Below are 57,671 nucleotides of genomic sequence, written 5' to 3' on the forward strand. Positions count from 1 at the left end.
GCGCGATTAAGTACCTCGCGGGCATTCGCCTCGTCGCGAAAGACACCAAGCTGCACGTAGAGTTTCTGTCCCGCGGCGGCACGCTCTGCTGGCTTGCCATCCAGAATTTCGCGCGCACGCTGTGCCTCAGTAGGTGGCTTTGGCGGGGCGGCAGGCTTTGAAGCTGCGGCTTCAGGTTTCGTTGCTGCAGTGCTTTGGGCCGCAGGCTCCTCAACCGTTTGCAGGCTCGACTGCGGCACAACGGGAGCTGAGATGAGCACTTGCGGCGCGCTTGGCGACGGCTTGGACTGCGCCGGCAAGACGGGGCTGACTGGCGGCGGCGGCGTCCCGGTAATCAGACGGGACGCGAAATTGCTGCCCTCCTGACTCGGAATACGAATCTGCAATTCATTACTGGCGGGCTTGGGCTCGCTATCCATAGCCATCGGCAGGACGATCGCAGCCAGCAAAGCCAAGGCAATCGCCCCGACAAGGCGGCGGCGGGAGCGTTTTTTCAGATCGAGCTGAACGTCGTTATCGGCCATGGGAATTACCGGGATTGCGTGGCGACTGGCATTACATCGGCCACGGTCAGGAAGGATCCGAAGGCCACGATTCTATCACCCTCACTCACCCGTTCTCGCGCCGACAGGAAGGCGCTGTGCGGATCGGCGAACAACTCGATCCGGCCCTTCGCGCCCAAACCACGCAGAATCGTCATCAGATCGCTGGCACGGGCGCCACGTGGTCCCGGCAAATCAGTGAGCAACCAATGATCAACGCGCGGCAGCATGGCACGCAATGAGCCTTCAATGTCCTTGTCGGCCAGCATGCCACACACAGCCCAAGTATCCGGAAAGAAACCCATATTGCTCAAATTATCAGCAAGTACCGCTGCGGCCTGCGGATTGTGGGCAACGTCCAGCACGACGCTGGGACGCCCTGGCAGAACCTGAAAACGCCCTGGCAATTCGACCATCATCAGCCCTTGACGCACAGCCTGCATCGGTACCGGCAAAAGCTCTTCAATCGCCTCCAGCGCGGCCAGCACAGCTGAAGCATTCAGCAACTGATTGGCACCACGCAACGCAGGATAAGCGAGGCTGTTACGACTCTGACGCCGGCCGATGAACTTCCATTGTTGCTTGTCGCCGGAGAAGCCGTAGTCACGGCCCTGTACGAGCAGATCGGCCCCAATCGCGCGCGCATGCTCGATCAGCGTGGCAGGGGCTTGCGGATCGCCGCAGATAGCGGGTTTCCCGGCACGATAGATTCCGGCTTTTTCGAAGCCAATCTGCTCGCGCGAATCGCCCAGATAATCCATGTGATCCATCGCCACACTGGTCACTATGGCGCAGTCCGGCTCGATGACATTGACCGCATCGAGGCGACCGCCCAGACCCACCTCAAGAATGATCACATCCAGCGCCTGCTGGCAGAACAACCACCAGGCAGCCAGCGTACCGAACTCGAAATATGTCAGCGCAACCTGACCGCGTGCAGCATCAACCGCCGCAAACGCCGCGCATAGCTGGGCATCGCTGGCCTCAGCCAGATCCAGACGCACGCGTTCGTTGTAGCGCAGCAGATGCGGCGACGTGTATAAACCAACATGATAGCCGGCCGCGCGCAAAATGGCCTCAAGCATGGCGCAGCTGGAGCCCTTGCCATTGGTGCCGCCGACAGTGATTACTACCGCATCGCTTTTGGCACCGAGCGCCGCGAACACCTGCTGGACACGCTCCAGGCCAAGATCAATGGGACGGCTGTGCAGTCCCTCGATATGGCCAAGCCAGCCTTCCAGTGAGGCAAATTCAGCCGCCATGGATCAAGCAGCACTCACCGCCGGCTGGCGGGACAGAAGCGTAGTGACTTGCGACAGGCGATCACGCAGTTCGCGGCGATCCACCACCATGTCGATAGCGCCTTTTTCGAGCAGGAATTCGGAACGCTGGAAGCCTTCAGGCAGTTTTTCACGCACAGTCTGTTCGATCACGCGTGGGCCTGCAAAGCCGATCAACGCGCCCCGCTCCGCCATGACCACGTCACCCATGAAGGCAAAGCTTGCCGAGACGCCGCCCATGGTCGGGTCGGTCAATACCGTAATGAAGGGCAATTTTTTCGCAGACAAACGAGTAATGGAAGCGGTCGTCTTGGCCATCTGCATCAGCGAAAACAAGCCCTCTTGCATGCGCGCGCCACCCGTGGCGGTGAAGCAGATGAAGGGCAAATTCTGCTCGACGGCAGCATTCACGCCGCGTACGAAGCGCTCACCGACCACCGAGCCCATTGAGCCGCCCTGAAATTCGAACTCAAATACCGCCACAACGGCTGGTACCGTCTTGATCGCACCTTGCATGACCACCATCGCATCGGTTTCGCCGGTATCTTCGGCAGCCGCCACCAGACGATCAACATACTTCTTGCTGTCGCGGAACTTGAGCGGATCGACCGGCAACACTTCAGCACCGATTTCGAAACGCCCTTCGGGATCCAGCAGCAAATCCAGGCGCTGACGCGCACCAATCCGTTTGTGATGATCACACTTGGGGCAAACATATTCGCTGGCCTCCAGGTCCGAGCGATACAGCACCGCTTCGCACGCATCGCACTTGATCCACAGGCCTTCCGGGATCGACTTGCGTGCAGGCTGGTCGCGCTTGATTTTCGGGGGCAGCAGTTTGGTAAGCCAACTCATGAGTTATTCCTTGTATTCAGGTTCGGTCAGGCGCGAGCCGTGTCCATGGCGGCGCGCACGCCAGAAAGGAAAGCCTTCAGGCGCTCAGCCAGACCAGCCTCGCCATTTTCGACTTCCTGCACGATCCGCGAACCGATGATGACCGCATCAGCAACGCCCGCAACCGCCTTGGCAGACGCGGCATCACGAATCCCGAAGCCCACCCCGATCGGCAGCGAAATATGCTGGCGCAATTCATTCAGTTTGGCCGCAACACTAGCGATATCCAGATTTGCAGCCCCGGTGACACCCTTCAAAGACACGTAATACACGTAGCCACCAGCAAGTTTGGCCACCGCCTGCATGCGGCTCACTGGTGTGGTCGGCGCCAGCAGGAAAATCGGATCAATCCCAAAACGTTTGAGCACGGCGACGCGCTCAGGCGCCTCTTCGGGCGGCAGATCGACGGTCAGAACGCCGTCCACGCCAGCCACTGATGCGATTTCAGAAAAGGCCTCGTAGCCCATCGCCTCCATCGGATTGGCGTAGCCCATGAGGACGACCGGCGTATCTGAATCCGACTTGCGGAACTCAGCCACCATCGCAATCACCTTGCGCAGGCTCATACCATGCGCCAATGCGCGCTCGCTGGCACGCTGGATCACCGGACCATCGGCCATCGGGTCTGAAAATGGCACGCCCAGCTCGATGATATCGGCGCCGCCTGCCACCAGGGCGTGCATCACACCAACGGTCGTCGCAGGATTCGGATCTCCTGCAGTGATATAGGGGATCAGTGCCTGACGGCCAGCGGCCTGCAAACGGGAAAATGTGTTCTGGATACGAGACATGATTGATTCGAAACGCCAGTCAGAAAGTTACAGCTCGATGCCGGACAGGCGGGCAATCGTCGGAATATCTTTATCGCCACGGCCGGAGAGATTGACCACGATAACTTGGTCACGACTCATGGTCGGCGCCATTTTTACCGCATGAGCCAAGGCATGGCTGGATTCCAGCGCCGGGATGATGCCTTCGAAACGACACAGATCATGGAAGGCAGTGAGCGCCTCATCGTCATTGATGGCCACGTACTCAGCGCGCTTGATCTCGTTGAGATGGCAATGCTCTGGCCCAACGCCGGGATAGTCCAACCCCGCGGAGATTGAGTGAGTCTCGATGATCAGGCCGTTTTCATCCTGCATCAAATTGGAGCGCTGTCCATGCAGCACACCCGGCTTGGCGTTCGTGGTCAGCGGAGCCGCGTGACGCCCAGTCTCGATGCCATCACCACCCGCCTCAACGCCAATCAGACGTACGCTCGGCACTTCGATATAGGGGTAGAAAATACCAATGGCGTTAGAGCCGCCACCCACACAAGCCACCACCGCATCCGGCTGACGGCCTAGCTGCTCTGCACACTGTACTTTGCACTCATCACCAATCACCGACTGGAAATCGCGTACCAGCTGCGGATAGGGGTGCGGCCCGGCGCAAGTGCCAATGATGTAATAAGTCGAGTCGACATTGGTAACCCAGTCGCGCATCGCTTCTGTCAGGGCGTCCTTGAGTGTTTTGGAGCCACTTTCAACAGGCACGACTGTTGCACCCAGCAGCTTCATCCGGAACACATTGGGGGCCTGACGCTTGACGTCTTCGGAACCCATGTAGACCACACATTCCATTCCGTAACGCGCAGCCACGGTCGCCGAAGCCACTCCATGCTGGCCGGCACCCGTCTCGGCAATCACGCGCTTCTTGCCCATGCGGCGCGCCAGCAAAGCTTGGCCGACGGTGTTGTTGATCTTGTGCGCGCCAGTGTGATTGAGGTCTTCGCGCTTCAGGTAAATCTGTGCGCCACCCAGATGCTCGGACCAGCGTCTGGCGTGATACAGAGGACTTGGACGGCCCACATAATGTTTGAGCTCGTAGTGAAACTCTGCGAGAAAGTCCGGATCCTGCATGGCCTTCTCATACTCGAGGCGCAACTCATCGAGGGCAGGAATCAGGGTTTCCGCAACAAAAATGCCGCCAAACTGACCAAAGTGCCCGGTCTGATCGGGGAAGTTATACGACGAATTACTCTCGGCCATCTGCTTTACGTACTCCAGCAACAAAAGCTTCCATCAAAACGCGATCCTTGATTCCCTTGGACGCTTCCACACCACTACTGACATCCACCGCCCAAGGGCGCACTTGCCGCACGGCTTGCTCGATATTTGTGGCATTCAAACCACCCGCCAAGACTAGCGGGGCCAAATAGTTGGCGGGCAACAAGGTCCAGTCGAATGGCTCACCACCACCACCATAGCCATCCACCCAGGCATCCACAAGCAAACCACTGGCACCCGGAAAACGGGACGCGTAGTTTAACAGATCGAAGCCCGCCCTTACCCGCGCTGCTTTCATGTAAGCGCGATCAAAGGATTCACAATAGGCCGCATCCTCCTCACCATGAAACTGCAGCAGGCCCAAAGGAACCTCCTTCAGAACCGCACGCACCTGCGCCGGATCCTCATTGACGAAAAGGCCTACCGTCGTCACAAATGGCGGAATCAGCGCACACAACTCACGCGCTTCAGAAATCGAGACGGCGCGAGGACTGGCCGGATAGAACACGAAACCAATCGCATCTGCACCTGCCGACACAGCGCCCAGCACATCCTCAGGCCGGGTCAGACCACAAATCTTGATTCGAGTACGTTTGCTCATTCAAAGCCCCGCAGGCAGGAACAAGGGCGCGATGATACGGCCCCCACCAGGTAGATTCCACTGATCAGGATACTCGACCCCCGCCAGATACAGGCCATGTGGTGAAAAAGTGGGGGGTGAAAGTCGTCGGTCGCACAAGTCCAGCAAGTCGCCGATCCACTCAGCGGGGTGCTTGCCGTTCCCGACATACACCAGCGCCCCGACAAGATTACGAATCATGTGGTGCAAGAAGGCGTTCGCCTCAAAATCAAACACAATCCACTCGCCCTGCCGCCGCACCTGCGCCACTTTCAAGTCTCGAATCGGTGTGTGCGCCTGGCACTCCGAAGCGCGAAATGCCGAAAAGTCATGCACCCCCTCCAGCAAGCTGGCCGCCTGCGCCATCGCATCAACATCGAGTTGCGCGTGATACCAGCCCACCCGTCCATTCAGCAAAGCCGAACGCACCGGGCGATTCAGCAAAACATAGCGATAGCAACGTGACTTCGCTGAAAACCGGGCATGAAACCGCTCATCCACCTCACGCGACCAAGTCACCGCTATACCATCCGGCAGGTGCGCATTCACGCCACGAACCCAAGCACTCAAAGGACGCCGTGCCGACGTATCAAAATGTAGAACCTGTGCTGACGCATGCACGCCGGTATCGGTGCGCCCGGCGCAGACAACATCTACGCGCTCGTCGGCAATCTGGCTGGCGGCAGCTTCAAGCGCGTCCTGCAGCGTGCGCCCATGCGTCTGCCGCTGCCAGCCCTCAAAGCCCGTGCCACAGTACTCAAGACCCAGTGCAATTCTCATTACAGCAAGCTACCCAGCGTCAGCACAAACAGACAAAGAAGCAATACCCGATCAATCCACGACAATTCATGAACTGGCCACACCTCCTCCTCCAGCACCGTCGCTTCTTGAAGTGCAGCATCAAGACAGTGGCGCCACTCGAGATCCCGCCGCTCGACATAATCAAGCACCAAGCGCAAACGCACCGCAAACCGCTCCGGCGAGAACCCCAGAACGCGCAAGGGCCGCAGCAAGATGTACAGACTGTTGACCCACGCCTCGATTGAAAGATAGTGCAGCATCAGGGCCACGACAGACACCACGGCCAGCAAGCGCAGAACAGGATCCTGAACCGCTTGCACACCATCCCAGGTCGGGCTGAAAGCCCCCAACCCCGGAAGCATCAAGATGCCGGGCGTTTGCCAAGCAAACAGGATCAACAAGGCCAGAAAAATATAACGCATCCGGCGCACGATACGCAGCCAGCCCTGAGCACATCCCAGCAGCCCCAGCAAGACGAGTGATCCCGCCCACCACGGCAGCACAGCCGGACTGATCGACTGCAGTCGTGCGATCAAAAAAAAACCGGCCGTCACGAAGACGGCCGGATGAATGCTGTTCAACATCGCTTTCAGCATCAAGTGCCCTCAAGCAGCAGAATGACTTTCAAAGCATCTTAGCCAATCCGGCCGAGCATGGTCTTGGCTTGATCTTTCTGGAAATCAGCACCGTCGGAAATCACCTCTTCCAGCAATTCCCGTGCGCCTTCCATATCGCCCATCTCTTCGTAAGCCTTGGCCAATTCAAGCTTGGTCGAAACCTCATCATTCACATCAATATTGTCCTGAATCGGCTCAACTGCTGCTGGTTTTGCCGCAGCCGGAACCGGCGGACGAACGATTGTAGTGACCGGCTCCGCAGTGCCTGTTGTACGCAGATTCACACTGGACAAATCAAGCGCAGGCTTCTCGGCTTCATCACCCAGCTCGAAATCAAAATCAAGCAGGCTGCCTTCGAAATTCGTCTTTTCGAGATCCACTTCAGACAGGACGTCGCGACCACCATCGGTCTCAATGCCGATATCAAACTCGGTATCGACGGACGACATTCGCTGAGGAGCATCCACACCCGCAGTTGTAATGGATTCGATTTCATCATCCAGTCCGATATCGAACTCCAGTGGTGCGCCATCCTCCACAATCGACGGTTGTGTAGCAACCGCTTCGTCCATCGTTGACAGCAAGTCATCTTCACGCGTTTCAATCTGTGTCGGCTGATCTTCTGTCGAAGGCGCATCCAGATCCAGATTGAAATCCAAATTGAGCGCTTCCGGCATTGCCGCAACTACCGGAGCCGCCTCAGGCAACACCGGCACAGACCCCGCATCATTCGTAAATTGACCGATCTCACCGGGAACAGTCCAAGTCGCGCGAACTTGCGAAATATTATTAGTACCAAAACTAACCGCGGGAGCACTTTCCTCCGGCAGTTCAACGGCACTTGCAGAAACAACTTCTTCGAACGGCTTCTGAGCACCTGAGACGCTTGATTTGTACAAGGGATTATTGGGATCAAGCTTGATACCGATTACGGCAGCCTTGCTCCAGTCGTCACCCGCGCCACCGGTCTGAGTGTACAAATCAGTTGCAATATTTTCGAACTGCTTCAGCGAACGGCGCTGCGCGTAGATTTCAAGCAACTTCACATATACCGCTGTGCGTGACGGGTCAGATTTCAACGCATCAAGCAGAATTTCCTCGGCCTGAGCATCACGGCCGTAAGCCATGTATACATCGGCTTCTGCGACGGGATCGACGCCTTCATCAGAATCAATCGCCGACATCCCGGATTGACTGAAATCCGTGTGCAACAAGCTGGTTCCGCCGGTGTCCACTGTCTGGCCACCGGCGTTACCAAAAACTGAGTTTGGGCTCGTCGTCGATGACTCGGTCATTTGGGTATTGCCAGACCCCGCAGCAGCTTGCTTGCGCCGCTGCTTGACAACTACATAGCCCACACCGAGGCCCACAACACCCAAGCCAAGCAAAGCCGCCCAGATATTGCTGAACAAACCCTCTTCTTCGACGGGATCCGGTGCCACCGCAACTGGCTTTGGCGCTTCCACCACCACCGCACTTGCCTCAGCAACGGGAGCCATCGCAGGCGACTGCTCAACGACCGGAGATGCTTCAGCAACAGGAGCCGACATCACGTCAGTTGACTGGCTGGCTGCCATTGCGGCAGCTTTATCAGCCTCCGCCTTATCAGCCGCAGCCTTGTCAGCGATCAGCTTGTCTGCTGCAGCTTTATCCGCAGCCAACTGGTCTGCTTTAGCCCGATCCGCAGCAACTTTTTCTGCCGCGATTTTTTCTTGTTCCAAACGCTTTTTCTCGAGTTTTTCTTTCTCGACGCGCTCCTTCTCAAACTTTGCCTGCTCGGCCTTATCGGCTTTTTCTTTTGCAAGCCGCTCTTTTTCCGCTTTGGCCTTCTCAGCCTTGGTCATCACAGCCGAAGATTTGTCGCTCTCGGCTTTCTGGGCACGAGCTTCAGCAGCCTTTGCAGCCGTCTGCGCATCAGCCAAACCTTTGTTCTTCATATCAATGAGCTTTTGCTGCTCCTTGATATTGGCCTCGAGTTGAGCCACGCGCGAATTAGCCTCTTTCAAAGCTTTTTCACGTGAAGAAATTTCATCCTGCAAAGACCGAATCCGCGCCTTGGCTGCAGCATCGGTTGCAGCCCCAGCCTTGCCGGCTTCAGCAGAAGTAACCTTGACCTTGTCTTTGGTTTGCTGAGTGGCAGCGACTCGTTCTTCTACCTTCGGTGCGATCTTGCCCGAAGCGCCTTGACCCGCAGCGACATCTTTCGCCGGAGCAGCCACAGCGGCGGAAGCTACTGTCTGACGGTATTCTTCAAAATTAGATGCCTTCAGAATGATCTGACGCGCCTCGCCCTTATTGATCTGGGCAACTTCACCTGCTTGCGGCACATTAAGAATACGGCCAGCACGCAAACGATTAATATTGCCGCCGATAAAGGCATCCGAATTAGCACGATACAAGGCAGCGATCATCTGCTCCTGTGTCACCTCGCCGGAATTGAGTTCGGCGGCGATTTTCGAAAGATTGTCACCACGCTGAACGGTGTAATCACCACGCTCAGCCTGCACCGAAGGCTTTCCGCGCTCAATTGGCGCAGGAACAGGAGCCACATCAGGCTTGCTTGGAGCGACGACTACAGCAGCGGCCGGCTGAGGCTTGGACTCCTGCGGGCGGGATTCAACTCTGGACTCAAGGGGACGAGAAACTGGCTGCGCGGCCGCAACAACTGGCTTGGCGCCAGAGATATCAGCAGGATCCAGCAGGAAAGTGTATTCCCGCTGCAGGCGACCACCCGCCCAGTTCAAATCGATCAACAAATCAACAAAAGGCTCACCGAAAGGCTTGTCAGATACGATCTTGACGATCGCACCAGAGCCGCGCCGCTCAATCGACATCTTCACACCACTCATGGTGCCCAAATATTCGATATTGGCGCGCTTATAGGCTTCCGGCGAAGCCATTCGGGCAACCATATTATCGAGCTCATCAGGCGAGGCGTTTAGCTCAACCTCCGCGCGCAATGGTTGGCCCAGCGTGCTGATGACATTGATACGGCCAAGCCCGGCAGCGCCAGCACTCCCGCAAAAAGCCAACATCATCGCTGCAACAAGGGTGTTACGAATCATCGGAGTTTTCATAATCGGTTACGCGCGGTGCATGTTGTAGGCCACCGTCTCTTAGGGTTAGAGATGTAAGATCAAAATAACATCAATGAGTTATGGCTGCAAGCTAACCTAATACCTGAGTATCAGCAATACAACACCACACCCTTTGACTCACACTGAAAACCAACACGCCAGCGCCAAAGACAAATTCAAGGAATGCATTATGTCGAAAAATTGAATTTCGGCGGGCCGAAGCATCCGACGCCGCCGAAACAAAGCCCTTACAGATCAAATCATTAGCTTGCAAGGGCGTACATCACACTCAAGCATGAACAAAGCCTTCAAGCTTCCAGCAAAATCCGCAACATGCGCCGCAAAGGCTCGGCAGCACCCCACAGCAACTGATCGCCAACCGTAAAAGCGGCAAGGTATTCGCCGCCCATCGCCATCTTGTGAAGGCGACCAACGGGCACATGTAAATGCCCGGTTACAGCGTTCGGGGCCAATTCACGCTCACTACGTTCACGCTCATTCGGTACCACCCGCACCCAGTCATTCGCCTTGGCAATGATCTCGCTGATTTCATCCAGCGGCACATCCTGACGCAACTTGATGGTCAATGCTTGACTATGGCAACGCATCGCACCGATACGCACGCACAAGCCATCAATCGGCACACTGCCTTGGGTGCGGAATGCCGGCTTGCCAAGAATCTTGTTGCACTCGGCGCCACCCTTCCACTCTTCCTTGCTCTGGCCGTTTTCATACGGCACATCGATCCAGGGAATCAAGCTGCCAGCCAGCGGCACACCGCGGAAGTTCTGCACAGGCATGACTGGCGAGCGCATGGTTTCGGCGACCTTGCGATCAATATCCAGAATAGCCGAAGCAGGATCAGCCAACAGATCCGCCACCGATGCGTGAATCGTGCCCATCTGCGCGATCAGCTCGCGCATGTTCTGCGCACCTGCACCGGACGCGGCTTGATAGGTCATCGAAGTGGCCCACTCAATCATGTCGTTCTGGAACAGCCCGCCCAGCGCCATCAGCATCAGGCTAACCGTGCAGTTGCCGCCGACATAATTCTTGACACCCTTGACCAATCCATCCTGGATCACGTTCTTGTTAACCGGATCAAGAATGATGATCGCTTCGTCCTTCATGCGCAGGCTCGATGCCGCGTCAATCCAGTAGCCATTCCAGCCAGCCGCGCGCAGTTGCGGGAAGACTTCGTTGGTGTAGTCACCGCCCTGACAGGTGATGATCACATCCATCTTCGCCAGATCGGCGATGGACTTGGCATCCTTCAGCGCCACGCCACCGCTTTCAGCCGGGCCAGCACCGCCCGCATTCGAGGTGGTGAAGAACACCGGCTCGATCAGGGCGAAATCGTTTTCTTCGCGCATGCGTTGCATGAGCACCGAGCCGACCATGCCGCGCCAGCCTACCAATCCAACTTTCTTCATCGTGATTACCTTTTGCCTGAACTGCCTCCGCTCGCTTTAGCCTGTCTCCGCCACCGCGGAGACACATAGCGGCGTGACAGGGCTAAACCGTGGTGGTTTTTTTGGTCGTGGTGGTGACGGTCGTGGCAACGGACACGCGAGCGAAAGCCTCTGCAACGCAGAAAGCTTCCAGCCCGAATGTGTTTTGTGTCAGTTGCATCACGTTTCCGTTCTTAAAACCTATCCATAATCTTACTGCGAAGCCGTAATCGGGGCTCATGTGCTGCTCGAAATCCTCATGTATTTGAATACACTCCGGTTTCTGTGCTGCTCTTCGCCCCGCTAACGGCCTCTCGCTACAGATTCTGAACAGGTTTTACAGCGCTGCGATGACCGCGTCGCCCATTTCGCGCGTACCGACGCGCTTGGTGCCTTCTTCCCAGATATCGCCGGTGCGCAGGCCTGCAGCCAGCACCTTCTTCACCGCAGCTTCGATACGGGTCGCAGCCGCTTCATTAGCGAAACTGTAACGCAGCATCATGGCCGCCGACAAGATGGTCGCAAGCGGATTGGCTACGCCCTTGCCGGCGATGTCCGGTGCAGAACCGTGACACGGCTCGTACATACCCTTGTTGTTCTCGTCCAGCGAAGCGGACGGCAGCATGCCGATCGAGCCCGTCAGCATCGAAGCTTCATCCGACAGGATGTCGCCGAAGATGTTGCCGGTCACCATCACGTCAAACTGCTTCGGTGCGCGCACCAGCTGCATCGCGGCGTTATCCACCAGCATGTGGCTCAGCGCCACGTCCGGGTACTCGGACGAGATTTCAATCATCACATCGCGCCACAGCTGGGTGGTTTCCAGCACGTTCATCTTGTCGACCGAGCACAGCTTCTTGTTGCGCTTCTGGGCGGACTTGAACGCGACATGGCCGATGCGGCGGATTTCGTCTTCGTTGTAAATCATGGTGTTGCGACCGACGCGCTTGCCATCTTCCACGCTGATGCCACGCGGCTCGCCGAAGTAGATATCGCCAGTCAGCTCACGCACGATCAGGATATCCAGACCTGACACCACTTCAGGCTTCAACGAAGACGCATTCGCCAGCTCGGGATACAGAACAGCCGGACGCAGGTTGGCGAACAGGTTCAGATCCTTGCGGATGCCGAGCAGGCCGCGCTCCGGGCGCTGCGGACGCGGCAGCACATCCCACTTCGGGCCGCCCACGGCGCCGAGCAGCACGGCATCAGCCGCGCGCGCCAGCTTCTGGGTGGCTTCCGGATAGGGCGAGCCGGTGGAATCCACCGCGCAGCCGCCCAGTTCGGCGTATTCCAGCTCCATCTTGAGGCCGTCGCTGTTCAGCACATCCAGCACGCGCACCGCTTCAGCGATGATCTCGACACCAATGCCGTCACCCGGCAAAACACAGATTTTCATTTCATTTCCTTTGCATGAACAAAGGCCGGCATCAGCCGGCACTTCGTATTTCGGTATGGGTTGATCAGGCGTTGAAGAGCCAGGGCTGAGTCGCCTTGTGCTTGGCTTCGAAAGCCTTGATTTCGTCAGCATGCACCAGCGTCAGGCCGATTTCATCCAGACCGTTGAGCATGCAGTGCTTGCGATGCTCGGTGATATCGAACTTGAAGCTGAAGCCACTCGGCGTCGTCACGGTCTGCGCCTCCAGATCCACATTCAGCTTATAGCCTTCAGTCGCTTCGCATTCCTTGAACAGGCGATCCACGATCTCGCTGGAGGCCACGATCGGCAGCACGCCGTTCTTGTAGCTGTTGCTGAAGAAGATATCGGCAAACGACGGCGCAATCATCACGCGGAAGCCAAAGTCTTCGATGGCCCAGGGCGCATGTTCGCGCGATGAGCCACAGCCGAAATTGTCGCGGGCCAGCAGCACTTGCGCGCCCTGATAACGCGGCTGATTCAGCACGAAATCCGGATTCTTCGGACGATTCGTGCAGTCCATGCCCGGCTCGCCGTAGTTCGTATAGCGCATCTCATCAAACAGATAGGGGCCGAAACCGCTGCGCTTGATCGACTTGAGAAACTGCTTCGGAATGATCGCGTCGGTATCGACGTTGGCGCGATCCAGCGGGCACGCAAGCCCGTTGATTTGGGTAAAGGCTTTCATATTCTCTCTCCTCAGGCCTGGCGGATATCGACAAAGTGACCGGCGATGGCTGCGGCTGCGGCCATGGCGGGGCTCACCAGATGGGTACGACCGCCGGGGCCTTGGCGACCTTCGAAGTTACGGTTCGAGGTCGAGGCACAACGCTCGCCGGCACTCAGACGATCCGCGTTCATGGCCAGACACATCGAGCAACCCGGCTCGCGCCATTCAAAACCGGCTTCAGTGAAGATCTTGTCCAGACCCTCTTCTTCCGCCTGACGTTTGACGATGCCGGAACCCGGCACGACGATGGCCAGCGTGATATTGCCGGCAACCTTCTTGCCCTTGGCGACCACCGCAGCAGCGCGCAAGTCTTCGATACGGCTGTTGGTGCAGGAGCCGATGAACACCTTGTCGATCTGGATATCCGTGATCGGCATGTCGGCTTGCAGGCCCATGTATTGCAGGGCGCGCTCGATGCCGGCACGCTTGACCGGATCAGCCTCGTTGGCCGGATTCGGCACACGGCCGCCCACCGCCAACACCTGCTCGGGCGACGTGCCCCAGGTGACTTGCGGCTCGATCTCTTCAGCCTTCATTTCAACGACGGCGTCGAAAGTCGCATCGGCGTCGGAATGCAGCGTCTTCCAGTACGCGACGGCATTGTCCCAGTCCGCGCCCTTCGGTGCGTACAGACGACCTTCCAGATACGCCACGGTCGTTTCATCGGCAGCGATGATGCCAGCGCGCGCACCGGCTTCAATCGCCAGATTGCATACGGTCATGCGGCCTTCCATCGACAGACCCTTGATCGCCGAACCAGCGAACTCGATGCAGTAGCCCGTACCGCCAGCGGTGCCGATCTTGCCGATGATGGCCAGCGCCACATCCTTGGCCGTTACACCCAAACCCAATTGACCTTCAACCTTCACCAACATGGCCTTGGACTTCTTCTGGATCAGCGTTTGCGTGGCCAGCACGTGCTCGACTTCCGAGGTGCCGATGCCGTGCGCCAAGGCGCCGAAAGCGCCGTGGGTCGCCGTGTGGCTGTCGCCGCACACCACCGTCATGCCCGGCAGCGTCGCGCCGTTTTCCGGGGCGATCACGTGGATGATGCCCTGGTTCTTGTGCTTGAACGGGAAGTAGATCAGCGAGCCGAATTCCTTGATGTTCGCGTCCAGCGTATCGACTTGCAGCTTCGAAACCGGATCTTCGATATCGCGATCCCAGTGATTCGTCGGCGTGTTGTGATCCGGCACGGCCACGATCGAAGTGCTGCGCCAGGCCTTGCGGTTGGCCAGACGCAGGCCTTCAAAGGCTTGCGGGCTGGTCACTTCATGCATCAGGTGACGGTCGATATAAAGAAGACAGGTACCGTCCTCTTCCTGACGGACAACGTGGGAATCCCACAACTTGTCGTAAAGGGTCTGAGCCATGCGCGATTACTCCTTGCCTGAGCGCTGAAAAGCCAGCGCGGATCTGGGTTCCGCAGCACTTGCCACGGTTTGTGGAGCGGATACTAGCCCTGTGCCTATACCCGAACAAGGCAAGCACTTATACTAGTATCAACACTAACAGGATCCTTCCATTCGAAAGGACACATCATGTACGAAATTGGTGAAGCTCATTCTCTGGCAGACCTGATTGAGGCGGCCCACTCCGTCGAAGCTCGTATGGAACGAAGCCAAGCGTGGTTCAGAGGACATGCGGACAGCAACTGGGGGCTTACACCATCGGCATTTAGAAAAGATGCAATTCTTGAATCTCAATTCGCAAATCTATTTAGACTTTCAGCACCATCGATAGCACCCAACTGCCCAGAGCATACGGACTATGTTGGATGGCTGCCTCTCATGCAGCACTATGGACTCCCCACTCGGTTGCTCGACTGGACAGAATCCTTATTGGTTGCGTCCTTCTTTGCAGTCATGGACGAAAATCAAGACTCCGCCCAAGCTGCCATCTGGATGCTAAATCCAGGAAAACTAAACCAGATCGTTGCGCGAACCCCCTACATTCCGTTCTTAACCGACAACTACGTTGCCCCCTCCGTAAAAGCCGCATTCACTACGAGTAACAACGATTCGGATCGCCACGCGATTTCAGTCTTGGCCCCACGAACAGATAGGCGAATGGCGGCGCAGCTTGGAAATTACACGATCCACGATCAACGAATACCATTAGAAACGCATCCAGACAGCGGTGAATTTCTTGCCAGAGTGCTTATTCCAGAAAGTGCTTACAACAAGATTCGATCAGACCTTTCTGTCGCAGGGATAAAACGTTCATCTTTGTTTCCAGATCTTTCAACTCTTGCCAAAGAGATCTCCAATCTCCAAGTTTTTTAATATGGACACCCGTCGCAAGGAACTTGGAGAGTTCATGCAGGTGCTGCGTGCGCGCAGCCAGCCTGCCGACTTCGGCTTTGCCAGCGGCAGCCGCCGCCGCACCGCCGGCCTGCGCCGCGAGGAGATGGCCCAGCTCGTCGGCATCAGCCCAACCTGGTACACCTGGATCGAGCAAGGGCGCGAGGTGAATGTCTCGGCCGAGGTGCTGGACCGCATGGCCCGCAGCCTCAAGCTGACCCGCAGCGAGCGCGCCTACCTCTTCGAGATGGCCGACCGGCGCGACCCGCAGGCCAGCCTGCCTGAAGACGATGATGCAGCGCCGCTCTTGAGCACCCTGCTCGCCGACATCGGCGTACCCGCCTACCTGATGGGCCGCTACTGGGACATCCTCGGCTGGAACCCCGCCGCCGCCGAACTCTTCACCGGCTGGCTCGACCAGCCGCTTGATGCCAACGCCCCGCCGCCCAACATGCTGCGCTTCGTCTTCCTGCGCCCGGAGACCCGCACCTTCCTCGCCGACTGGGAGATCCGTGCGCGCCGCATCACCGCCGAATTCCGCGCCGACTGCCGCACCCGGCTGGACGAACCCGCCCTGCTCCGCCTCGTCGATGAACTCTCCGCCGCCAGTCCGGATTTCGCTCAGTTCTGGAAACAACACGACGTGCTAGAACGTCAAGGCGGTGAGCGCGGTTTCCAGCACCCCAAGCGTGGTTTGATCCGTTACCAACAGGTGACGCTGCGCCCGGTCGAGCATGAACACATCAAGTTGGTGATGCTAAAGCCTACTTGAAGAACAAGGCTGGATGCGGCTCTTCGGACTCCGACATAAGAACGTAACGCCTTAAAAGCCATTCCAAAAATACACAAACTCTTGCATTTAAATCATTTAAGAAACAACAATAAAAATGCCCAATACCTTTGAACTTACCGATAAGGCCCTGAAAAGAGAGATGACGCTTACTTCAGAGTTGAACGATCAAACAGATCGTGGCGCAGCCATCGTCGGAGTCGCGTGGGTTGAGGAGGAAATGCAGGCAGCAATCAAATCATTCCTCGAAGAAGACAAGAAAGCCTGGGATAGACTTTTTGGCCGCAGCGGACCACTCGCCACTCTGTCATCCAAAATCGATTTGGCACGGCTGCTTGGGATGTGCAGCAAGGTAATAGCTTCCGATCTACACATCCTCAGAGAAATTCGAAATGAGTTCGCTCACACAGTAGTAGCCCGAGACAATAGCGTTCTAACTTTCGAGTCACCTCACGTCAAAGACAAATGCTTGGCACTGAAATGTGTTGCTCACGAGCCAGTATCAGACCCCCGCACTGCATTCATTCGAGCCTGTGCGATTCTCAATGCTGACTTCTATATGCATAGATACTTTGGTCAAAAAGTATCGTCCGGCGGACTGATCCACGCCCGGATTGAACAAGGCGTTTACTAACTCCCACACACTGTTTCCCGATATCGTTTTGCTTTTGATTAATCGTTTCAAAACGCCTGCGTGAGAGAGCATCCCACCAGTTTCTGCTGGCGCGATACGCCCGTAAGCCAGACAATCCTGGCCTACCCGCAGCTCCTGACGCAATCATGGACATCATCACCAACCCGCTGTTCTATGCCGCTGCCGTGCCTGCGGTGCTCCTCGCCGGCATTTCCAAGGGCGGCTTCGCGGGCGGCCTCGGCGTGCTGGCGGTGCCGCTGATGGCGCTGGCGATTCCGGTGCCGCAGGCGGCCAGCGTGATGCTGCCGATTTTGTGTCTGATGGATCTGGTGGGGAGCTGGAGCTATCACCCGCACTGGGATTTCAAGTTGCTGCGCCGCCTGATGCCCGGCGCGCTGGCGGGCATCTTCATCGGCTGGCTGCTGTTTCGCCAGCTCTCGCCGCATACGGTGGAGCAGATGATCGGGGTGCTGGCGATTCTGTTCGCGTTGCAGCGCCTGGCCGGCCTGCAGCTCAAGGACACGTCGCGCCTGCCGGAAGCCCTGCGCGCCGGCTGGTGGTCGGGCTTGTCGGGTTTTACCAGCACGCTGGCGCACGCTGGCGGGCCGCCCATCATGATCTACCTGCTGCCCAAACAGCTCGACAAGACCGTGCTGGTGGCCAACCTGACGCTGTATTTCGCGCTGGTCAATTACACCAAGCTGATTCCCTACGCCGAGCTTGGCCTGCTGGACGCACGCAACCTCGGCACGGCGCTGGTGCTGGCGCCCCTCGCGCCTATCGGCGTGTATCTGGGGATCTGGCTGCACAAGCGCATTGACGAGAAGCTGTTCTACCGCCTGAGCTACATTTTTTTGCTGCTCACCGGCATCAAACTGATCTGGAGCGCGGTGTAAGCAGCGGCCGAAGCAAGCGCGCAAGCGCAGCGCCAGGCTGAGTCGCCTGCAGCTCAGTCCCTGAGCATCCGGCGCCAGTTGTGCAGGCTGGTCCTCTGCCAGCCCTGGCGCTCGTAAAAGGCCAGCGCGGGTAGATTGCCCTCGTCGGCAAGCAGTTGCAGACGGGAGCAACCGCGGCGGCGCGCCCAGGCCTCCGCGCCTTCCAGCAACTGACGGCCGATACCAGCGCCACGCCATTCAACGGGCACGACTACATCCTCAATCAGCCCAACCACGCTGCCCTCAGCGGTAGAGATCAGGGTCTGCACCGAACAGAATCCGACGATTTTCGACTCTTCCTCCAGCATCTCCTCGGCCACCCACATCAGGATGTCTTCACGCGGCAGCATCAGCTTGAGGCCGGCAAGCTGACGGGCCGGATCAGGCGTGAAATCCTGCTCGATAGCAAACAGGTTGGCAAGCAATGCGGCAATAGCGGGAATGTCGCCGAGTTGGGCGGGGCGAAACTTGATACTCATCGTGGCAAAGGACGAAAAACGGAAAGGGGATCAGGGTAACCCGCAATACGCCAAAATGTCCTGACAATTCTCAGCTCAATGTGACGTGCTGCACAGCCGCGCGGGCAAATGCTCAGAATCGAAGCTGCCTGAAGAGCCGCACGGACACTCGCTGCGCAGGCAGGCATCGCAGAGAGGCAAGCGCAGCAAGGCTCTTCAGCCTGCTCTCCGCAAACATCTGAAATCAGAGCACGTAACTCTGCAGGCGGCTCTCGATCAGGCGCGGGTTATCGCCGTGGGCAATGCCGATCAAGCCATCAATGACCATTTCGCGAACCAGTACGAGCTGCGCAATCGTGGTCTGAAGCTTCTTGGCCAGAGGCAGGAAAATCAGGTTGGCCGATCCCACGCCATAGATCGTGGCCACAAAAGCCACGGCAATCCCGGCGCCGAGTTTGGAGGGCTCGGAAAGGTTCTCCATCACGTGAATCAGACCCAGCACGGCGCCAAGAATACCGACGGTGGGCGCATAGCCGCCAGCCGCCTCCCAGACCTTGGCCGACTGTTTCATATCCGCTTCCCACACGCTGATTTCGACCTCCATCACCTCGCGGATACGATCCGGCTCCAGGCCATCAACCAGCAGTTGCAAGCCCTTGCGCACAAAGGGATCGGGCTGCGCATCAATGCGCGCCTCAAGGGCCAGCAAACCTTCCCGACGTGCCACCCCCCCCCAGGAAACGACATCTGCAATGATGTCTTCACCCCGTGGAACGGGCGGTTTGAACGCCCAACTGGCCATTTGCAGACCTTGCTTGAAAGTGCGCCAGGGGGATTGAACCATCACGGCTCCAACGGTGCCGCCCATCACGATCAGAAATGCCGTGGGCTGCACCAGCGAGCCGATATGCCCGCCTTCAAGCACCTGCCCGAGAACGATGGACAGGAAGCCGATGAGCAAACCAGCAATGCTGATCATCTGCATTCAATCTCTCCCCGGTGCGCCCAGCTCACCACTCAGGCCGCTGTCGCGCGCTGCGGACGCCGACGCGCCGTTGCCTCGCGCCCACCCGAGATGCGCGAACGCAAACGGGCAATCGCCTGGCTATGCAGCTGGCACACACGAGATTCCGACACCCCCAGCACCTCGCCGATCTCGCGCAAATTCATGTCCTCTTCGTAATAGAGACCCATCACCATTTTTTCGCGCTCAGGCAAATCCTCAATGGACTGAATCAGTGTGTTGCGCATGTGCTGATCCTCAAGCAGGGAGAGTGGATCCTTGGCTTCGCCGATCATGTGACGCTCAAGGAAGTCGTCATCATCATCGTCACCAAAATCCTCGAAGTACACCAGCTGATACCCGCGCGCCTCCTGCAACATTTTCTGATAATCGCCCAGCTCCATGTCCAGCACCTTGGCCAGCTCGCGCTCGGTCGGCTGACGCCCGTGCTGTTGCTCCAGAGTGTGCACGGCACCTTCGATACGGCGCATTTCACGGCGCAGGCTGCGCGGCAGCCAGTCGTTTTCACGCAGGCCATCGAGCATGGCGCCACGGATACGTTGCACGGCGTAGGTTTCAAACTGCGCTCCCAAGCCTTCCTCATAGCGCGTAATCGCGTCCAGCAAGCCGAGCATGCCGTTCTGGATGATGTCGTCCACCTGCACGCTGGCAGGCAGTTTGGCCATCAGATGGTAGGCAATGCGCTTGACCAGCGGCGCGTAGCGCGTGATGAGCTGGTCTTTATCGAGTGTTCCAGCTGCGTTGTACATGGTGATCTCTCTTTTTTCTGGTCTGCGATCCGCCCGAAGCTTTCGTGACTCAGGGCAGTGTTTTCATTCTCGCGCTGCGGCCCGCCGCCGACGCTTCGAACAGGCAGGTCTGCCGGCTTCTATTTCAACTTTAAGGCACGCTCAGCCGAACGCTCGCCGGGCTAGCCGGAAAGCGGGTTTCAAAAGGCTTAGCGGCAGGATTGCGGCAAACCTGAAGCAGACGCTGCATGAAAGTTGCAAGAGCCGTCCGTGCGTCGCTGCCCATTGCCAGCGCCTCGCCCAGACTGCCAATCTGCTCGACCTGCACGCCCAGACGACTGGCCGCCAGTTTGCAAAAGCTGCTCAACACCGCTTCAGTCTGCGCATCGTATTCACCGGCATGGCAGATCGAGAAAGCCATCTGCGGCACCTCGCGCGCCACGCGACGGAGACTTGCCCAGGCCGTCGTCACCGACTTCGGCTGCGCATCGACCACCAACGCCAGACGCGGTGCGGCCAGCAAGAGCGGTGACAAGGTCTGCATTTCGCCCGCTTGCGCCAGCAGCAACCACTCGTCGCACCCGGCCTGCAAACCCTGCAGTTGCGCCAGGGTCCGCTGTGTGATGACCCGTTCGCTGCCCAGCGCCCGCACCAGCCGGCCGACCTGCGCCAGGCGCAACCCAGGCATCACTTCCAGCACGCACTGCGCTTCCCCCACCTGCCCTTCGACGGCCTGCAGCAAATCAAAGCGCGGCGACGCGCCCAGACAATCGGCCAGATTGCCGCAGGCCTGCCATTCGTCCAGCGCCAGCACCTGCCGACCCGCCAAGGCACGCGCCCGCAACTGGCTCGCCACCCAAGGTGTCGTCACCGTTCCACACGGCAGCACTGCCAGCATTTCCGGTGGTGCGGCACGAAACAGGCGGCGCAAGCCCTCCGCCTGATCCATTGCACTGCGATCCATCATGACTTGATCCATTAGCGCGCTCCCCGCATTGCCGCCTGTGCGGCTCCATGACCACCGGCCTGCTGACCGGCCATGAGCAAACAGGCCTCAGCTGAATCCAGCTTGAAAGCCGAATCAGCCCCCAGTTCCCGCAAGGCCCGGTGGATCAGGTAGCTGCGATTGGGCAGGTGCAGATCTTCCGGCACCCGCTGCCCGTTGGCCACGTAATACACCTGCAGCTCCTTGCGCAACGCCACATCCAGTACCGGCGCCAGCGAAGCGGCTTCATCCACCTTGCTCAGGATGCATCCCGCAAGATCCGGGCCATCGTAAGCACGCACCACGTCATCAAGGGTATCACCCCGTGAAGTGGCGTTCAGCACCAGCAGGCGACGCACGCAACCTGCGGCCGTCAACATCGAGGATTGCTCCAGCACCATCTGGTCACGCTGGCACATGCCCACCGTGTCGATCAACACCATGTGCTTGCCGCGCAGATCCTGCAGGGTCTGGCGCAGATCGGAGGCGTCGCGCACCACATGCACGGTCACGCCCAGAATCCGGCCATAGATGCGCAGTTGCTCGTGCGCGCCGATCCGGTATCCGTCCGTGGTAATCAGGGCCAGCTTGTCCGCCCCGTGGCGCACCACGCAGCGCGCTGCCAGCTTGGCGGCGGTGGTCGTCTTGCCCACTCCGGTAGGCCCGACAATCGCATAGACGCCGCCGCGCTCGATGATATCTGCATCACTATCGATCAGTTTCAGCTGCCGATTCAGGCGGCTCTTGACCGCATTCCGAGCCTCAGCCGGGGCCAGATCACCGGCCAGTTCTTCGGTCAGGCTGCGTGCCATCTGGGCGGAAAAACCTGCTTCCAGCAGCTCGCTCATCATCTGGGTGCGGGCCGGCGCGTTGCGTGAAATTTCGCTCCAGGCAAAGCCCGCCAACTGGCGTTCCAGCATACCCTTGATCGAGCCAAGCTCATCGGCCAGACGCGCATTCGAGGCTTCCAGCGCCTCAATGTGCGCGTCGCGTGCTGCCGGTGCAGGGGCTGCGGCCGGACGGGACGGCGCCGCTTGACGCGCTGCGGGCGCCGCAGTCTGCCTGGGTTCAGGCCTGGACTCGGGATAGGGCTCGCCATTGGATTGCACGCGCGGCGGATTGAAGCTGCGCACGCTCATCTGGCTGCCTTCCGCTTCATGCTGCGGACGGATTTCCAGACGCTGTTCGAACTGTGGCGTGGGCTTGGCACGCGCGGGCATCGCGGGCTGCGCATCACGGGCCATGCGGGCAATGTGCTGGCCCAGAGTCACTGTGAAATCGTCATCCTCGGCAGGCCGGCTGGCGGGCCGGGCCGTCGGCGCTGGACGCACAGGCTGCGGAACGGCCACCGGGGCCGGCGTACGCGCTTCACGCACGGTGGCGGAGAGCTCACCCATCTGGTCCGCGGGGATCGCGACGATCTCGATGCCGCCCTCCACTGCGCGATTGGACAGCACCACTGCGTCCGGACCGAGTTCCGCCTTCACCGCCGCCAGCGCCTCACGCGCTGTTTTGCCGACATACCGATTAACCTTGACCATGATCCGAGCCTCCGCTTCCTGTCTTGCCTGAGGAAAGGTCATCCAAAGGGACCTTTCACGCTTGCATTATTGGCTGGTCAATACGCATCCCAGCGCAGGAACAAACGGGGGAAAACACGGCAATTCGGCAGGAGTTTCCGGCAATGTTTGCCGGCGGCAAAAGCCTTGTAGGAGAAGCTCTTACATCACAGTCAAAAAGCGAAAGGCCCATCAAGAGTGGCATGGCTGAAAAGCCTCGCCCAGTATTGATCTACACAAGGCATACCTGAAGAGGTCCGCCCATGGAGGCTCTTCAGGCACCAAATTTTCAGGCCCTCGACAGGCTCCCCGCCAAACGCTTAATCGTTCTCGTCCGGAGCGCGGGAATGATCCAATCCAAGCGGAGCGATCAGCCACCGTAGGTGCGACTTCAGTCGCACACCACGCGTGGGCGGCCGACTGAAGGCTCTCCTGAGCTTGCCGAAGGGTCGGCCCTGCGAAAACCAGAACAGCCACCGATTCACGCTTCGGCTCGTGCGCCACCCTCTCCCCAATCCTCTCCCCTCAAGGGCTGTCGGGCCGACTTGCGACTCGCGACTCGCGACTCGCGAAAATCACCCCAGTCGCGCCGTCACCGCCGGGCCGGTCACGCCCGCCACGCCGAGCGAGGCCAAAGCCTGCCATTCGTCTTCGCTGGCCACGCGCTCGGCAATCACCTGGATATCCAGGCTGCGCGCCACATCGACCACCGCCTTGACGAAGCGCTGATTGCCTTCGTTCTGCTCGATCTCGGCCACGAAGGCGCCATCCAGCTTCAGGTAATCCACACTCAAAGCATGCAACCTTGGCATCGCGGCAAAGTGGCGACCGAAATGTTCGATCCCCAGCTTGCAGCCATGCTGACTCAGCACGGCTGCGAAATCGACCAGCTCGTCGAGCCCGCCGTTTTCGGCAATCCCGCGTTCGGACAGCTCCGCCCACAGGCGTGGCGCACGCCGTCCGGCATTGTCCAGAATGGCCTGCACGCCCGGCAGGAAGGCCGGATCGCTCAAGGACAGCGGCGACAGATTGACGGCGATATCGCCCGCCTCTTCATCCAGATGCGTCATGGCCAACTCAAGCGTCAGCAAATCAAGCTGCCCCGTCATGCCCAGACGGCAGGCCGCCGGCATGAACTGGCCCGCGTTGATCAAGGCGCCTTCGGCATCGACCATACGCAACATGGCTTCGCGGTGCAGCGTAGAGCCATCCACCCGCACGACCGGGAAAAACACCAGCCGGAAGGCGCGACTCGCCAGCGCCATTTCGATACGGCTGCGCCAGTCGTCGCTGCGCGCGGCCATATGCGGCGTCTCACCGGCATTCCCTGCCAAGGGTGGCAGGACGGATTCGGCCTGCATCAGGCAGGCATCCAGGCGCAGCATCGCGCCGCCCAGATCTTCGCCGCGCCGATACAGCGTCCAGCCAATGGCGGCGGGCTGTTCGCGGTCGAAATAGTCCTGCCGGTACATGCGCTCGAATTCCTGCAGCAAGGCTTCGCCCACGCGCAGTGCACCCTGCGCATCCAGCTCCGGCAGCAGGATGCCAAACTCGGCGCCGTTCAGACGCGCGATGGTCGCCGTCTCGTCATACTTTTTCACGTGCTCGTCCAGCATGCTGGCGCAGGCCTGGATCATCATGTCGGTGCGTTCGCGCCCGATGCGCCGGTTCAGCCCGGCCAGATCCAGCACCCGCGCCACTACCAGCGCACCGCCGGGCGCGGCCTGTTCGTCATGCAACGCCTCGCGCAGGCTGCCCATGAACAGGCTGCGGTTGGGCATACGGGTCAGCGCATCCCGATTGGCGTCGTTGCGTAATTGCTCGATGCGCGCCGCCTGCTCGGCAAACATGGCCTGCACCCGGCCGACCATCGAATTCATCGCCCGCCCCACCACGCGCAGCTCCGGCACGTTCGGCTCGGGCAGCATCACGAAGCGGCGAAAACCGATCGCCACTGCCTGCTCGACAATCGCGCGCAGCGGCTTCTGCGTCCAGCGCATCAGCAAGGCCAGTGCTATGCAGAGCAGCACGCCGATCCCGCCCTGGACGATTGCCAGTTTGATCGTACCGCTCCACAGCTCGGCATAGGCATAACGCGCGCTTGCCAACACCTCCACCTTGCCAGCCTGCGTCCAGCCATCCGACACCATCGCTTCACCCGGCGCAGCGTCCAGCGGCACCATGGCCACGAACCAGGCCGGCGCGGTCGAAGCCGGGGCGCCGGTCTTGCGCTCGACTTCCACCTTGCCCTCGATATTGCGATAAGTGATGGATTCGAAGTGACCGGAATCAAACAGCGCGCTCACCAGCAACTCGCGCATCGCCGCATTCTTGCTTTGCTGCGACATCGACAAAGCCAGCGAAGCCGCACTGTCACTGGCCTGCGCATACAGCTGCTGGGCCAGATAGTTGCGCGCAGTCAGCACGCTCAGCGCAAAGCTGGTCGTCAGCGCCAGCAGCATCGCCACCAGCACACTCAACCACAGGCGGGTTAACAGGGACATGTCAGTTCCTCCCGGCGCCCAAGGCGCCCGTGCGAATACGTTTCACGGCTCATAGCCATCATCCTTCATTTTTTGCATCAGGCCGCGCCACAGCGACAGCTGATCCACCGACCCCGACTTCGTACCGGCCCCCTGCTTCCAGATGCCGTCACTGTTAAAACTGAAGACCGGCGCCAGATCCGGGCGGCGCGAAGCCGGCAGGATGCTGGAGGTCAGATTGTCGAGCACCAGCGGCTCGGCCCCCGGCGTCGCATAGTAACCGAGCACCATGTGGGGCTCCGTCACCCCGTTACCCGGCGTGCCAAGAGTCGCTACCACATAGATCCAGCGCAGCTTGCTGCGCTCGACCCCCAGTTCAATCAGGCTGAAATACTTGGCGATCACATAATCCTCGCAATCGCCCGCCCCCTGCCCCAGCGATTCCAGCGGCGTCGCCCAGTAATCCACCACTTTCCACACCTGCTGATCACTCTGGAAACGAATGTGCCGACCGAAAAACTCGTTCACCCGCCGCAATTTGTCTGCCTCAGGCAGCGCACCGGCCTGCCCCAGCATCTCGCGCCACTCGCGGAAATTCTGGCCTCCCTTTTCGCCATAGCGCCCCGTGATGCTCAGCAACATGCGATCAACATCAACCGCAGCGACGGCCAAGGTCACGCCCAGCAGCAGCGCCAAGGCCCCCAGTCGTGAGTGGAGGCAGAGATTTTTCCAGCGCCAGCGCTTCATGCCATGCATCTTTCAGCCAGAAAACGTGATGTAGTTGCTTGTTGGGTTCATTTCGACGCCGTTCGTGATCTTTGACCTAGGACAAACACACATGGCCAGAATAGAATTGCCGCCTGCTTGCCCCCCTGAATGAATATCGGCTCCATAACGCAGCACTGAACCCCGACCATGTCGACATGGTTTGTCTGGAACAGGATCAAAATGCACGCCACCAAAATTCTTGCACTCTCTCTGGCCCTGATCGGCAGCAACCTGCAGGCCGCGACCCTCAATGAGGTGACCGAACGCGCGCTGGCCCGCAGCCCCGATGTCCAGTTGCGCATGCACGAATACAACGCCTCCAGCTTCGAGCAGCAAGCCGCCCGCGGTGGCCTGCGCCCCCGTCTGGATCTGGAGGCCTATGCCGGCCGCGAGCGTTACGACCCAGCGCCCGGCACCAGCAACTACTTCAATCACCCCGGCGCCGCCCTGCAACTGCGCCAGCTGCTGTTTGACGGTGGTGCCACGCGCGGCGACATCAAACGTCTGGGCTTCGCCAAGGCCACGCGTTATTACGAACTGCTGAACACTGCCGACGACATTGCCTACGAAGCCGCCCGCGCCTATCTGGACGTGCAGCGCTACCGACAGCAATCCAATCTGGCCAAGGAAAACTGGGCCATCCACAAAGAGCTGTACGACCAGATCAACTCGCGCGTACAAGCCGGCGTCGGCCGTCGCGTCGATCTGGAACAAGCTGGTGGCCGCCTCGCCCTGGCTCAGTCCAACTGGCTCACCGACACCAGCAATCTGCATGACGTCGGCGCCCGCTTTGAACGCGTCGTCGGTGAAGCTCCGCCGGTGCTGACCGAAGCGCCGGATCTGACCAAAAACATGCCTGAAGACAAACAGGTGCTCACCGAAGCCCTGCGCAACAACCCCGGCTTCATGGCTGCCGTGTCGAACCTGCGTGCCGCCCGCGCCCAGACCGATGTACGCCGCGCCGCCAATTCCCCCACAGTGGAATTCCGGGCCTCCAGCGGCGTTGAACGCAACCGCTCCGGCGTTGACGGCAACTACCGCAGCGACATGGCCCAGATCGTCATGAACTACAACCTGTACCGTGGCGGCGCCGACAATGCCCGCATCGGTCAGTCTGTCGAGCAATACAACGCCGCCATCGATGCGCGCGAAAAATCCTGCCGCGACATCCGCCAGACCACCACGATTGCCGCCAGCAATGTGCGCAAACTGCGCGAACAACTGCGCCTGCTCAATCAGCATCTGCTCTCCACGGAAAAGGCTCGCGACGCCTATCGCCAGCAATTCGACATCGGCCAGCGCACCCTGCTGGATCTGCTCGACACCGAAAACGAACTCTTCCAGGCCCGCCGCGCCTACACCAATGCCGAATTCGATCTGAAGCAGGCCCAGTATCAGGTGCTCACCGTCACCCACCGTCTGCTGCCCGGCCTCGGCCTGGCTCCGGCCATCAGCGAAGCACCCGACACTGAAGATGGCGATCCGCAAGACACGGTTGCCCAGTGCAGCCCGGACATGCCGGCGCCGTTCAATCTGGATCTGGAAGGCGCCATGGCTGGCCGCCCGACCCTGAAATCACCGCCCCTGCCCGCACCGACCGCCCCTGTCACCCTGCCCGCCCAATGCGAATTCGCCGCCAAGGACTGGGCTGCCGCCTGGAGCGCCAAGGATCTGAAGAAATACATGGGCTACTACTCCAACAACTTCCAGCCCCTGACCCGCGCGGATCGTGAAGACTGGCGCAGCTTCCGCGCCCAGCGTCTGGACAAGGACAGCATCTCGGTCGAACTCAAGGAGCTCGAAGTCAAGCAAATCAGTACCGACAGCTGCGAGGTGAATTTCAAGCAACGCTATCGATCATCTGATTTCAACGACGACGTCGCCAAGCGCCTCCTGCTCAAACGCGAAAGCGCCGGCTGGAAGATCATCCAGGAAATTGCCCCGAAGAAATTTTCGGCCAATTGATCAGTTTGATTGCAAAAAAGGCGACCTGCGGGCCGCCTTTTTTGCATCTCTCGAAGAGCCTCTCCCCGCCTGCCTCTCCAGCAATGCCTGCTGAAGACTCAAACTGAAAGCGGTTCTACAGGCAGCGCCTGTGCGCGCCCCCTTATTCCAATTCGCAATAGAAACGAGACACGAAGACGAGCCGCAGACAGTGCTGTAGCACGGCAAGACGAAGTCGACAAAGTATCGGTTCTATTGCGAATTGGAGTTGCTCTGCGCCGCCTCGAAATCCGCATAGCCCTGTAACACCAACTCGTAGGTCTTGTCGATGTTGCTGGCGATATCGCCGTTGAGCACGTTCAGACTCTGCAGGATATCGCTCGCCTCCTGAAAGCCCCGCTCAAAACCGCTGCGGATCGTGGCCATGAAATTCTTCAGCACTTCCGCCTCGTCTTCGCCAGCGTGCTGCGCCTTGAAAGCCTCGAAGAAGCCTGTAGACAGCGACACGATGCGCCCCGCCGTTCCATCCGGCGTGTTGTCCTGACTCATCGCAGCCTGCAGCGCGTTATCGCCGAACTCCGCCTTCAGATTCTCGTTGATGCTGTCGATGGCGGTCTTGTAAAGCAGTGCCAGCGAGTCATTGCCGGAGCTGATCGCCACATCGGCCGAGGCCTGCACAATCGCCGCGTTCTGCTGGGCACGGGCCTGCGCAGCTGCACTCGGCTTCGGGGCCGCATCCGAACTGCGCGCTTCGGATGATTGGGCTTGATTACTGGCTGCAATGGGCATCGACATGTTCTTCTCCTTCAGTGGCGTCAGGGGCGACGCTTGGCTCTGCTTCAGTATAGGTTGCCTCAGCGCGCGCCTTTGTGATGTTTTTGCCCGTCATTTTTATGGCGTCCGGCCACCTCGCGCTGCTCTGCGGCCTGTTTTTGCTTGATGACTTCCTCGGGCGTGGCGAGGGCTGCATCCGTCTGACCGGGGGCGGGTTGGCGGTGTTTCGATCCGTGGCTCATGACTATCTCCTGATGGCGTATGGGCCGGTGGAATCACCGGCCTGACGCCACCACCGTACGCTCGCCAAGTTTCGTACTCGGTGCGGCAGACAACACAGGCACACCGTGCCTGTGTGCCCAAACGCACCGAACCCATCCTCGTGATTCCTTATCTTTGCGGCTGACGGCACGCCTCTGCGCCAGACAGCGCCGCCCATCAAGACCGGCGCCCTGATCTACCCGAAACAATTTCATGAATGGACACCACCATGAGCTACGAAGATCGTGACCCTTACGGCATGTACAAACTCCCGCCAGGCAGTGAATTCGCCTCCGACAACTCGCGCGGCCCCGGCCCCGAGCTGATGGGCGCCAACACACTCCAGGGCAATGATGTTTACAACGAGAAAGCAGAAGATCTGGGCGACATCAAGGAAATCATGCTGAACATGCGCACCGGCAAAATCAGCTATGCCGTGCTCTCCTTCGGCGGTTTCATGGGCGTGGGCGAGAAGCTCTTTGCCGTGCCCTGGCAGGCCCTGATCCTCGACACCGAAAACAAGCGTTTCGTGCTAAATGTCGACAAGGATCGTCTGCAAAACGCCCCCGGCTTCGACAAGGACAAATGGCCCAACATGGCAGACACGACCTGGGCCGAAGGCATTCACGCCTTCTACGGCACGCGAGCGGCCTTTGACGACGAAGACACCCCGCAATATCAAACGCAAACACTGTCCGAACGCCGCGGCGTGCCTCCCCTCTGATCCAGCAATCCAAGGCCACAGGCGCTTGTCGGATTCAAGCGCCTGCGCTCCGGCGTTCAGCAGCAGAAAAAAAAGGAGTCCTCATGCCTCAAAGCTCATGGAACCCGCAACGTGTGCGCCAATACGCGCACATCAAAGACAGTCTGCTGGCGCGTGGCGAGACCGAAAAACTCGCCGAAGACATCGCCGCCCGCACCGTCAACAAGGAACGCGCACGCCACGGTGAAGCCGAACACGTCAGCGCATCGTCGATCAATGACATTTCGTCCGGCCAGCGCGGCGGTCAGCGCTCCCATACCGGCCCTGACGGACGCACCCTGGCGCAACTCCACAACGAAGCCCGCCAGCGCGGCGTGAAAGGGCGTTACCAAATGAGCAAGGCGCAGCTGAAGCGCGCATTACTGCCCTGAAATGGCACTGTCTGCACAGCCGCAGCGGACGGGCCTGTACCGGCAGGCTGCTTGCAAAAGCCCGCCCGCTGCGGCGCTTCAGGCATGCACGCAAAAAAAGCCCGGAACAGCCAGTTCCGGGCCTTTTCATCCGATCAAACTCGCGAATCTCAGAACGGCGCTACACCTGCTGCGGCCCACGGATCAATCTTGCCAAAGCCCGCGTTAGCCATCACCTTGACCGGAATACCTGCCGGATTTTCGACGGCGTAGACGTAATAACTGGCCGGATCGAAAGCTGAGCCGCGCGTCTGGAGTCCGCCTGAGCCATCCAGAATGTTATTGCGCTGAACCAGATCGCCGGGGCCGGATTCCGCATAACCCACATAGGCCGGATAGAGAACATTCTTGAAGTAATTTCCCTCGACCAACACGTCCGCTTCCATGGTTGAAGCAATGCCGTAGATCTTGTTGCCATCGTAGAAATTGTTATAAACGTGCACCTCGCCAAAACGCACACGCGGATGACGCTGATCCGTCTGGAACCAGTTGTGGTGAATGGACGTTTTCAGGAAGCCCGCATCCGTACTGGCGCCGTCGCTGTGACCAATCAGCATGGTCTTGCTGTGATTCTTGAAATGGCTGTAGCTGATCGTGATGTGCGAGGTCTGGCGCGTGATATCGAAGAGACCGTCATGCTCCTTGCCGTCCGGATACACATCACCGTCAGAGAATGTGCAGTGATCCACCCAGACGTGGTGCGTGTTCTGGTTGATCTTCAGCGTGTCGTCCGGCGCACCTTCGAAATACACGTTGCGGATGATGATGTTCTGCCGCTTGTAAATTTCGAAGCCCCCATTCGTCAGCTTGCTGCCGGGCAGGCCGACAATGGTCTTGTCGGAGCGCAGCGGCACCATGCCCTGCATGTCGATCACACCATTGATCAGAACGATGAGTTTCTCGTTGCTATCGGTCAGCGTCTTCAGATCAGTCAGATTGCTGACCTTCACGGCCCGCCCGCCCACACCGCCGGTGGTTGTGCTCAGTCCAAATGCCGACGCACCGGCAAATCCGTCAACCGGATTGAGTGCGCTGCCACCCGATGAGCTGGAAGAGCTGCTCGAAGAAGAGCTACTCGACGAACTGGACGACGAACTGCTTGAGGAGCTTGAGGACGAGCTGCTCGAAGAACTCGACGAACTCGACGACGACGAGGAGCTGCTCGACGAAGAACTGCCGGACTTGACCGAACATTCATTGGTGCCGCCTGCCACACGTCCGCCAAACGTCGCCTCGGCGCAGGCAAAACTGCCGGACAGCGTCTTGTAGAAGAATTTATCTGCACGCCCGAATGCGACATTGCTGGCGGCACTCACCGAGCAGGTCTTGCCCTCGGTGCAGATCGTGGTAAAGCCCGCCGGCCGGTTGGCCGCAACGGCAGTCGTACTGAGCAGCGCCAACAGCGCCCCTGATAACAATGACCTGAACATGGATTTGTCTCCTGGTTTTTGACTGGAATGAATACAACATCTACGGGTTGCTGTTGCCGCACGCATATTTTGTGCAGCCTTCGAAACATGGTCGACAGAAACGCTCATTGCAAGGATAAGTGTCGTCACCCACCAGATTGGCAGACCAACGGACGACCAAGCTGCGCTTTCCAGCACTCGTCAGCCCAAAGACTTATCGCCCCCATGTCATTCCGGGATTGCAGAGAATCTACCGCGGCCAAAAAACCTCAGCATAAATCATGGTTAAAACAAGGACTCGCACACCGGAACAACTTGTCGATTTGCATATTCAGAAAGAGTTTTTGCCGCAGCGCCAACTCTGTCACAGTCAGAATAAAAAACAAATACCGCACCGCAACAACACCAAATGGGTTTCTGATAGTGTTTGCTAGAGCCTCAAAAAAGAAGGCCTGCTTCAACACTCATAAATATTCGACAGAGAGGAATTACCGTGAACAAATATTTTCGTTTCTTTGCTGCCATTCTGAGCTTGGCAACCATGGGAGCTGCGCACGGCGCGGCGCTTTCAACAGGCTTTACCAGCAACAACAGCCAAAACGGCATCATGTTCGATGTCGTCACCTTCAGTAATGCGCTGACGGTGACGGGTTTTGATCTCAATCTCTCGTCCGCCGCAAGCATTATTGAGGTTTACAAAAAGTCGGGAAGCTTTGTAGGCTCTCAAGACAGCGCCTCCGCCTGGACCTTGGTGGGCAGCACAGCCATCACGTCAAATGGCAGTGGCAACGCGACCTTTGTGGATATCGCGGATTTCGGTCTGGAGGCCAATGCCACCACCGGTTTGTACATCACTAGCCAGGGGACTGGCTATACGCAATACACCAATGGAACGGGTGTTGGCAACGTCGCCGCCGCCAATGCTGACCTGCAGATTCTGGAAGGTCACGGCAAGGCCTATGCCTTTTCGACGAACTACAGCCCGCGCATTTTCAGTGGCACGATTCAGTACGAAGTCGCCGCCGTACCTGAGCCTTCGACTTGGGCAATGATGGGTCTGGGTCTGGTGGGTTTGGCTTTCAGCCGCCGCAAAGCCAAGGCCTGATACGACACAGCACAGTTTTGAACGGGGCAATGCCCCGTTTTTTATGCCCTTCACAACGGGGCACTCACTGACAGCCACACAAGCGCCCCCACCGGCCCTCTCCAGCCTCCCTGCTCGCACAAGCCCGCCCCATATGGTTCTTCAGGCTGCTCATTATTCCCGTCCGAACCCGCTGAAATTCAAACGCCCTTGCTTCACCTTGAAACCCTAGCCACAAGGCTTCAGCCGTTATAATCCGCCCCTGATTTTCCTTTCCACCGCACGCCAGCCTCGGGGCCATTCGCCCCGCCAGCCGCCGCGCGGTGTTATGCATTTTTTTGCCGAGCCGCACCACATGACCCGCCCCTTGCCAGCCTCTTCCCCGCTTCAGCCCTTATCCCTGATCAGCCTGCCCAAGCCCGGTCAGCGCTTCGATGTGCCGCGCCTGCATGGTTCGGCGGACGCCGCCGCGCTGGCGCAACTGGCCGCCAGCGGACAGAAGCTGCTGGTGATCACGGCCAATCCGCTGGATGCGCAGCGCCTGACCGAGGAAGTGCAGTGGCTAGCGCCGGGCCTGCGCGTGCATCTGCTGCCGGACTGGGAAACCCTGCCCTACGACAGCTTCTCGCCGCACCAGGATCTGATCTCGGAACGCCTGGCCACGCTCTACGCGATCCAGAAGGGCGAGTCGGACATCACCATTGCGCCGGCCTCCACCGCGCTGTATCGCATGGCGCCGCCGTCCTACATGGCGGGCTACACTTTCTTCCTGAAGACCAAGGACACGCTCGATCTGGATGCCTTCAAGCTGCAGATGGCGCTGGCCGGTTATGAACATGTCACGCAGGTGATCCGCCCCGGCGAGTTCTCGGTGCGCGGCGGCCTGGTCGATCTGTTCCCGATGGGCACGCAGTTGCCGTTTCGCATCGACCTGTTCGACGACGAGATCGACACCATCCGCACCTTCGATCCGGACACACAGCGCACGGTGTATCCAGTGCCGGAAATCCGCCTGCTACCGGCGCGCGAATTCCCGATGGATGACAAGGCCAAGAGCGCCTTCCGCGCGCGTTTCCGCGAGGCTTTCGAGGGCGACCCGACCAAATCGGTGATCTACAAGGACATCTCCAACGGCGTCGCCTCAGCCGGTATCGAGTACTACCTGCCGCTGTTTTTTGAAGAGACGGCGACGCTGTTCGATTACCTGCCGAAAAAGGTGCTGCTGGTCACGCACCAGGACGTACCGGCCGCCATAGAGGCCTTCTGGGCCGAGGCCCGCAACCGCTACAAGCTGATGTCCGGCGACCGCGCACGGCCGCTGCTGGCGCCGGAGCAACTCTTCCTGCCAGCCGAGGCTTTCTTTGTCGCGGCCAAGGAATTGCCGCGTATGGCCATCTCTGCTCCCGGCGAAGCCGCTGAACGCCCCCCTCTCCCGCCTGCGGGAGAGGGACTGGGGGAGAGGGCTTCGGGCGACACGGCGCCCTCTCCCGGCCCTGCGGGCCACCCTCTCCCGCAGGCGGGCGAGGGAATGTCAACGCCCACCGCGCCCCTGCCCGACCTCTCGGTCGAGCGCAAAGCGACCGACCCGCTGCATCGCCTCAAGCACTTCCTCGCCAACTTCCCCTGGCGCGTGCTGCTGCTGGCCGAGTCCGCCGGGCGGGCGCAGACGATCAGCGATTACTTTGCCGAGTACGAATTGCGCCCGGCGGCGAGTGCCGATCTGGCCGGCTTCATGGCCAGCGACGCTAAGCTGGCGCTGGCCGTCGGCCCGTTGAATGCCGGCTTCGTGCTGCCCAGCGCGAACATCGCGATCCTCACCGAGAACGAGCTTTACGCCTCGCAGGTACGCCCGCGCGGGCGTGGCCGCGATGCGCGCAAGAGTTCGGTCGAAGGCTTCCTCAAGGATCTGTCCGAGCTCAAGATCGGCGACCCGGTGGTGCACAGCAGCCACGGCATCGGCCGCTATCACGGCCTCGTTCACATGGATCTGGGCGAAGGCGATACGGAATTTTTGCATCTGGAATACGCCGAGGACACCAAGCTCTACGTGCCCGTCTCCCAGCTGCACCTGATCACGCGCTATGCCGGCGCCGATCCGGAAACCATCGGCCTGCACAAGCTCGGCTCCGGCCAGTGGGAAAAGGCCAAGCGCAAGGCCGCGCAACAGGTGCGCGACACGGCCGTCGAGCTGCTCGCCTTGTACGCCAAACGCGCGGCGCGCCCCGGTCACAAATTCGATTTCAAGCAGCACGATCTGGACGCCTTCGCCGAGGGCTTCGGCTTCGAGGAAACGCCGGACCAGCTCGCCGCGATCAACGCGGTAGTCGAGGACATGCGCAGCGGCCGGCCGATGGACCGGCTGGTGTGCGGCGACGTGGGCTTCGGCAAGACCGAAGTCGCGCTGCGCGCCGCCTTCATCGCGATTAATGATGGCAAACAGGTCGTCGTGCTGTGCCCGACGACCCTGCTCGCCGAGCAGCATTTCCAGACCTTCTCGGATCGCTTTGCCGACTGGCCGGTGAAGATCGCCGAGCTGTCGCGCTTCCGCACTGCGGCTGAGCAAACCGAGGCGCTCAAGCTGGCTGCCGAAGGCAAGATCGACATCCTGATCGGCACCCACCGCCTGCTGCAGAAAGACGTGGTGCTCAAGCGCCTCGGTCTGGTCGTGATCGACGAGGAACACCGTTTCGGCGTACGTCAGAAAGAGGCACTGAAATCCATGCGCAGCGAGGTCGACATCCTGACCCTGACCGCCACGCCGATTCCGCGCACGCTGGGCATGGCCATGGAAGGCCTGCGCGAATTCTCGATCATCGCCACCGCACCGCAGAAGCGTCTGGCCATCAAGACCTTCGTGCAGAGCTATAGCAAGGGCGTGATCCGCGAAGCCGTGCTGCGCGAATTCAAGCGCGGCGGGCAGGTCTACTTCCTGCACAACGAAGTCGACACCATCGAGAACATGCGCAACTCGCTGACCGAGTTGCTGCCCGAGGCACGCATCGTCGTCGGCCACGGCCAGATGAACGAGCGCGAGCTGGAACGCGTGATGAAGGACTTCACCGCCCAGCGCGCCAACCTGCTGCTGTGCACGACCATCATCGAAACCGGCATCAACATCCCGACCGCCAACACCATTGTCATCAACCGGGCGGATCGCTTCGGCCTCGCGCAGTTGCACCAGTTGCGCGGCCGCGTCGGGCGCTCGCACCATCAGGCCTACGCCTACCTGCTGACCGACACCACCAAGCCCACCGCCAACGCGCAGAAACGCCTCGAAGCGATTGCCATGATGGACGAGCTGGGCTCGGGCTTCTATCTCGCGATGCACGACCTGGAAATTCGCGGCGCCGGCGAAGTGCTGGGTGATTCACAATCCGGCGAGATCATGCAGATCGGCTTCTCGCTGTATTCCGAGATGCTCAAGCGCGCCGTCAAGGCATTGCAATCAGGCAAGGAAGTCGATCTGGCGCAACCGCTGGACGTGGCCTCCGAAATCAACCTGCATAGCCCGGCGCTGCTGCCAGACAAGTATTGCCCGGACATCCAGGAACGCCTGACACTGTACAAACGCATGGCCAACTGCGAGGACGGCGACGAGCTGCTGGGCATCCAGGAAGAGCTGATCGACCGCTTCGGCGAGATGCCGGCGCAAACCCTGGCGCTGATGGAAACCCACAAGCTGCGCGTCGCCGCCAAGCCGCTGGGCATCATCAAGATCGACGCCAGCGAATCGCGCATCCACCTGCAATTCGAGCCGAACCCGCCGATCGAGCCGATCACCATCATCAAGCTGATCCAGAACAACCGGAACTGGAAGCTCGCCGGGCAGGACAAGCTCACCATCAACATCACCGCCGACACCCTGGCCGAGCGCGCGAGCAAGGTGAGGAATGTGTTGAAGCAGCTGGGCGGGTGAGGTCGGCCGCCTGCGGCGGAGGACTGAGCAATGAGTGCTGAGGACTGAGAGGGCATCCCTGCACAGCCGCGCCCGCATTGGCTCTTTGGGCGGGGGTGCTGCAACGCCAATACAGGCGCGGCTCGCCGGGGTGCCGCCTGCGGCGGCGAGCGGCGCTACAGGCATGCCATCAAAGCAGTCATCCAAAAGCAGAAAGCCGACACGAAGTCGGCTTTCTGTTGATCAATCAACCGCGAATCAAGATTTCAAAGCAGTCAACACCTCATCCAGCATCTTTTTGGCATCGCCAAACAGCATGCGGTTGTTGTCCTTGTAGAACAACGGATTGTCGACGCCGGCGTAGCCCGAAGCCATCGAACGCTTCATCACGATCGAGGTCTTGGCCTTCCACACTTCCAGCACCGGCATGCCGGCGATGGGGCTGCTCGGGTCTTCCTGCGCGGCCGGGTTCACGATGTCGTTGGCGCCAATCACCATGACCACATCGGTCTCCGGGAAGTCGTCGTTGATCTCGTCCATTTCCATCACGATGTCGTAAGGCACCTTGGCTTCGGCCAGCAACACGTTCATGTGGCCCGGCATGCGGCCTGCCACCGGGTGGATGGCGAAGCGCACGTTCACGCCTTTTTCGCGCAGGTGGCGAGTGATCTCGAAGACGGTGTGCTGAGCTTGTGCCACGGCCATGCCATAGCCCGGAACGATGACCACACTCTTGGCTTCGCGCAGCAGTTCAGTGGTTTCAGCGGCCAGGATCGGGCTCACCTCACCGACAGGTTCAGCGCTGCCGCCAGCTGCCTTGGGTGCGGGCGTGCCACCGTCAGAACCGAAACCACCGGCAATTACGCTGATGAAATTGCGGTTCATCGCCGAGCACATGATGTACGACAGAATCGCACCACTGGAGCCAACCAGCGCACCGGTCACGATCAGCAGATCGTTGGAGAGCATGAAGCCGGTCGCTGCAGCAGCCCAGCCGGAGTAGCTATTGAGCATCGAGACCACGACCGGCATGTCGGCACCGCCGATAGCCATCACCATGTGGATACCAAAAAGCAGCGCAATCGCGGTCATCACGATCAGCGGGATCATGCCGGCAGAGACGGTTTCGGCCTGCAGGAAGGCGTAGCCGAAGTAGATGACGACCAAGAGGCCGATCAGGTTGAGCAGGTGACGGCCCGGCAGCAACAAGGGCTTGCCGCCGATTTTGCCGGACAGCTTGCCAAAGGCGATCACTGAACCCGAGAAGGTCACGGCGCCAATCAGGATGCCGATGTAAATCTCGATTTCGTGGATGGATTTTTCCGCACCGGTGAGAGTGATGGACGTGTCGATGTAGCTGGCAAAACCAACCAGACAGGCAGCCAGACCGACCATGCTGTGCATGAAGGCCACCAACTCGGGCATTTGCGTCATTTTGACGACGCGCGCCAGATACACACCGATCACACCACCAACCACCATGGCGCCAATGATCCACGGCAGGCCGATAGACGCCACGCGCGGGCCAAATACCGTGGCCAGCACGGCAATCGCCATGCCGATCATGCCGTAGAGGTTGCCGCGAAGCGCGGTTTCCTGGTTGGACAAACCGCCCAGACACAGGATGAAAAGAATAGTTGCTCCGAGATAGGAGACTGTAGCCAGACTTGCAGACATGTTATTTCTTCCCCTTACTTGCGGAACATCGCCAGCATGCGCTGGGTCACGGCGAAGCCGCCGAACATATTGATGGTGGCCAGCACGATGGAGCCGATAGCGAGCCAGCGGATCACTTCGTCAGGACGCGAGACGCCCGAAAGCAGGCTGTCCGACACCGGCGGAGCGATCTGCACCAAGGCGCCGATCGCGATGATGCTGCTGACCGCATTGGTCACGCTCATCAGCGGCGTATGCAGGGCCGGCTTCACGTTCCACACCACCATATAGCCGACGAAGCAGGCCAGCACGAACACCGTGAAGTGGCCGAGGAAGGCTGCCGGTGCGTTGGCACCAATCAGCCAGAACAGCACACCCGCAATCCCGAACATGACGGCCATTTTCTGATGGGACATCGGTTCGCCACCGCCGCCGTGACCATGACCCGACGCCTTCTTCACGACCGGTGCAGCTGCGGCCGGCCTGGCTGCCGCTACAGGGGCTTTGAGCGCAGGCGCCGGCCAGGTGATCTCGCCGTCCTTGATGACCGTCAGGCCGCGAATGGCGTCGTCTTCCATGTTGACGTTGATGAGGCCGTCCTTGGTCTTGCACAGCTCTTCCGTCAGACGGAACAGGTTGCTTGCGTAAAGCGTCGAGGACTGGCGGGACAGGCGACTGACCAGATCGGTATAGCCGATGATGGTCACGCCATGTTTGACCACAGCCTGGCCGGGTTCGGTCAATTCGCAGTTGCCGCCCTGTTCGGCAGCCATGTCGACGATGACGCTGCCGGGCTTCATGCTCTGCACCATTTCGGCGGTGATGAGCTTCGGAGCGGGCTTGCCGGGAATCAGCGCGGTAGTGATGATGATGTCCACTTCGCGGGCCTGCTTGGCATACATCTCGCGCTGGGCTTGCATGAAGCCCTCGGACATGACTTTGGCGTAACCGCCACCGCCCGAGCCTTCTTCCTCGTATTCGACCTTGACGAACTCGCCGCCCAACGACTTGACCTGATCAGCCACTTCGGCGCGCGTATCGTTGGCGCGCACGATGGCACCCAGACCGGCTGCTGTACCGATGGCAGCCAGACCGGCCACACCGGCGCCAGCGATGAAGACCTTGGCCGGCGGCACCTTGCCGGCAGCGGTGATCTGGCCATTGAAGAAGCGGCCGAAACCATTCGCAGCCTCGATCACGGCACGATAACCCGCCACGCCAGCTTGCGAGGTCAGCGCATCCATTTTCTGGGCACGGCTCAATTGACGCGGCAATGCGTCGATGGCCAGCACGGTGACTTTCTTGGCGGCGAGCTTCTGCATCAACTCGGGGTTCTGGGCAGGCCAGATGAAGGAAATCAGCGTACCGCCTTCGCGCATCAAGCCGACTTCTTCATCACTCGGGCCGCGTACCTTGAAAACGATGTCGGCGCCAGACCACAGCTTCGCTGCGCTCTCGGCAATCTCGGCACCGGCTGCACGGTAAGCGTCATCGCTGAAGTTCGCCAGATCGCCGGCGCCCGATTCAACTGTCAGCTTGAAACCCAGTTTGATCAGCTTTTCTACGACATCGGGAACAGTCGCGACGCGTTTCTCCCCGGCAAAAACTTCCCTGGGCACCCCTATAACTAGTGACATTCTCTGTTCTCCATTAATGATTTGCATCCAGCAAAAGGTGTGGTTCAAAGCAAAGGGGTTTTGCAGCACCCCGTTGACATCCACACCCCTTGCGTTGCCGCCACAGCGATCATCAATTTCTGATCACGCGTGGTCTTCCTTGTAAAATCGGCGCAATTCCCCTGATGCCAGCGGGGCTGCAGGCCAGCATGATACTGTGGTCTACTCATTTCTGGATGACGCTATGCACAAAGCTCCTGAACGCAAGGCCAGACGCCGCCGTACGGCATACGCTCCCAAGGCTGGACAAGCCCCCGGCAGCATCATCCATGTGGGCGAGATCAAAGTCGATCAAACCAGCTTCAGCCTCTTCGATTACGACGCAGAAGACTTGCGCGAGATCACTTTCGACACGCTCGAAGCCTCGCGCCAGCACAAGCGTGAGCACGCCATGATCTGGTTAAATGTGCATGGCGTACATGAACCACAGGTCATGGAGGAGATCGGCCGCCGCTTCGACCTGCACCCGCTGGTGCTCGAAGACATTGCCAACACCCGCCAGCGCCCCAAGCTCGACGAATACGGACACTACAGCTTCATCGTACTGCGCAGCTTTCGCTATGACCAAAGCCTGCACGACGCCTCCTCTGATCAGATCAGCCTGATTCTGGGCAAGGATTTTGTCCTGAGCTTTCAGGAACGCTCGTCCGGCCTTTTCGATCCGATCCGCAACCGCCTGCGCAAGCGCATCGGCAATCTGCGCGCCGCCGGCCCGGACGGTCTGCTCCACGCCCTGATCGATGCAGTGGTCGACCAATATTTCGTAGTTGTCGAAGCCATGAGCGATGACGTGGAAGATCTGGAAGACAAGCTACTCAGCGGCACCGATCTCCACAGTATCGAAGAGATCAACCATTTCAAGCACGAAGCCCTGGAAATCCGCCGCGCCGTATGGCCACTGCGCGAAGTGCTCAACAGCGTACAGCGCATGCCGGGCGGGCTGCTATCGAGCGAGACCCAGCTGTACTTTCGTGACGTGTATGACCACACCGTACATGTAATTGAACAACTCGACTCCCTGCGCGAGTTGATCAGCGGCCTCCTCGACATCTATCTGTCGTCGGTCAGCAACCGCCTGAATGCCGAGGTGCGCATGCTCACCGTAGTGACCACTGTTTTCGCTCCGGCCACGCTGCTCACCGGATTCTTCGGCATGAACTTCCGCTACATCCCGTGGCTGGATCGGCAAGATGGCTGGGTGCTGGTCGTGATGATGATTGTGGCAGCTGCCCTGGCGCTGATCACCGCCCTGTTCTGGCGCCGCTGGTGGGTACGGATCAATAGCTGAGCGAGAATCGAAACCACATTCCCGTAGGGCCGACTTCAGTCGGCCTCCACGCCCGGTGTGCGACTGAAGTCGCACCTACGGAAAACAGAGCCCCAAAGTCCCCAGTCCCCAACAATGATCCCCTGCCTGCCACCCGACCACCCCGCCTTTCCGCCGACGCACAAAGCCCTGCGCGATCCGAACGGCTTGCTTGCGGCAGGTGGACAACTGGCGCCGGAATGGATCCTTGCGGCCTACCGGCAGGGGATTTTTCCGTGGTTCTCGCAGGGCGATCCGATCCTGTGGTGGAGCCCAGACCCGCGCATGGTGGTCATCCCCGAGCAGGCCCGCCTGACAGGCTCACTACGCAAGACTCTGCGTCGGGGGGCCTTCGAGATCCGCTGTGACAGCGCCTTTCCGGCCGTCATGGCCGCCTGCGCCGCCCCGCGCAGCTACGCCGACGGCACCTGGATTGTCGATGAGATGCGCGAAGCCTACTGCGCCCTGCACGAACTGGGCTGGGCGCACAGTGTCGAAACCTGGATTGATGGCGAACTGGTCGGCGGCCTGTATGGCGTGGCGATTGGGCGCGCCTTCTTTGGCGAATCCATGTTTCACCGCGCCACCGACGCCTCCAAGATCGCTTTTGCCCATCTGGTGCGGCTGCTGACGCGCGAGAATTTCGCCATACTCGACTGCCAGATGAGCACGGCCCATCTGGCCTCGCTGGGCGGACAGGAAATGCCTCGGCAAGAATTTGTCACAGGCCTCAAGGAATGGACGCAGGACGCCGTTGCCGGCAAATGGCCGGCGGATTTCGCCCGGGCAAACTGGAGTATCTGATGTCGCAGTTGCAAGACCTTCCCTACTCGCTGCTGCAGTTTTACGCCACCGCGCCCTACGAGTGCTCCTATCTGCCCGCGCACGTCGCGCGCTCGCAAGTGGCCACGCCCGGCCATCTGATCGACACTCTGCTGTATGGCGAACTGGTGCGTGGCGGTTTCCGTCGCAGCGGCGTCTACACCTACCGGCCGTATTGCGACGCCTGCCATGCCTGCGTGCCGGTGCGCGTGCCGGTGACCCAATTCAAACCCTCGCGCAGCCAGACCCGCGCCTGGCGCAAACACGCCAATCTGGTCGCCGAAGAACACCCTCTGGAATTCTCCGACGAGCACTACGCTCTGTATCGCCGCTACCAGCACGCCCGCCACGCTGGCGGCGGCATGGATCAGGACGGGCGCGAGCAATACACCCATTTTCTGCTCGAAAGCCAGGTCGATACACGGCTCGTCGCCTTCCGCGAAGACGGCGTGCTGCGCATGGTCTCGATCATCGACTGCCTGCCGGACGGTCTCTCCAGCGTTTACACCTTCTACGACCCGGACATGCCCGGCGCGGCCTACGGCACCTACAACGTGCTGTGGCAGATCGAAGCCTGCAAACAGATCGGCCGCCCCTGGCTGTATCTGGGCTACTGGATCCGTGACAGCGCCAAGATGAATTACAAGCAACGCTTTGCCCCGCTTGAAGGCCGGATTGCCGGAAGCTGGCGCGTGCTGAACGAAGCAGATTTCCGCCTGCTCGGCGACTAAGCGCCGGCTCGCAGCAAGCCCCAGGACTTCCACATAAACCCGCCCGCTGCCACCACCAGCCCCGGACTGCGCTTTGCTTCTGTCGGGCTACGAAATCGTCACACCTCGCAGAGCCGCGCCCCGCTTGCCCGTTCAAGCACCCTACCCCAAGAGACCCGCTGAGAGCGCCTCTCCAAGGCACAGGCCTTGGCCCGGCGCAACGCCCCCGCCCTTTCAGCCGTGTAATCGCCAATCAAGTCCCCGCCTCAAGTGCCGATAAGCTCTGGAGGGCATTTTTCCTGCCACGCCGGCAGCGCCCTTTCCACTTGCAACACCACCCGGCTCTGCAAATGAGAGGACTCCATGGAAACCATTCAAGGCCCGGGCAACGCCAGCATCGAGATCAAGCCCAACATCGTGCTTCTGGTGGATGACGAGGAAAACATCCTCGCCTCCCTGCGCCGACTGCTGCGCAAGGACGCTTACACCATTCTCACCGCCGGAAGCGGGCAAGCCGGGCTGGACATTCTGGCGACCGAGACGGTCGACGTCATCATCTCCGACCAGCGCATGCCGAACATGGTCGGCACCGTATTCCTGAAAAAGGCACAGGAACTGAGCCCGGACAGCGTGCGCATGATCCTCTCCGGCTACACCGATCTGGAAAGCGTCACCGCCGCGATCAACGAGGGGGCGGTTTATAAATTTCTCACCAAGCCTTGGGACGACGAACTGCTGCGTCTGTCGATCAAGGAAGCTTTGCAGCACAAATGGGTGCAAGACGAGAACCGCATGCTTCAAAACATGCTGATCGAAGTGAATGCGGAGCTCGCCAAAGCCAATGAACAACTGGCCGAGCGCGCCGAATTTGCCCAAAGCGCCCTGCTGAATCTGCAGACCATCGTGCACGATTTGCCAATTGCCTTGCTGGGCGTCGATGGCTCGGGCCTGCTGATGTTTGCCAACCAGGCCGCACTGAAACTGTTCGAAGGCAAACTGGTTCTGTGCAGACCGGCCACAGCCATGCTGCCCGTCGAAATTGTCGCCCTGCTTGAAGCCCCGGCGCCGGCGCGCGGCAGCCTGATGCTGAACGGACACTCCCACAGCGTGCAACTGCAGGCCCTCTCGCACTCAGCTCAGGGCCAGCTCATCGCGATCTTCCCGAAAGCTGAATCATGCTGAAAGGCCTCGATCCGCTCGGCTGGCAAAGCTTCCTGCTCCTCGATCTGGTCGAGGTCGGGGTGCTCGTCATCGACGGCGAAACCATCCTGTATGCCAACGCGCCCTTCTCGCGCATCGTCAAACAAAGCCTGCGCGAACTGCAAGCCAAGACCCTGCGCGAACTGGGCGGCGAAGCCTGGATCGACTTCACGCTAGGCCAGAGCTGGGCCGACGCCTTGCCCTGGCCCATGCCTGACGGTACGGATCGCTGGTTTGAAGTCAGCATGAAGCCCAGCGCTTTCGAAGACCGCACCGTCCAGATTGCCACCTGCATCGACGTTACCTCGCGCATGCGCGCCGAGGGCGCCGAAGCCTCGATGCTGCAATTGCTCACCGAAATTATCGAAGGCTATCCGGTCGGCACTTTTGTGCTCGACAAAGATCACTGCGTTACCCACTGGAACCGCGCCTGCGAAGTCATCACAACCATCTCCGCCAACGATCTGATCGGCAGCGACGACGCCGGCAGCGCCCTGGGCTTAGGCAAAGGCCAGTTGCTGGCCGACTGGGTCATGAACCCGGTTGACGAGGAAGGCTTGCGTCAGAAATTCAGCGACCGCCTGTGGAAATCCCCGGCCGCTGAAGGTGCCTTTGAGGCCGAACTGTATGTCACAGCGCGTGACAACAATCCGGCGCGCTGGATGCATGTGGCCGCCACCCCGCTGCGTGATGCCAGCGGCGCCATCATCGGTGCCATCGAAACCCTGATCGACATCACTGATCGCAAAGCGGCCGAAGAAGAATTGCGTAACGCCCGCGAAGCCGCTGAGCAATTGGTCACCGAACGCACCCGCGAATTGCGCGAAGCCAAAGCCGCACTGGAAGTCGACATCACCCGGCGTGAGCTGATCGAAGGCGAGATGCAGCAACACCTGATGGAAGTGACGGCGCTGAACCAGCAACTGCACGAAACCCAGGATCGCCTCGTGCAAAGCCAGCAACATCTGGTACAGAACGAAAAACTCGCCTCCATCGGCCAGCTGGCGGCGGGCGTGGCGCACGAAATCAACAACCCCATCGGCTATGTTTTCTCCAACTTCGGCACGCTGCAAACCTATCTTGCCGACCTGCTCAAGCTCCTCGACGCCTATGTAGAGGCCGAGCCCGAGATCAGCAAGCCTGAGCTGCGCACGGCGATCGCCAGCCTGCGCCAGAAGATCGATCTGGATTACCTCAAGGGCGACCTGCTCGACCTGATGCGCGAATCGCGCGAAGGCATCGAGCGCGTGCGCAAGATCGTTCAGGATCTGAAAGATTTCTCGCACGTCGATGCCAGTGCCGACTGGCAATGGACTGACCTGCAGCGCGGACTGGAATCCACGCTCAACGTGGTCAACAACGAAATCAAATACAAGGCCGACGTCATCCGCGAATTCGGCGTACTGCCCCAAGTGCAATGCCTGCCCTCGCAGCTCAACCAGGTCTTCATGAACCTGCTGGTCAATGCGGCGCACGCCATCAAGAGTGATGTTCGCGGCAGCATCCGCATCAGCACCGGAGCAACGGCCGAGCAGGTCTGGATCGCGATCAGCGACGATGGCTGCGGCATGAGCCCGGAAGTCATGGGCCGCATTTTCGACCCCTTCTTCACCACCAAACCGGTTGGCAAAGGCACCGGTCTGGGCTTGTCCTTGTCCTACGGCATCGTCCAGAAACACCACGGCAAGATCGAAGTCTGCTCCACACCCGGCGAAGGCACCACGTTCAGAGTGACCCTGCCCATCACCCAGCCCGACCCGCAGCTCGACACCTCAGCCACCGACGAGGCAAAACCATCATGAGCTCTTTCAAAACCCTGCTGCTGGCTCACCACACCGGCGATGATCCCGCCACCCGCATTGCCATCAAGCAGTTTACCGAACGCGTTGCCCGACGCAGCGGTGGCCTGCTCAACATCACCGACATCCCCGGCGGCACGCTGGGCAGCATCCCGGCCATGCTGCAAATGCTGACGCAGGGTGAAGTCGACATGGCCCTTGTTCCCTTTGATCGCCTCGGCGAACTGCTGCCGAAATTCTCCCTCACCTGCATGCCCTTCGTCTTCGACGACCTGGCCCATGCGGATCGCGTTCTCAATGGCCCTTTCGCCGACTGGGCCATGCCCGATCTGCTGCAACGCGGCCTGCACCGTCTTTCCAGCTGGGAATGGGGCTTTCGCCAGATCAGCAACAATGCGCGCCCGATCCTGCACCCGGACGACCTGCGCGGGCTGCGCATCCGCGTACCGCCGATCCCGCAGTATCAGGAAGCCATGCTGGCCCTCGGTTGCGTGCCGGTCATCGTCGAGTTTTCCCAGCTCGCCTCGGTGATGCGTCAAGGCCTGGTCGATGGGCAGGAAAATCCCATTGCGGTCATTCACGCCTACAAGATCTACGAAAACCAACGCTATCTGAGCCTCATCGACTACAGCTACGGCGGCATGCTGCAGTTGATCAACCGCCAGCATTTCGAAGCCCTCAGCATCGAACACCAGCAGATCCTCAGCGAGGAATCCACGAACGCAGCGACCACCATGCGCGAAAAAATTCGCTCGCAGCAAGCGGCGCAACTCGAAGCCCTGCGCGGCTTCGGCATGCAGATCGACAGTCCTGATCACGCGCCATTCCAGGCCGCCATGGCCAGTGCCCTGACTCATCTGGTCACCCGCTTCGGCGAAACCCGCGCCCGCACATTCCTCGAAATGGTCGAACACATGCGCCCCGCGACGAACGAGGAGCAGTTGCCATGAACAACAGCCCGCAAACCCCGGTCTTCACGGATCTGTTGCTCGACACCCTCAGCGAAGGCGTGCTGGTGCTGGATGCCTGCCATACCATCACCTACAGCAACCGCGCCGCGCGCTACCTGCTCGGCTACAGCAATGCCGAACTGGTCGGCCAGAGTCTGCACGCGCACCTGCAATCCCGGCATCGTGATGGCACACCCTACCCGGTTAACGAAAGCCCGTTTTCCTGGCTGCATCGCGGTGGCGCCTTCTGCTTCATCGAAGACGTGTTCTGGCACAAGAATGGATCGCCTCTGGATGTGGAAATCACCGCCAACCCGCTCAGCGAGCCCGCCCCCGGCGCCATCGTGGTGTTTCGCGACATCGCCGAACGCAAAAATAGTCAGGCCAAACTACTCAAGGCCTTTCAGGATCTGGACGCCCTCAACCTGCGTCTGGATAAAGCCCACGGCCAACTGCTGCAGAACGAGAAGCTCGCCTCCGTCGGTCAGCTTGCCGCTGGCATGGCCCACGAAATCAACAACCCCATCGGCTTCGTCTCATCGAATCTGAACAGTCTGGAAAAGCACGTCCAGGCCCTGCTACGTCTGGTCGACCACTATGAGCGTCTGGAGCAGGACGGCTATATTCCTGTAGCAAAGTGCGAAGCACTCACGCTGCTCAAGCAATCCATCGACTTCCGCTACCTGCGCGATGATGTACAAGATCTGCTCTGCGAATCACGCCAGGGCGTCGAACGCGTGCGCAAAATCGTCAAGAGCCTCAAGGATTTCTCGCGCGAGGGCAACGAATACCAATGGTCCGAAATCGACCTGCACCACTGCCTGGAAAGCACGCTGGATGTGCTTAGCCGCGAATTCAACGGGCGCTGCGAACTGCTGCGCGACTACGGCGAAATTCCCCACGTCTTCTGCCTCGCCTCCGAGATCAACCAGGTGCTGATGAGCGTGCTGCTCAACGCCGCCCAAGCGATTGGCGAGCGCGGCACGATCAGCATCAGCACCCATCGCGAACAGGACAATGCCATCATCGAAATCACCGATACCGGCTGCGGCATCGTCCCGGAAGCCATGCCGCACATCTTCGACCCCTTCTTCACCACCAAGACCATCGGGGCCGGCACCGGCCTCGGCCTGTCGGTGGCCTACGGCACGATCCAGCGCCACGGCGGCAACATCGAGATCGACAGCTCTCCGGGCAAAGGCAGCACCGTGCGCATCAGCCTGCCGATCAAACCCGGCGAGGTGGCAAAATGACGAGCCCCCTGAAGAGCCGCTCCCTGCCGACCTCTACAAGCAGGCAGGCTGGAGAAGACCGCTGGATGGGGGTCTTCAAGCATCACGCTCCGAACGTCCGCCGAGCCTGTGGGAGCGACGTCCTCGTCGCGAAGCCTTTCGCGACGAGGACGTCGCTCCCACAAAAACCGATTCGCGGCCAGTGGCCGCTCCAACATCCCACCCCTCAGGGTGAGCCCCATGACTGACACCCCATCCACCTTCCCGCCCGGTTTCAGCGAAGCTCCCGTCATCCTGCTGGTCGACGACGAGCCGAACGTGCTCAGCTCGCTGCGTCGCCTGCTGCGCCCGGCCGGCTACACGGTACTGACAGCCAACTCCGGCGCCGAAGCGCTGACCCTGCTTGAAGCCGAGGCCGTCGACCTGATCGTCTCCGACATGCGCATGCCCGGCATGACGGGCGCCGAGCTGCTGGCACAAGCGCGCGAGCGCTGGCCAGCCACGCTACGCCTGCTGCTCACCGGTTATGCCGAGGTCAGTTCCGCCATTTCCGCCATCAATGAAGGTGGCATCTACCGCTACATCTCCAAGCCCTGGGACGACGAGGAACTCCTCAAAACCCTGCATCAGGCCCTCGAACTTGCCGGCCTGCAACGCGAAAAGAGCCGCCTCGAAGCCCTTACCCACCACCAGAACGAAGCGCTGCGCGAACTCAACGCCACGCTTGAAGACAAGGTGCGCGTGCGCACCGAAGAACTGAACATCGCCCATCAGGAAGTCTCGCTGGCGATGGAGAAGCTCAAGAAGACCTTCTTCAATTCGGTCCAGGTGCTCTCCAACCTGATCGAAATGCGCGGCCCGGCACTGGCCGGCCACAGCCGCCGGGTTGCCGACGTAGCCCGCCACCTGGCCGAAAAAATGCAGATCCCGCCAGCGCAGATCCACGAAATCCTGCTTGCCGGCCTGCTCCACGACATTGGCAAGATCGGCTACCCGGACGCCCTGCTTACCAAACCTTTCACTCACATGAGTGCTGACGAAATCGGCATTGCCCGCAAGCACCCACTCAACGGTGCGGCCGCGCTGATGTCCATGCCCGACATGCGCGGCGTCGCCGACATCATCCGCAGCCACCACGAACGCTGGGACGGCAAAGGTTTTCCGGACGGTCTGGCCGGCGACAAGATCCCGCTGGGCGCGCGCATCCTGGCTCTGGCCAACGATTACGACGCTGCCCAGCTCGGCACCCTGAGCCCCAAACGCATGACCGTGGACGAAGCCAAGGGCTGGGTCCTCGAAGGCAGCCGCTTCCGCTACGACCCGGCCGTGGTCGAAGCCTTCGGCGCACTGGTCGGGCGCGCCCCGAAAAAGCCCGTGCTGGAAAAACGCATCACAGGCGACGCACTGGAGGTCGGCATGGTCCTCTCGCGCGACCTGCACAGCCCGGAAGGCATGCTCCTGCTGGCCACCGAATACGTGCTCGACGAACTGCTGATCAAACAGATCCGCGATTACGAACGCTCCTACGGCCGTCATCTGATCGTCTGCGTGCGGGTGTAAACATGAACGAAACGCCCCTCAACCATCGCCCGAAACCCTGCCACAGGGCGGCGGCCCCCTTTGCAAAAGAGGGACTGAGGGGGGGTGGGTTTACCGCGTCTCAGCCAGACACGGTAGCCAGGCGCGCCACTTACACGAAACCCAATCCTCCCTCGCCCTCTTTTTGCAAAGGAGGGAACGTTCGGATCCGCTCAATCTTGTTCGTGAGCATGCCAGAGACCCGCCCCCAGAGGGCCTCTTCAGGCACACCCTCCGCAGAACAAGGTGCAGAGAGGCTGTACGGGATGCGTCCATGAAACCCGCCCAACCCATTCACGTCATCTTCATCGACACCGATCCGCCGCTCTACGATGCGGTCAGTGCGGTACTGCACGCCTCGGGGCAGGCTTTCAACCTCGCGCCGATCAATCGCATTGAAGAACTCGATGCGGCCCTCGACAACCGCGCAACAGACTGCATCCTGTGCGCCCTGCATGCCCTGGGTGATTTTCCGGCCAACCCGGCACCGGCCGGCCTGAGCATTCTGCAGCGCGTGCAACGCCACCCCGTTGCCGTGCCGCTGGTCATGCTGTGTCCGGCTAACGCCGAGCAGGACGAACCTGATCTGGCCAGCCAGGCGATCTGGCAGGGCGCTGCCGACTACCTGCTGGACGCAGCCTTGCTGCGCTTGCCGATGGCCCTCAAATCCGCATTGCGCCACCATCAGGCCCTGGTTCACCAACGCGGCCCGGTCGATAACGAACTGCAGCTGGCCCTGACCATCCTGCGCGGCAGCCGCGATGGCATCTGCATTACCGATGCGGCTGGCAACATCGTGCTGGTGAACGACAGCTTCACGCAAATTTCCGGCTACACGCTGGACGAGGTCAAAGGCCAGAACCCGCGCCTGCTCAAATCCGATCAGCAAACCCCTGATTTCTACACAACCTTGTGGGCAACGCTCACTACACACGGCAGCTGGCAGGGCGAAATCATCAACCGCCACAAGGACGGCAGCACCTTCACCGAGTGGCTGCGCATCAGCGCCGTGCACGATGCTGACGGCAAGGCCAGCCACTACGTTGGCCAGTTTGGTTATGTCGCCGAGCAAAAACGCATGGTCGACCGCATCAGCCATCTGACCCAGTTTGACCCGCTCACCGGTCTACCCAACCGCAGCCTGTTCATCGACCGCATGGAACAGGCACTGGTCGCCACGCGCCGCAGCGAACGTTGCGCGGCCGTCATCCTGGTCAATCTGGATCGATTCCGCCTGATCAACGACAGCCTCGGCCAGGCCGTGGGTGACCGGGTACTGATCGACATGGCCCGCCGCTTTGCCCAACAGGTGCGTCAGGGCGACACCGTGGCACGTCTGTCCGGCAACGAATTCTGCTTCCTGCTGGGTAATCTGAACGCGGCCGAAGATGCCATCCAGCTGGCCCAGCGTCTGCAAGAATGCATCGGCCAGCCGATTGAGCATGAAGGTCACCCGCTGATCGTCGCTGCCAGCATCGGCATCAGCGTCTCACCTCGTGACGGGGAGAGTGGCGACGCCCTGCTCAAGGCCGCGGATGCCGCGCTGATCCGCGCCAAACTGGAAGGCGGTAACACCTTCAGTTTCTATTCGCCGAGCATGGATGCCGACGCGCGCCGACGCCAGATCATCGAAGCCCAGTTACGCGGGGCACTGGCCCGCGATGAACTGAGCGTGGTGTATCAGGCGCAGAACAATCTGGATTCCGGCAATATCATCGGCACCGAAGCCCTGCTGCGCTGGCACAGCGCCGAACTGGGCATGGTCAGCCCGGCCGAATTCATCCCGGTGGCCGAGGAGTGCGGCCTGATCATCCCCATCGGCAGTTGGGTGCTGCGCCAGGCCTGTGCGCAGAACAAGATCTGGCAAGATCTCGGGCTGCCGCGCCTGCGCGTGGCGGTGAATCTGTCGGCACGCCAGTTCCGCGGCGACACTCTGGTCGATGAAGTGGCTGCCGTGCTCAAGGAAACCGGCCTGCCCGCCGAATTCCTCGAACTGGAAGTCACCGAGTCCGCCCTCATCCACAACATCGACGCCGCGGTAGCCACCTGCCGCAAGCTCAAGGCGCTGGGCGTCAAGCTCTCGCTCGATGATTTCGGCACCGGCTACTCCTCGCTCGCCTATGTGGCGCGCTTCCCCTTCGACAAGCTCAAGATCGATCAGGGCTTCGTCCGCGACATCACCCACAATCCGGCCAACGCGGCGATTGCCACGGCCGCGATTGCGATTGCACATGGTCTGAATCTGTCAGTGCTGGCCGAAGGCGTCGAAACCGAAGCGCAAGCCATTTTCCTGCGCAACCGCCGCTGCGATGCGATGCAGGGCTATCTGTTCAGCAAACCCTCAGCGCCCGAAGCCATCACCACGCTGCTCGTCAACAACACCCGCCTGTTTCTCGGTCTGACGCACAGCGCAAGTGAACAAGCCCTACTCATCGTCGATGACGAACCCTCCATCCTCAGTGCCATGAGCCGCCTGTTCCGCCACGAAAATTTCCGTGTCATCACCGCGACCCGCAGCACCGAAGCCTTCGAACTGTTGGCGCAAAACAGTGTGCAGGTCATCATTTCGGATCAGCGTATGCCCGGCATGAACGGCACCGAATTCTTCGCCCGCGTCCGCCAGCTCTACCCCGACACCTTGCGCATCATTTTGTCCGGCTACACCGAACTCGAAGCCGTGATGGACGCGGTCAATCGTGGCGCCGTGTACAAATTCCTGACCAAGCCTTGGGAAGACGACCAGTTGCGCGAACAGGTGCGTGAGGCCTTCCGCATCGCCGCGCATCAGGGGCAAGACAAGGAGTGCACATGACCACTCCCGCAAAGCCGCATCCAGCAAGCCTCTTCAGCCTGCATATCTGGAGATGGCCGCTGCTGGCGGCTCTTGGAACAGGCATCCTGATCGCCTTCGTCAGCCAGCATCTGTATCGCGAAGCTCGCGAGGCCACCGAAACCAACCTGAGCATCATTGCCGAGCTCAAAGCCCACGAGATCGAACGCTGGGTTCTCGAAAACCGCAGCAGCATGATGCAACCGGCCTCGGGCATCCTCGCCCTCGCCTTTACAGCCTGGCAAAGCAGCCCGCACGACGAGTTGCACGACGGCGAATTGCGCGAAGTCCTGAATTTCTATCAGCGTCGCCATATCGAGATTGAACGCGTCGACCTCTACGACACCCAGGGCCACTTCCTCATCAGTTCCGACCGCAACGCCCCGGCTTCCCAGCAATTGCCGCCGTCCGACCACCCTGGCGGCGAGCGTGCAGGATTGGTGGATTTCTACCTTAGCCCGACCGGCCAGCCACGCCTGGGCTTCACGATTCCGCTGACGATGAAAGCAGCAGCGGGCACACACACGGTCGGCTTCGCGCTACTGGAGATCAATCCGAAACGCTATCTCTTTGATTTCCTGCAAAGCTGGCCCATGCAGCACCGCAGCGGCGAAACAGTCCTCCTCCGCCCCGTCGGTGACGAAGCCGAGGTACTCAACTCGCCGCCGAACAATGGCGACACCCCTGCGCGCCCGCGCCTGAATTTAAGCAAAGCCGGCCTGTCTGCCGCGCAGCTGGACTCCCCCGAGTCAGTGCTGGCCCCCGGGCGCGATTATCACGGCGTCGAGGTCTTGCGCGTCATTCATCCCGTTGAAGGCACACCCTGGAAAATTGCCTCCAAAATTGACGCTGCCGAAGTCTATGCCGCACCGCTGCGCGGCAGTCTGGCATTCAGCCTGCTGCTGTGCCTGTTGCTGGCAGCCATAATCCGCCTGCTGATGCAAGGCCACAATCGTGCCCTGCAAAATGCCGTCATGCAACAGGAACAGGCCAATGCACAGGTGCTGCGCGCCTTCATCGAAGCGGTACCGGAAAGCCTGTTCATGCTCAGGCGCGACGGCGCCATCAAGCTCATCAACCATACCGGCGCCGCGCGCCTGGGCAGCACGCCCGAGGCACTGATCGGCAGCAACATGTTCGAGCTCCTGCCCGCAGACATCGCCGCCGCGCGCCGCACCATCATCGAACAAGCCTGCTGCAGCAGCCAGCCGATCACCCTGAACGACAGCCGCAGCGGCGTTGAATACCTGAGCCTGCTCTACCCGCTGGGCGATGACGAACATGTAGTAGTGATTGCCATGGATGTCTCTGCGCGCAACGCCGATGCCCGCGCCCTGCAGGTTCTGACCCGGACCCTGCAAAGCTTCATCGACCATCTGCCCGGCACCGCCTATGTAAAAGACCATGAATCGCGTGTCCTGATCGCCAATCAGGGCTTCAAGGATCTGCTCGGCCTCGACCCTGCCGCCATGATCGGCAAACTCTCCAGCGAAATCTTTCCCGGCGAGTTCGGCCGCGCGATGGTGACCGATGATTTACGCATCCTCGCGTCAGGCCAGACCGAGGTGATCGAGGAAATGTTCGATGGCCGCTACTTTGAATCCACCAAATTCATCATCCCGCGCGAAGACGCGCCCCCTCTGCTGGGCGGCCTGACCCTGGAAGTTACCTCCCGCCATCAAGCGGAGGAAGCTTTGCGCCAAAGCGAAGAAAACCTGCGCCGCCTCACCGACAACCTGCCCAACAGCTACCTGTACCAGGTCGCCCAGGAGGCGGATGCATCGCGCCACATCGTCTATGTCAGCTCGGGCGTCGAGCGGATTTTCGGCCTCTCGCCACAAGCCGTGATCGCCGACCTCAGCCTCTTGCTGCTGCGTATCGACCCGGCGCAAATGCCGGCTGTGCGTGAAGCCCAGGCACGCGCGCTGGATGGCGACTTTCACATGGATCTGCGCATGCTGCGCGCAGATGGGGGCTGGGGCTGGATTGCCATGCACTCACGCCGCCGCCCCGGCCTGAATGAAACCGGCCAGATCATCTGGGATGGCGTGGCCACCGATGTGACCGATCAGCGCCGCGACGAAGAATTGCTCGCCCTGCAGGCGCGCCGTGCCAGCGCCTTGCTCGAACTGCCACAGCAGGCCGAGCGACTAGACGAAGCGGCTTTCATGGCGCATGCACAAGACGTCGCCGAGCAACTCACCGGCAGCCAGATCGCCTTCGTCCATTTCGTGCATGAAGACCAGGAAGCCATCGAACTGGCGGCTTGGTCACACAACACCCTGGCCCACTACTGCACGGCCACCTTCGACAAACACTACCCGATCAGCCAGGCTGGCATCTGGGCCGATTCAGCTCGTCACAAAAGGCCGGTCTTCGTGAATGATTACGCCAACGCCACGGGCAAACGCGGCCTGCCCGAGGGGCACTCGCACCTGCAACGTCTGATCAGCGTGCCAGTCATGGAGGGCGGTCTGGTACGCATGATTGCCGGCGTGGGCAACAAGCCTGAGGACTACACCGACACCGACGTGGAGAGCGTACTGCTGATCGCCAACGAAACCTGGCGGATCGTGCGCAAGCAACGCGCCGAGCAGGCGCTGGCGCAAACCATACAGGTAATCGAAGCCAGTCCGGTGGTGTGCTTCCGCTGGCGTGCAGAAGCGGATCGACCCGTTTCCTTCGTCTCCGACAATGTACGGCGCTGGGGCTATCTACCGGCTGATCTGATGGCTGGCAAGCCCCCCTTCTCCAGCCTGATTCATCCTGAAGATCTGGCACGCGTGGAAGCAGAAACAAACGAGCACGCAAAACAGGGACACACCGCATACACACAGGAATACCGGTTGCTGCAAGCCGATGGCTCGACCCTCTGGGTCTCGGATCTGACCAGCATCACCCGCGATGCACTGGGCCAGTCACGATTCATTGACGGAGTGCTCACCGACGTCAGCGAACGCAAAGCGCATGAAATCCAGCTCACCGAAAGCCTGACCGCCCAGCAAGCCCTCAACAAAAAACTGGAAGAAGCTCACAACCAGCTGCTGCAATCCGAAAAGCTCGCCGGCATTGGCCAGCTTGCCGCCGGTGTGGCGCACGAGCTGAACAACCCGATCGGCTTCGTGCACTCGAATCTGGGCACGCTGACCGAATATGTCACCGCGCTGATCAGCCTGTGCGACACCTACACCACGCTGCTCGACGACGCACAGCCCGATCTCCCGCAACTCACCGAGATCCGCCGCATCAAGCACGACCAAGATTACAACTACCTGCGTGGCGACATTTTCCCGCTGCTGGAAGAGTCGCGTGAAGGCCTCGCACGCGTGCGCAAGATCGTGCAGGATTTGCGCGATTTTTCACGTACCGGCAATCAGGACTGGGCACAGGCCAACCTGCACAAGGGCCTGGACTCCACCCTCAACATCGTCGCCAACGAGCTCAAATACAAATGCACGGTTCGCAAGGAGTACGCCGAGCTGCCCGAGGTGTATTGCGTGATTTCGCAGATCAATCAAGTTTTCATGAACCTGCTGGTGAATGCCGCGCAGGCCATCGAAAACAATGGCGAAATCGTTCTGCGCAGCGGCCTGGAAGGCGAAGATCAGGTGTGGATCAGCATCAGCGACAGCGGCCATGGCATTCCACCCGAAATGCTCAACCGCATCTTCGACCCCTTCTTCACCACCAAGCCGGTCGGCGTCGGCACCGGTCTGGGGCTATCGCTGGTCTTCGGCATCATCAATCGCCATCACGGCCGCATAGAGGTAAGCAGCAAGCCCGGCCAGGGCAGCACTTTCCGCATCGTGCTACCGATCAACCCAATCAGTCCCCCGGAGGCTGTATGAGCCGCATCCTGATCCTCGACGACGAACCGCACATCCTGCAATCCCTGCGCCGCCTGCTACGCGCCGCGCCGTGCAACCACGGCAGGCAAGTCTTCGATCTGGAGGTTGAAGCCTTCAACTCGGCCCGTGCCGCGCTGGATCGCATCGAGCACGCGCAATTTGATCTCTTCCTGAGTGATTACCGCATGCCGGAAATGGATGGCGTGAGCTTCCTCAAGGCCGCCAAGGCCAGCCAACCGGACGCCTGCCGTCTGATCCTGTCCGGCTACGCCGACCTGAACGCGCTGCTGCGCGCGGTCAATGAGGTCGGCATTGACCGCTTCATCGCCAAACCCTGGCACGACTTTGAGCTGATCTCCGCAATAGCCCAATCCCTGGCCCACCGCGAACTGCTGCTGGAGAACACACGTCTGGCCAATCTGATGCGCCTGGACTGCGGCGACATCAGTGCCAGCGACCTGGAAGCGAGCATGCTCGAAAGCGTGGAACCCGGCATTACCAAAGTGAATTGGGGCGCGGACGGTTCGGTAGTTCTCGACCCTGATCTGCTGGAGCCGGACCAGCGCTGATGCCCGAACTCGACGAAAAGCGTCTGAGCTTCAAGCTGGTGTATTACGGACCAGCGCAAAGCGGCAAGACCACCAACCTGATGCAGCTGCACGATCTGCTGTCCCCCGAATGCAAGGGTGAAATCATGACGCTCGAAACCCAGAACGACCGCACCCTGTTCTTCGATTTACTGCCGCTGGGCTTTCGCACGGCCTCCGGCCTGCTGATCCGCCTGCGCCTGTTCACCGTGCCCGGCCAGGTGGCCCATGACGGCACCCGCAAAGCCGTGCTCTCGCGTGCTGACGGTGTCGTGTTCGTAGCCGATTCGGCGCGCACACAAGAAACCAACAATGCCGAATCCTTTCAGAACCTGATCGACAACGCCGCACGCGTCGGTCTGGACTTTGACACTCTGCCGCTCGTGGTGCAATTCAACAAACGCGACATCCCCAACGCGGTGCCCGAGCCAGAGGTGCGCGAGCGCTGGGCAGCCACCCACTGGCCACTGGTCTTCGCAACAGCCCTTCACGGCGAACAAGTGGTCGCAAGTTTTGAAGCTTTGCTGCGTGCGGTCTATCGTCGCCATGCCGAAGAACTGACACTGGCGAGCCGACATGGCCTGAGCGAGGACGGCTTCGTTGCCGGAGTTCTGAGGTGAGCATAAACGCCAGCAATTTTGATCACGACTGGACACTGGCCGAGCTGCTGGATGCGCGTGAGCTGGCACGCGTGAATAGTGCCCTGACCACGCTGCTCGGCGGAGCATTTTCCATCGAAGATGAGACCGCCCATGTGGTGTGGGGATCGGCCATCGCCGACGCACAACGGG

General features: G+C 60.1%; 47 protein-coding genes (2 of these 47 only partly in view). 22 read left to right on the plus strand and 25 right to left on the minus strand.

From position 1 onward, the window contains the following. From ABXR19_RS05670 to leuC, 13 genes are all read right to left on the minus strand, one after another. A protein-coding gene (locus ABXR19_RS05670) for an SPOR domain-containing protein (RefSeq protein WP_354600129.1) crosses the window boundary here: on the minus strand, nucleotides 1-524 show its 5' portion. Its footprint begins 148 nt before the window's first position; only the first 524 of its 672 coding nucleotides appear in the window; its start codon is at nucleotides 522-524; its stop codon lies beyond the left edge, outside the window. Between the two features lie 5 nt (nucleotides 525-529). Then, nucleotides 530-1,804 carry a bifunctional tetrahydrofolate synthase/dihydrofolate synthase gene (gene folC, locus ABXR19_RS05675; protein WP_354600130.1) on the minus strand — a complete coding sequence of 425 codons (1,275 nt, stop codon included), beginning with the start codon at nucleotides 1,802-1,804 and terminating at the stop codon, nucleotides 530-532. Nucleotides 1,805-1,807: 3 nt separating this feature from the next. Then, nucleotides 1,808-2,677, minus strand: coding sequence for an acetyl-CoA carboxylase, carboxyltransferase subunit beta (gene accD / locus ABXR19_RS05680; RefSeq protein ID WP_354600131.1), 870 nt, complete (start codon nucleotides 2,675-2,677; stop codon nucleotides 1,808-1,810). 26 nt (nucleotides 2,678-2,703) lie between these two features. Then, nucleotides 2,704-3,507: a tryptophan synthase subunit alpha gene (trpA, locus tag ABXR19_RS05685; RefSeq protein WP_354600132.1), complete on the minus strand. Its 804-nt coding sequence runs from the start codon at nucleotides 3,505-3,507 to the stop codon at nucleotides 2,704-2,706. A 27-nt stretch (nucleotides 3,508-3,534) separates the two neighbouring features. Further along, nucleotides 3,535-4,749, minus strand: coding sequence for a tryptophan synthase subunit beta (gene trpB, locus ABXR19_RS05690; protein WP_354600188.1), 1,215 nt, complete (start codon nucleotides 4,747-4,749; stop codon nucleotides 3,535-3,537). Continuing rightward, on the minus strand, nucleotides 4,736-5,368 hold the full coding sequence (locus ABXR19_RS05695) for a phosphoribosylanthranilate isomerase (RefSeq protein ID WP_354600133.1): 633 nt from the start codon (nucleotides 5,366-5,368) through the stop codon (nucleotides 4,736-4,738). The genes trpB and ABXR19_RS05695 overlap by 14 nt, the downstream gene beginning before the upstream one ends. Then, entirely contained in the window at nucleotides 5,369-6,166 is a 798-nt protein-coding gene (gene truA, locus ABXR19_RS05700) for a tRNA pseudouridine(38-40) synthase TruA (protein WP_354600134.1), read from the minus strand. Further along, on the minus strand, nucleotides 6,166-6,783 hold the full coding sequence (locus ABXR19_RS05705) for a hypothetical protein (protein WP_354600135.1): 618 nt from the start codon (nucleotides 6,781-6,783) through the stop codon (nucleotides 6,166-6,168). The genes truA and ABXR19_RS05705 overlap by 1 nt, the downstream gene beginning before the upstream one ends. Nucleotides 6,784-6,821: 38 nt before the next feature. Beyond that, complete coding sequence (locus ABXR19_RS05710) at nucleotides 6,822-9,869, minus strand: motility hub landmark protein FimV (protein WP_354600136.1); 3,048 nt, start codon at nucleotides 9,867-9,869, stop codon at nucleotides 6,822-6,824. 320 nt (nucleotides 9,870-10,189) lie between these two features. Next, complete coding sequence (asd, locus tag ABXR19_RS05715) at nucleotides 10,190-11,314, minus strand: aspartate-semialdehyde dehydrogenase (RefSeq protein ID WP_354600137.1); 1,125 nt, start codon at nucleotides 11,312-11,314, stop codon at nucleotides 10,190-10,192. Between the two features lie 355 nt (nucleotides 11,315-11,669). Next, nucleotides 11,670-12,731 carry a 3-isopropylmalate dehydrogenase gene (leuB, locus tag ABXR19_RS05720; RefSeq protein ID WP_354600138.1) on the minus strand — a complete coding sequence of 354 codons (1,062 nt, stop codon included), beginning with the start codon at nucleotides 12,729-12,731 and terminating at the stop codon, nucleotides 11,670-11,672. A 64-nt stretch (nucleotides 12,732-12,795) separates the two neighbouring features. Then, on the minus strand, nucleotides 12,796-13,437 hold the full coding sequence (gene leuD / locus ABXR19_RS05725) for a 3-isopropylmalate dehydratase small subunit (protein ID WP_354600139.1): 642 nt from the start codon (nucleotides 13,435-13,437) through the stop codon (nucleotides 12,796-12,798). A gap of 11 nt (nucleotides 13,438-13,448) precedes the next feature. Next, the gene (gene leuC / locus ABXR19_RS05730; RefSeq protein ID WP_354600140.1) at nucleotides 13,449-14,852 is read right to left on the minus strand and encodes a 3-isopropylmalate dehydratase large subunit; all 1,404 of its coding nucleotides are present in this window, start codon (nucleotides 14,850-14,852) and stop codon (nucleotides 13,449-13,451) included. Between the two features lie 168 nt (nucleotides 14,853-15,020). On the opposite strand from leuC, the gene ABXR19_RS05735 reads away from it, so the two are divergent. From ABXR19_RS05735 to ABXR19_RS05750, 4 genes are all read left to right on the plus strand, one after another. Beyond that, complete coding sequence (locus ABXR19_RS05735) at nucleotides 15,021-15,764, plus strand: FRG domain-containing protein (protein ID WP_354600141.1); 744 nt, start codon at nucleotides 15,021-15,023, stop codon at nucleotides 15,762-15,764. Between the two features lies 1 nt (nucleotide 15,765). Next, nucleotides 15,766-16,554 (plus strand): helix-turn-helix transcriptional regulator, encoded by a 789-nt coding sequence (locus ABXR19_RS05740; RefSeq protein ID WP_354600142.1) that lies wholly within the window; start codon nucleotides 15,766-15,768, stop codon nucleotides 16,552-16,554. Nucleotides 16,555-16,669: 115 nt separating this feature from the next. Next, the gene (locus ABXR19_RS05745; protein ID WP_354600143.1) at nucleotides 16,670-17,206 is read left to right on the plus strand and encodes a hypothetical protein; all 537 of its coding nucleotides are present in this window, start codon (nucleotides 16,670-16,672) and stop codon (nucleotides 17,204-17,206) included. Between the two features lie 146 nt (nucleotides 17,207-17,352). Beyond that, the gene (locus ABXR19_RS05750; RefSeq protein ID WP_354600144.1) at nucleotides 17,353-18,102 is read left to right on the plus strand and encodes a sulfite exporter TauE/SafE family protein; all 750 of its coding nucleotides are present in this window, start codon (nucleotides 17,353-17,355) and stop codon (nucleotides 18,100-18,102) included. Nucleotides 18,103-18,155: 53 nt separating this feature from the next. Here ABXR19_RS05750 and ABXR19_RS05755 read toward each other — a convergent pair whose 3' ends face one another. From ABXR19_RS05755 to ABXR19_RS05785, 7 genes are all read right to left on the minus strand, one after another. Next, entirely contained in the window at nucleotides 18,156-18,620 is a 465-nt protein-coding gene (locus tag ABXR19_RS05755; protein ID WP_354600145.1) for a GNAT family N-acetyltransferase, read from the minus strand. A 223-nt stretch (nucleotides 18,621-18,843) separates the two neighbouring features. Beyond that, complete coding sequence (locus ABXR19_RS05760; protein WP_354600146.1) at nucleotides 18,844-19,584, minus strand: flagellar motor protein; 741 nt, start codon at nucleotides 19,582-19,584, stop codon at nucleotides 18,844-18,846. A 32-nt stretch (nucleotides 19,585-19,616) separates the two neighbouring features. Beyond that, entirely contained in the window at nucleotides 19,617-20,372 is a 756-nt protein-coding gene (locus ABXR19_RS05765; protein WP_354600147.1) for an RNA polymerase sigma factor FliA, read from the minus strand. 130 nt (nucleotides 20,373-20,502) lie between these two features. Beyond that, entirely contained in the window at nucleotides 20,503-21,318 is an 816-nt protein-coding gene (locus ABXR19_RS05770) for a hypothetical protein (RefSeq protein ID WP_354600148.1), read from the minus strand. Nucleotides 21,319-21,329: 11 nt separating this feature from the next. After that, nucleotides 21,330-22,877 carry a flagellar biosynthesis GTPase FlhF gene (gene flhF, locus ABXR19_RS05775; protein WP_354600149.1) on the minus strand — a complete coding sequence of 516 codons (1,548 nt, stop codon included), beginning with the start codon at nucleotides 22,875-22,877 and terminating at the stop codon, nucleotides 21,330-21,332. 593 nt (nucleotides 22,878-23,470) lie between these two features. After that, a complete protein-coding gene (locus tag ABXR19_RS05780) occupies nucleotides 23,471-25,399 on the minus strand; it encodes a bifunctional diguanylate cyclase/phosphodiesterase (RefSeq protein WP_354600150.1) in 1,929 nt (642 codons plus the stop codon). 42 nt (nucleotides 25,400-25,441) lie between these two features. Next, nucleotides 25,442-26,125 (minus strand): transglutaminase-like cysteine peptidase, encoded by a 684-nt coding sequence (locus ABXR19_RS05785; RefSeq protein ID WP_354600151.1) that lies wholly within the window; start codon nucleotides 26,123-26,125, stop codon nucleotides 25,442-25,444. Between the two features lie 201 nt (nucleotides 26,126-26,326). Here ABXR19_RS05785 and ABXR19_RS05790 point away from each other — a divergent pair, with 201 nt between their 5' ends. After that, a complete protein-coding gene (locus ABXR19_RS05790; RefSeq protein WP_354600152.1) occupies nucleotides 26,327-28,111 on the plus strand; it encodes a TolC family outer membrane protein in 1,785 nt (594 codons plus the stop codon). Nucleotides 28,112-28,342: 231 nt separating this feature from the next. Here the strand turns inward: ABXR19_RS05790 and ABXR19_RS05795 are convergent, their stop codons facing one another. Both ABXR19_RS05795 and ABXR19_RS05800 read right to left on the minus strand, forming a co-directional pair. After that, nucleotides 28,343-28,885 (minus strand): DUF5610 domain-containing protein, encoded by a 543-nt coding sequence (locus tag ABXR19_RS05795; protein ID WP_354600153.1) that lies wholly within the window; start codon nucleotides 28,883-28,885, stop codon nucleotides 28,343-28,345. Nucleotides 28,886-28,944: 59 nt separating this feature from the next. Then, on the minus strand, nucleotides 28,945-29,106 hold the full coding sequence (locus ABXR19_RS05800) for a hypothetical protein (RefSeq protein WP_354600154.1): 162 nt from the start codon (nucleotides 29,104-29,106) through the stop codon (nucleotides 28,945-28,947). A 248-nt stretch (nucleotides 29,107-29,354) separates the two neighbouring features. Here ABXR19_RS05800 and ABXR19_RS05805 point away from each other — a divergent pair, with 248 nt between their 5' ends. Both ABXR19_RS05805 and ABXR19_RS05810 read left to right on the plus strand, forming a co-directional pair. Continuing rightward, entirely contained in the window at nucleotides 29,355-29,849 is a 495-nt protein-coding gene (locus ABXR19_RS05805) for a PRC-barrel domain-containing protein (RefSeq protein ID WP_354600155.1), read from the plus strand. Between the two features lie 83 nt (nucleotides 29,850-29,932). Further along, nucleotides 29,933-30,259, plus strand: coding sequence for a plasmid stabilization protein (locus ABXR19_RS05810; RefSeq protein ID WP_354600156.1), 327 nt, complete (start codon nucleotides 29,933-29,935; stop codon nucleotides 30,257-30,259). Between the two features lie 149 nt (nucleotides 30,260-30,408). On the opposite strand, the gene ABXR19_RS05815 is transcribed toward ABXR19_RS05810, so the two are convergent. Next, the gene (locus ABXR19_RS05815) at nucleotides 30,409-31,728 is read right to left on the minus strand and encodes a pectate lyase family protein (RefSeq protein WP_354600157.1); all 1,320 of its coding nucleotides are present in this window, start codon (nucleotides 31,726-31,728) and stop codon (nucleotides 30,409-30,411) included. A gap of 472 nt (nucleotides 31,729-32,200) precedes the next feature. On the opposite strand from ABXR19_RS05815, the gene ABXR19_RS05820 reads away from it, so the two are divergent. Together ABXR19_RS05820 and mfd are read left to right on the plus strand one after the other, a co-directional pair. Then, the gene (locus ABXR19_RS05820) at nucleotides 32,201-32,812 is read left to right on the plus strand and encodes a PEP-CTERM sorting domain-containing protein (protein ID WP_354600158.1); all 612 of its coding nucleotides are present in this window, start codon (nucleotides 32,201-32,203) and stop codon (nucleotides 32,810-32,812) included. 334 nt (nucleotides 32,813-33,146) lie between these two features. Beyond that, the gene (gene mfd, locus ABXR19_RS05825; RefSeq protein ID WP_354600159.1) at nucleotides 33,147-36,707 is read left to right on the plus strand and encodes a transcription-repair coupling factor; all 3,561 of its coding nucleotides are present in this window, start codon (nucleotides 33,147-33,149) and stop codon (nucleotides 36,705-36,707) included. 237 nt (nucleotides 36,708-36,944) lie between these two features. Here mfd and pntB read toward each other — a convergent pair whose 3' ends face one another. Together pntB and ABXR19_RS05835 are read right to left on the minus strand one after the other, a co-directional pair. After that, nucleotides 36,945-38,363 carry a Re/Si-specific NAD(P)(+) transhydrogenase subunit beta gene (pntB, locus tag ABXR19_RS05830; RefSeq protein WP_354600160.1) on the minus strand — a complete coding sequence of 473 codons (1,419 nt, stop codon included), beginning with the start codon at nucleotides 38,361-38,363 and terminating at the stop codon, nucleotides 36,945-36,947. A gap of 14 nt (nucleotides 38,364-38,377) precedes the next feature. Next, nucleotides 38,378-39,979 (minus strand): Re/Si-specific NAD(P)(+) transhydrogenase subunit alpha, encoded by a 1,602-nt coding sequence (locus tag ABXR19_RS05835; RefSeq protein WP_435594300.1) that lies wholly within the window; start codon nucleotides 39,977-39,979, stop codon nucleotides 38,378-38,380. Nucleotides 39,980-40,202: 223 nt separating this feature from the next. On the opposite strand from ABXR19_RS05835, the gene corA reads away from it, so the two are divergent. From corA to ABXR19_RS05900, 13 genes are all read left to right on the plus strand, one after another. Further along, nucleotides 40,203-41,306: a magnesium/cobalt transporter CorA gene (gene corA / locus ABXR19_RS05840; RefSeq protein WP_354600162.1), complete on the plus strand. Its 1,104-nt coding sequence runs from the start codon at nucleotides 40,203-40,205 to the stop codon at nucleotides 41,304-41,306. Nucleotides 41,307-41,420: 114 nt separating this feature from the next. Beyond that, the gene (aat, locus tag ABXR19_RS05845) at nucleotides 41,421-42,128 is read left to right on the plus strand and encodes a leucyl/phenylalanyl-tRNA--protein transferase (protein WP_354600163.1); all 708 of its coding nucleotides are present in this window, start codon (nucleotides 41,421-41,423) and stop codon (nucleotides 42,126-42,128) included. After that, nucleotides 42,128-42,877, plus strand: coding sequence for an arginyltransferase (locus ABXR19_RS05850; protein ID WP_354600164.1), 750 nt, complete (start codon nucleotides 42,128-42,130; stop codon nucleotides 42,875-42,877). The genes aat and ABXR19_RS05850 overlap by 1 nt, the downstream gene beginning before the upstream one ends. A gap of 342 nt (nucleotides 42,878-43,219) precedes the next feature. After that, complete coding sequence (locus tag ABXR19_RS05855) at nucleotides 43,220-44,038, plus strand: response regulator (protein ID WP_354600165.1); 819 nt, start codon at nucleotides 43,220-43,222, stop codon at nucleotides 44,036-44,038. Continuing rightward, complete coding sequence (locus ABXR19_RS05860) at nucleotides 44,032-45,858, plus strand: ATP-binding protein (protein ID WP_354600166.1); 1,827 nt, start codon at nucleotides 44,032-44,034, stop codon at nucleotides 45,856-45,858. Before ABXR19_RS05855 ends, ABXR19_RS05860 begins: the two co-directional genes overlap by 7 nt. Then, nucleotides 45,855-46,805, plus strand: a complete 951-nt coding sequence (locus tag ABXR19_RS05865) for a TRAP transporter substrate-binding protein (protein WP_354600167.1) — start codon at nucleotides 45,855-45,857, stop codon at nucleotides 46,803-46,805. The genes ABXR19_RS05860 and ABXR19_RS05865 overlap by 4 nt, the downstream gene beginning before the upstream one ends. Then, nucleotides 46,802-48,058 (plus strand): ATP-binding protein, encoded by a 1,257-nt coding sequence (locus tag ABXR19_RS05870; RefSeq protein ID WP_354600168.1) that lies wholly within the window; start codon nucleotides 46,802-46,804, stop codon nucleotides 48,056-48,058. Before ABXR19_RS05865 ends, ABXR19_RS05870 begins: the two co-directional genes overlap by 4 nt. Nucleotides 48,059-48,277: 219 nt before the next feature. Beyond that, the gene (nosR, locus tag ABXR19_RS05875; RefSeq protein WP_354600169.1) at nucleotides 48,278-49,597 is read left to right on the plus strand and encodes a response regulator c-di-GMP phosphodiesterase, NosR family; all 1,320 of its coding nucleotides are present in this window, start codon (nucleotides 48,278-48,280) and stop codon (nucleotides 49,595-49,597) included. A gap of 292 nt (nucleotides 49,598-49,889) precedes the next feature. Continuing rightward, nucleotides 49,890-52,427 carry an EAL domain-containing protein gene (locus tag ABXR19_RS05880; protein ID WP_354600170.1) on the plus strand — a complete coding sequence of 846 codons (2,538 nt, stop codon included), beginning with the start codon at nucleotides 49,890-49,892 and terminating at the stop codon, nucleotides 52,425-52,427. Then, nucleotides 52,424-56,293: a PAS domain S-box protein gene (locus ABXR19_RS05885; protein WP_354600171.1), complete on the plus strand. Its 3,870-nt coding sequence runs from the start codon at nucleotides 52,424-52,426 to the stop codon at nucleotides 56,291-56,293. The genes ABXR19_RS05880 and ABXR19_RS05885 overlap by 4 nt, the downstream gene beginning before the upstream one ends. Continuing rightward, nucleotides 56,290-56,862, plus strand: coding sequence for a response regulator (locus ABXR19_RS05890; RefSeq protein ID WP_354600172.1), 573 nt, complete (start codon nucleotides 56,290-56,292; stop codon nucleotides 56,860-56,862). The genes ABXR19_RS05885 and ABXR19_RS05890 overlap by 4 nt, the downstream gene beginning before the upstream one ends. Further along, nucleotides 56,862-57,500: a GTP-binding protein gene (locus tag ABXR19_RS05895; RefSeq protein WP_354600173.1), complete on the plus strand. Its 639-nt coding sequence runs from the start codon at nucleotides 56,862-56,864 to the stop codon at nucleotides 57,498-57,500. Before ABXR19_RS05890 ends, ABXR19_RS05895 begins: the two co-directional genes overlap by 1 nt. Further along, on the plus strand, nucleotides 57,497-57,671 hold the 5' portion of the coding sequence (locus tag ABXR19_RS05900; protein ID WP_354600174.1) for a sensor histidine kinase. 1,049 nt of this gene lie beyond the right edge of the window; 175 of the gene's 1,224 nt are visible here — the first part of the coding sequence; the start codon lies at nucleotides 57,497-57,499; its stop codon lies beyond the right edge, outside the window. The genes ABXR19_RS05895 and ABXR19_RS05900 overlap by 4 nt, the downstream gene beginning before the upstream one ends.

The sequence above is a fragment of the Uliginosibacterium flavum genome (genome assembly GCF_040566545.1).
GTDB classification, from domain to species: domain Bacteria; phylum Pseudomonadota; class Gammaproteobacteria; order Burkholderiales; family Rhodocyclaceae; genus Uliginosibacterium; species Uliginosibacterium flavum.

Bases quoted from the DNA above. Each gene is read 5' to 3' on its own strand.
- folC (WP_354600130.1), bottom strand. From the start codon at position 1,804: ATGGCGGCTGAATTTGCCTCACTGGAAGGCTGGCTTGGCCATATCGAG.
- accD (WP_354600131.1), bottom strand. From the start codon at position 2,677: ATGAGTTGGCTTACCAAACTGCTGCCCCCGAAAATCAAGCGCGACCAG.
- trpA (WP_354600132.1), bottom strand. From the start codon at position 3,507: ATGTCTCGTATCCAGAACACATTTTCCCGTTTGCAGGCCGCTGGCCGT.
- trpB (WP_354600188.1), bottom strand. From the start codon at position 4,749: ATGGCCGAGAGTAATTCGTCGTATAACTTCCCCGATCAGACCGGGCAC.
- ABXR19_RS05695 (WP_354600133.1), bottom strand. From the start codon at position 5,368: ATGAGCAAACGTACTCGAATCAAGATTTGTGGTCTGACCCGGCCTGAG.
- truA (WP_354600134.1), bottom strand. From the start codon at position 6,166: ATGAGAATTGCACTGGGTCTTGAGTACTGTGGCACGGGCTTTGAGGGC.
- ABXR19_RS05705 (WP_354600135.1), bottom strand. From the start codon at position 6,783: ATGCTGAAAGCGATGTTGAACAGCATTCATCCGGCCGTCTTCGTGACG.
- ABXR19_RS05710 (WP_354600136.1), bottom strand. From the start codon at position 9,869: ATGATTCGTAACACCCTTGTTGCAGCGATGATGTTGGCTTTTTGCGGG.
- asd (WP_354600137.1), bottom strand. From the start codon at position 11,314: ATGAAGAAAGTTGGATTGGTAGGCTGGCGCGGCATGGTCGGCTCGGTG.
- leuB (WP_354600138.1), bottom strand. From the start codon at position 12,731: ATGAAAATCTGTGTTTTGCCGGGTGACGGCATTGGTGTCGAGATCATC.
- leuD (WP_354600139.1), bottom strand. From the start codon at position 13,437: ATGAAAGCCTTTACCCAAATCAACGGGCTTGCGTGCCCGCTGGATCGC.
- leuC (WP_354600140.1), bottom strand. From the start codon at position 14,852: ATGGCTCAGACCCTTTACGACAAGTTGTGGGATTCCCACGTTGTCCGT.
- ABXR19_RS05735 (WP_354600141.1), top strand. From the start codon at position 15,021: ATGTACGAAATTGGTGAAGCTCATTCTCTGGCAGACCTGATTGAGGCG.
- ABXR19_RS05740 (WP_354600142.1), top strand. From the start codon at position 15,766: ATGGACACCCGTCGCAAGGAACTTGGAGAGTTCATGCAGGTGCTGCGT.
- ABXR19_RS05745 (WP_354600143.1), top strand. From the start codon at position 16,670: ATGCCCAATACCTTTGAACTTACCGATAAGGCCCTGAAAAGAGAGATG.
- ABXR19_RS05750 (WP_354600144.1), top strand. From the start codon at position 17,353: ATGGACATCATCACCAACCCGCTGTTCTATGCCGCTGCCGTGCCTGCG.
- ABXR19_RS05755 (WP_354600145.1), bottom strand. From the start codon at position 18,620: ATGAGTATCAAGTTTCGCCCCGCCCAACTCGGCGACATTCCCGCTATT.
- ABXR19_RS05760 (WP_354600146.1), bottom strand. From the start codon at position 19,584: ATGCAGATGATCAGCATTGCTGGTTTGCTCATCGGCTTCCTGTCCATC.
- ABXR19_RS05765 (WP_354600147.1), bottom strand. From the start codon at position 20,372: ATGTACAACGCAGCTGGAACACTCGATAAAGACCAGCTCATCACGCGC.
- ABXR19_RS05770 (WP_354600148.1), bottom strand. From the start codon at position 21,318: ATGATGGATCGCAGTGCAATGGATCAGGCGGAGGGCTTGCGCCGCCTG.
- flhF (WP_354600149.1), bottom strand. From the start codon at position 22,877: ATGGTCAAGGTTAATCGGTATGTCGGCAAAACAGCGCGTGAGGCGCTG.
- ABXR19_RS05780 (WP_354600150.1), bottom strand. From the start codon at position 25,399: ATGTCCCTGTTAACCCGCCTGTGGTTGAGTGTGCTGGTGGCGATGCTG.
- ABXR19_RS05785 (WP_354600151.1), bottom strand. From the start codon at position 26,125: ATGAAGCGCTGGCGCTGGAAAAATCTCTGCCTCCACTCACGACTGGGG.
- ABXR19_RS05790 (WP_354600152.1), top strand. From the start codon at position 26,327: ATGCACGCCACCAAAATTCTTGCACTCTCTCTGGCCCTGATCGGCAGC.
- ABXR19_RS05795 (WP_354600153.1), bottom strand. From the start codon at position 28,885: ATGTCGATGCCCATTGCAGCCAGTAATCAAGCCCAATCATCCGAAGCG.
- ABXR19_RS05800 (WP_354600154.1), bottom strand. From the start codon at position 29,106: ATGAGCCACGGATCGAAACACCGCCAACCCGCCCCCGGTCAGACGGAT.
- ABXR19_RS05805 (WP_354600155.1), top strand. From the start codon at position 29,355: ATGAGCTACGAAGATCGTGACCCTTACGGCATGTACAAACTCCCGCCA.
- ABXR19_RS05810 (WP_354600156.1), top strand. From the start codon at position 29,933: ATGCCTCAAAGCTCATGGAACCCGCAACGTGTGCGCCAATACGCGCAC.
- ABXR19_RS05815 (WP_354600157.1), bottom strand. From the start codon at position 31,728: ATGTTCAGGTCATTGTTATCAGGGGCGCTGTTGGCGCTGCTCAGTACG.
- mfd (WP_354600159.1), top strand. From the start codon at position 33,147: ATGACCCGCCCCTTGCCAGCCTCTTCCCCGCTTCAGCCCTTATCCCTG.
- pntB (WP_354600160.1), bottom strand. From the start codon at position 38,363: ATGTCTGCAAGTCTGGCTACAGTCTCCTATCTCGGAGCAACTATTCTT.
- ABXR19_RS05835 (WP_435594300.1), bottom strand. From the start codon at position 39,979: ATGTCACTAGTTATAGGGGTGCCCAGGGAAGTTTTTGCCGGGGAGAAA.
- corA (WP_354600162.1), top strand. From the start codon at position 40,203: ATGCACAAAGCTCCTGAACGCAAGGCCAGACGCCGCCGTACGGCATAC.
- aat (WP_354600163.1), top strand. From the start codon at position 41,421: ATGATCCCCTGCCTGCCACCCGACCACCCCGCCTTTCCGCCGACGCAC.
- ABXR19_RS05850 (WP_354600164.1), top strand. From the start codon at position 42,128: ATGTCGCAGTTGCAAGACCTTCCCTACTCGCTGCTGCAGTTTTACGCC.
- ABXR19_RS05855 (WP_354600165.1), top strand. From the start codon at position 43,220: ATGGAAACCATTCAAGGCCCGGGCAACGCCAGCATCGAGATCAAGCCC.
- ABXR19_RS05860 (WP_354600166.1), top strand. From the start codon at position 44,032: ATGCTGAAAGGCCTCGATCCGCTCGGCTGGCAAAGCTTCCTGCTCCTC.
- ABXR19_RS05865 (WP_354600167.1), top strand. From the start codon at position 45,855: ATGAGCTCTTTCAAAACCCTGCTGCTGGCTCACCACACCGGCGATGAT.
- ABXR19_RS05870 (WP_354600168.1), top strand. From the start codon at position 46,802: ATGAACAACAGCCCGCAAACCCCGGTCTTCACGGATCTGTTGCTCGAC.
- nosR (WP_354600169.1), top strand. From the start codon at position 48,278: ATGACTGACACCCCATCCACCTTCCCGCCCGGTTTCAGCGAAGCTCCC.
- ABXR19_RS05880 (WP_354600170.1), top strand. From the start codon at position 49,890: ATGAAACCCGCCCAACCCATTCACGTCATCTTCATCGACACCGATCCG.
- ABXR19_RS05885 (WP_354600171.1), top strand. From the start codon at position 52,424: ATGACCACTCCCGCAAAGCCGCATCCAGCAAGCCTCTTCAGCCTGCAT.
- ABXR19_RS05890 (WP_354600172.1), top strand. From the start codon at position 56,290: ATGAGCCGCATCCTGATCCTCGACGACGAACCGCACATCCTGCAATCC.
- ABXR19_RS05895 (WP_354600173.1), top strand. From the start codon at position 56,862: ATGCCCGAACTCGACGAAAAGCGTCTGAGCTTCAAGCTGGTGTATTAC.